At 31.9% G+C, this 57,671-nt stretch carries 46 protein-coding genes and 1 other RNA gene (1 of these 47 running past the window's edge); 40 read left to right on the top strand and 7 right to left on the bottom strand.

Annotated features, from left to right (window positions below; all coding sequences use genetic code 11):
* Both JHL18_RS03365 and JHL18_RS03370 read left to right on the top strand, forming a co-directional pair.
* On the top strand, window positions 1-496 hold a 496-nt coding region (locus JHL18_RS03365), incomplete at its 5' end, for an ABC transporter permease (RefSeq protein ID WP_200266224.1).
* A complete protein-coding gene (locus JHL18_RS03370) occupies window positions 489-1,421 on the top strand; it encodes an ABC transporter permease (protein WP_200266225.1) in 933 nt (310 codons plus the stop codon). The genes JHL18_RS03365 and JHL18_RS03370, both read left to right, overlap by 8 nt.
* A gap of 220 nt (window positions 1,422-1,641) precedes the next feature.
* Here the strand turns inward: JHL18_RS03370 and JHL18_RS03375 are convergent, their stop codons facing one another.
* Window positions 1,642-3,693, bottom strand: a complete 2,052-nt coding sequence (locus tag JHL18_RS03375; protein ID WP_200266226.1) for a penicillin-binding transpeptidase domain-containing protein — start codon at window positions 3,691-3,693, stop codon at window positions 1,642-1,644.
* Between the two features lie 465 nt (window positions 3,694-4,158).
* Here JHL18_RS03375 and JHL18_RS03380 point away from each other — a divergent pair, with 465 nt between their 5' ends.
* The 11 genes from JHL18_RS03380 to JHL18_RS03430 all read left to right on the top strand — a co-directional run bounded on the left by JHL18_RS03380 (window position 4,159) and on the right by JHL18_RS03430 (window position 17,407).
* Window positions 4,159-5,223, top strand: coding sequence for a BMP family ABC transporter substrate-binding protein (locus tag JHL18_RS03380; protein ID WP_200266227.1), 1,065 nt, complete (start codon window positions 4,159-4,161; stop codon window positions 5,221-5,223).
* Between the two features lie 384 nt (window positions 5,224-5,607).
* Window positions 5,608-6,975, top strand: a complete 1,368-nt coding sequence (rpoN, locus tag JHL18_RS03385) for an RNA polymerase factor sigma-54 (RefSeq protein WP_200266945.1) — start codon at window positions 5,608-5,610, stop codon at window positions 6,973-6,975.
* A 413-nt stretch (window positions 6,976-7,388) separates the two neighbouring features.
* The gene (locus JHL18_RS03390; protein WP_200266228.1) at window positions 7,389-8,432 is read left to right on the top strand and encodes a sugar-binding transcriptional regulator; all 1,044 of its coding nucleotides are present in this window, start codon (window positions 7,389-7,391) and stop codon (window positions 8,430-8,432) included.
* A gap of 389 nt (window positions 8,433-8,821) precedes the next feature.
* Window positions 8,822-9,838 carry a type I glyceraldehyde-3-phosphate dehydrogenase gene (gene gap / locus JHL18_RS03395; RefSeq protein ID WP_200266229.1) on the top strand — a complete coding sequence of 339 codons (1,017 nt, stop codon included), beginning with the start codon at window positions 8,822-8,824 and terminating at the stop codon, window positions 9,836-9,838.
* 109 nt (window positions 9,839-9,947) lie between these two features.
* Window positions 9,948-11,126 carry a phosphoglycerate kinase gene (locus JHL18_RS03400; protein WP_200266230.1) on the top strand — a complete coding sequence of 393 codons (1,179 nt, stop codon included), beginning with the start codon at window positions 9,948-9,950 and terminating at the stop codon, window positions 11,124-11,126.
* A 194-nt stretch (window positions 11,127-11,320) separates the two neighbouring features.
* Window positions 11,321-12,067 carry a triose-phosphate isomerase gene (gene tpiA / locus JHL18_RS03405; protein WP_200266231.1) on the top strand — a complete coding sequence of 249 codons (747 nt, stop codon included), beginning with the start codon at window positions 11,321-11,323 and terminating at the stop codon, window positions 12,065-12,067.
* Between the two features lie 380 nt (window positions 12,068-12,447).
* Window positions 12,448-13,983, top strand: coding sequence for a 2,3-bisphosphoglycerate-independent phosphoglycerate mutase (gene gpmI, locus JHL18_RS03410; RefSeq protein WP_200266232.1), 1,536 nt, complete (start codon window positions 12,448-12,450; stop codon window positions 13,981-13,983).
* Between the two features lie 501 nt (window positions 13,984-14,484).
* Window positions 14,485-15,210 (top strand): amino acid ABC transporter ATP-binding protein, encoded by a 726-nt coding sequence (locus JHL18_RS03415; protein WP_200266233.1) that lies wholly within the window; start codon window positions 14,485-14,487, stop codon window positions 15,208-15,210.
* A 15-nt stretch (window positions 15,211-15,225) separates the two neighbouring features.
* A complete protein-coding gene (locus tag JHL18_RS03420; RefSeq protein ID WP_200266234.1) occupies window positions 15,226-16,038 on the top strand; it encodes a transporter substrate-binding domain-containing protein in 813 nt (270 codons plus the stop codon).
* A complete protein-coding gene (locus JHL18_RS03425; protein WP_200266235.1) occupies window positions 16,038-16,763 on the top strand; it encodes an amino acid ABC transporter permease in 726 nt (241 codons plus the stop codon). The genes JHL18_RS03420 and JHL18_RS03425 overlap by 1 nt, the downstream gene beginning before the upstream one ends.
* Window positions 16,763-17,407, top strand: coding sequence for an amino acid ABC transporter permease (locus JHL18_RS03430; protein ID WP_200266947.1), 645 nt, complete (start codon window positions 16,763-16,765; stop codon window positions 17,405-17,407). The genes JHL18_RS03425 and JHL18_RS03430 overlap by 1 nt, the downstream gene beginning before the upstream one ends.
* A 621-nt stretch (window positions 17,408-18,028) precedes the next feature.
* On the opposite strand, the gene JHL18_RS03435 is transcribed toward JHL18_RS03430, so the two are convergent.
* Both JHL18_RS03435 and JHL18_RS03440 read right to left on the bottom strand, forming a co-directional pair.
* Window positions 18,029-19,042 (bottom strand): LacI family DNA-binding transcriptional regulator, encoded by a 1,014-nt coding sequence (locus JHL18_RS03435; RefSeq protein WP_200266236.1) that lies wholly within the window; start codon window positions 19,040-19,042, stop codon window positions 18,029-18,031.
* Window positions 19,043-19,233: 191 nt separating this feature from the next.
* Window positions 19,234-24,051 carry a galactose-binding domain-containing protein gene (locus tag JHL18_RS03440; protein ID WP_200266237.1) on the bottom strand — a complete coding sequence of 1,606 codons (4,818 nt, stop codon included), beginning with the start codon at window positions 24,049-24,051 and terminating at the stop codon, window positions 19,234-19,236.
* A gap of 527 nt (window positions 24,052-24,578) precedes the next feature.
* Between JHL18_RS03440 and JHL18_RS03445 the strand changes: the two genes are divergently transcribed.
* The 7 genes from JHL18_RS03445 to JHL18_RS03475 all read left to right on the top strand — a co-directional run bounded on the left by JHL18_RS03445 (window position 24,579) and on the right by JHL18_RS03475 (window position 34,512).
* Window positions 24,579-25,262 carry an ABC transporter ATP-binding protein gene (locus JHL18_RS03445; protein WP_200266238.1) on the top strand — a complete coding sequence of 228 codons (684 nt, stop codon included), beginning with the start codon at window positions 24,579-24,581 and terminating at the stop codon, window positions 25,260-25,262.
* The gene (locus tag JHL18_RS03450) at window positions 25,259-27,778 is read left to right on the top strand and encodes an ABC transporter permease (protein WP_200266239.1); all 2,520 of its coding nucleotides are present in this window, start codon (window positions 25,259-25,261) and stop codon (window positions 27,776-27,778) included. Before JHL18_RS03445 ends, JHL18_RS03450 begins: the two co-directional genes overlap by 4 nt.
* A 215-nt stretch (window positions 27,779-27,993) precedes the next feature.
* Complete coding sequence (locus JHL18_RS03455) at window positions 27,994-28,695, top strand: response regulator transcription factor (protein WP_200266240.1); 702 nt, start codon at window positions 27,994-27,996, stop codon at window positions 28,693-28,695.
* Window positions 28,682-29,926, top strand: a complete 1,245-nt coding sequence (locus tag JHL18_RS03460; protein ID WP_200266241.1) for a HAMP domain-containing sensor histidine kinase — start codon at window positions 28,682-28,684, stop codon at window positions 29,924-29,926. The genes JHL18_RS03455 and JHL18_RS03460 overlap by 14 nt, the downstream gene beginning before the upstream one ends.
* A 547-nt stretch (window positions 29,927-30,473) precedes the next feature.
* Entirely contained in the window at window positions 30,474-31,769 is a 1,296-nt protein-coding gene (gene eno, locus JHL18_RS03465; protein WP_200266242.1) for a phosphopyruvate hydratase, read from the top strand.
* Window positions 31,770-32,011: 242 nt separating this feature from the next.
* Window positions 32,012-32,239, top strand: coding sequence for a preprotein translocase subunit SecG (gene secG, locus JHL18_RS03470; RefSeq protein ID WP_200266243.1), 228 nt, complete (start codon window positions 32,012-32,014; stop codon window positions 32,237-32,239).
* A gap of 245 nt (window positions 32,240-32,484) precedes the next feature.
* Window positions 32,485-34,512 carry a sodium-translocating pyrophosphatase gene (locus tag JHL18_RS03475; RefSeq protein WP_200266244.1) on the top strand — a complete coding sequence of 676 codons (2,028 nt, stop codon included), beginning with the start codon at window positions 32,485-32,487 and terminating at the stop codon, window positions 34,510-34,512.
* A 229-nt stretch (window positions 34,513-34,741) separates the two neighbouring features.
* On the opposite strand, the gene JHL18_RS03480 is transcribed toward JHL18_RS03475, so the two are convergent.
* Entirely contained in the window at window positions 34,742-34,906 is a 165-nt protein-coding gene (locus JHL18_RS03480; RefSeq protein ID WP_200266245.1) for a rubredoxin, read from the bottom strand.
* A 522-nt stretch (window positions 34,907-35,428) separates the two neighbouring features.
* Between JHL18_RS03480 and rnr the strand changes: the two genes are divergently transcribed.
* From rnr to smpB, 4 genes are all read left to right on the top strand, one after another.
* On the top strand, window positions 35,429-37,705 hold the full coding sequence (gene rnr / locus JHL18_RS03485) for a ribonuclease R (RefSeq protein WP_200266246.1): 2,277 nt from the start codon (window positions 35,429-35,431) through the stop codon (window positions 37,703-37,705).
* 131 nt (window positions 37,706-37,836) lie between these two features.
* Window positions 37,837-38,388 (top strand): nitroreductase family protein, encoded by a 552-nt coding sequence (locus tag JHL18_RS03490; protein WP_200266247.1) that lies wholly within the window; start codon window positions 37,837-37,839, stop codon window positions 38,386-38,388.
* Between the two features lie 372 nt (window positions 38,389-38,760).
* Window positions 38,761-39,552, top strand: a complete 792-nt coding sequence (locus tag JHL18_RS03495) for a formate/nitrite transporter family protein (RefSeq protein WP_200266248.1) — start codon at window positions 38,761-38,763, stop codon at window positions 39,550-39,552.
* Window positions 39,553-39,632: 80 nt separating this feature from the next.
* Complete coding sequence (gene smpB / locus JHL18_RS03500) at window positions 39,633-40,103, top strand: SsrA-binding protein SmpB (RefSeq protein ID WP_200266249.1); 471 nt, start codon at window positions 39,633-39,635, stop codon at window positions 40,101-40,103.
* Window positions 40,104-40,133: 30 nt separating this feature from the next.
* Here smpB and JHL18_RS03505 read toward each other — a convergent pair whose 3' ends face one another.
* A complete protein-coding gene (locus JHL18_RS03505) occupies window positions 40,134-41,144 on the bottom strand; it encodes a tetratricopeptide repeat protein (protein WP_200266250.1) in 1,011 nt (336 codons plus the stop codon).
* Window positions 41,145-41,929: 785 nt separating this feature from the next.
* Here JHL18_RS03505 and ssrA point away from each other — a divergent pair.
* The 11 genes from ssrA (at window position 41,930) to dcd (ending at window position 50,886) form a co-directional block, all read left to right on the top strand.
* Window positions 41,930-42,257: a transfer-messenger RNA gene (gene ssrA / locus JHL18_RS03510) on the top strand.
* Window positions 42,258-42,917: 660 nt separating this feature from the next.
* Entirely contained in the window at window positions 42,918-43,730 is an 813-nt protein-coding gene (locus tag JHL18_RS03515) for a hypothetical protein (protein ID WP_200266251.1), read from the top strand.
* A gap of 511 nt (window positions 43,731-44,241) precedes the next feature.
* Entirely contained in the window at window positions 44,242-45,021 is a 780-nt protein-coding gene (locus tag JHL18_RS03520) for an ABC-three component system protein (RefSeq protein WP_200266252.1), read from the top strand.
* A complete protein-coding gene (locus JHL18_RS03525) occupies window positions 45,021-45,254 on the top strand; it encodes an ABC-three component system middle component 7 (RefSeq protein WP_200266253.1) in 234 nt (77 codons plus the stop codon). The genes JHL18_RS03520 and JHL18_RS03525 overlap by 1 nt, the downstream gene beginning before the upstream one ends.
* Window positions 45,232-46,833, top strand: coding sequence for a DUF2326 domain-containing protein (locus tag JHL18_RS03530; RefSeq protein ID WP_200266254.1), 1,602 nt, complete (start codon window positions 45,232-45,234; stop codon window positions 46,831-46,833). The genes JHL18_RS03525 and JHL18_RS03530 overlap by 23 nt, the downstream gene beginning before the upstream one ends.
* A gap of 376 nt (window positions 46,834-47,209) precedes the next feature.
* Window positions 47,210-47,482 carry a recombinase family protein gene (locus JHL18_RS25790; protein WP_243277775.1) on the top strand — a complete coding sequence of 91 codons (273 nt, stop codon included), beginning with the start codon at window positions 47,210-47,212 and terminating at the stop codon, window positions 47,480-47,482.
* A 3-nt stretch (window positions 47,483-47,485) separates the two neighbouring features.
* A complete protein-coding gene (locus tag JHL18_RS26420; protein ID WP_338025439.1) occupies window positions 47,486-47,620 on the top strand; it encodes a recombinase family protein in 135 nt (44 codons plus the stop codon).
* A gap of 158 nt (window positions 47,621-47,778) precedes the next feature.
* The gene (locus JHL18_RS25795) at window positions 47,779-48,279 is read left to right on the top strand and encodes a recombinase zinc ribbon domain-containing protein (protein ID WP_243277776.1); all 501 of its coding nucleotides are present in this window, start codon (window positions 47,779-47,781) and stop codon (window positions 48,277-48,279) included.
* A 223-nt stretch (window positions 48,280-48,502) separates the two neighbouring features.
* A complete protein-coding gene (locus JHL18_RS03540) occupies window positions 48,503-48,919 on the top strand; it encodes a hypothetical protein (RefSeq protein ID WP_200266255.1) in 417 nt (138 codons plus the stop codon).
* On the top strand, window positions 48,900-50,321 hold the full coding sequence (locus JHL18_RS03545; RefSeq protein ID WP_200266256.1) for a hypothetical protein: 1,422 nt from the start codon (window positions 48,900-48,902) through the stop codon (window positions 50,319-50,321). The genes JHL18_RS03540 and JHL18_RS03545 overlap by 20 nt, the downstream gene beginning before the upstream one ends.
* The gene (dcd, locus tag JHL18_RS03550) at window positions 50,305-50,886 is read left to right on the top strand and encodes a dCTP deaminase (RefSeq protein WP_200266257.1); all 582 of its coding nucleotides are present in this window, start codon (window positions 50,305-50,307) and stop codon (window positions 50,884-50,886) included. Before JHL18_RS03545 ends, dcd begins: the two co-directional genes overlap by 17 nt.
* A gap of 76 nt (window positions 50,887-50,962) precedes the next feature.
* On the opposite strand, the gene JHL18_RS03555 is transcribed toward dcd, so the two are convergent.
* Both JHL18_RS03555 and JHL18_RS03560 read right to left on the bottom strand, forming a co-directional pair.
* Complete coding sequence (locus tag JHL18_RS03555; RefSeq protein ID WP_200266949.1) at window positions 50,963-51,373, bottom strand: LAGLIDADG family homing endonuclease; 411 nt, start codon at window positions 51,371-51,373, stop codon at window positions 50,963-50,965.
* Between the two features lie 399 nt (window positions 51,374-51,772).
* Window positions 51,773-52,147, bottom strand: coding sequence for a hypothetical protein (locus JHL18_RS03560; protein ID WP_200266258.1), 375 nt, complete (start codon window positions 52,145-52,147; stop codon window positions 51,773-51,775).
* A gap of 334 nt (window positions 52,148-52,481) precedes the next feature.
* Here JHL18_RS03560 and JHL18_RS26425 point away from each other — a divergent pair, with 334 nt between their 5' ends.
* The 5 genes from JHL18_RS26425 to JHL18_RS03585 form a co-directional block, all read left to right on the top strand.
* On the top strand, window positions 52,482-54,410 hold the full coding sequence (locus tag JHL18_RS26425) for a PRD domain-containing protein (RefSeq protein WP_200266259.1): 1,929 nt from the start codon (window positions 52,482-52,484) through the stop codon (window positions 54,408-54,410).
* 248 nt (window positions 54,411-54,658) lie between these two features.
* A complete protein-coding gene (locus tag JHL18_RS03570) occupies window positions 54,659-54,967 on the top strand; it encodes a PTS sugar transporter subunit IIB (protein ID WP_200266260.1) in 309 nt (102 codons plus the stop codon).
* Window positions 54,968-54,987: 20 nt separating this feature from the next.
* Window positions 54,988-56,304: a PTS cellobiose transporter subunit IIC gene (gene celB, locus JHL18_RS03575; protein WP_200266261.1), complete on the top strand. Its 1,317-nt coding sequence runs from the start codon at window positions 54,988-54,990 to the stop codon at window positions 56,302-56,304.
* Window positions 56,305-56,371: 67 nt separating this feature from the next.
* A complete protein-coding gene (locus JHL18_RS03580) occupies window positions 56,372-56,692 on the top strand; it encodes a PTS sugar transporter subunit IIA (protein WP_200266262.1) in 321 nt (106 codons plus the stop codon).
* Between the two features lie 98 nt (window positions 56,693-56,790).
* Window positions 56,791-57,671, top strand: partial view of a family 1 glycosylhydrolase gene (locus JHL18_RS03585; protein ID WP_200266263.1) — the 5' portion only. Its footprint extends 613 nt past the window's final position; the window shows 881 of its 1,494 coding nt (coding positions 1-881); the start codon lies at window positions 56,791-56,793; its stop codon lies beyond the right edge, outside the window.

A 57,671-nucleotide genomic window follows, 5' to 3' on the forward strand; every position in this document is an offset into this window, starting at 1 on the left:
CTATCAAGCAAACTATGGTGTGTTTATAGGAATAGCAGTAGCAATATTTGTTACATGGCTTTTATGGAAGACTACAACAGGATATGAGCTTAGAGCTGTTGGTTTAAACCCACAGGGAGCAGAATATGGTGGAATAAATATATCAAAAAATATAATACTAGCAATGGTTATATCAGGAGCTATAGCAGGTCTTGGTGGAGCAGTTCACTTAGCTGGTGGTAAGTACTACACTGATGACTTTAGTTCACTTCCAGGTTACGGTTTTAGTGGTATGGCAGTAGCTCTTCTTGCGAAAAGCCATCCGGTAGGATGTATATTTGCAGCAGTACTTTTTGGAGCTTTAAACAGTAGTTCAAAGGTATTACAGTTAAATGGTATACCTAAGGAAATAGTATATCTTATACAATCAATAATAATAATTTTTGTAGCAACAGACTACATTGTTAAATACTTTGCAGAAAAGAAGAAGAAAAAAGAGGTGTTGATCAATGGCTAGTATAAATATAATCATGGAACTTTTAGCTTCAACTTTAGCTCTTGCAACTCCTTTAATATTTGCAGGCCTTGGCGGAGTATTTTCAGAAAGATCTGGAGTTGTAAACATAGGTCTTGAAGGTATGATGATCATGGGAGCCTTCTTTGGAGTATATGGGTCCTTCCTTACAGGAAGTGCTATGGTAGGAATAATATTTGCTTTAATAGCAGGTGGACTTATAGCATTAATTCATGCTTTTTTAAGTATAAACTTAAAAGCAGACCAAGTAATATCAGGTACAGCTATAAATCTTTTTGCTCAAGCCTTAGCAGCCTTTCTTATCTTTAAGCTTTTCGGAAAAGGCGGACAAACGGATGGTGTTAATGGTTTAGCATATAATATACCAAAAGCTTTAAGAGATATGCCAGTGCTAGGTAAACTTGTAGGAGACTTAAACTGGTTTGTATATGCAGCAATAGTGGCAGTTGTAATAGCACACTTTGTACTATATAAAACTCCGTGGGGACTTAGAATAAGAGCCGTTGGAGAACATCCAAAGGCAGCAGATACTCTAGGAATAAACGTATATAAAGTAAGATATGTATGTGTTGTGATATCAGGGATGCTTGCAGGTATTGGTGGAGCTGCATTATCACTTGGAAGTACACCACTATATAGAGACGGAATGGTATCAGGAAGAGGATTTATAGCTCTAGCAGCTGTTATCTTCGGTAACTGGAAACCAAAAGGAACACTACTTGCATGTTTACTATTCAGCTTTGCAGATGCGTTCCAGTTAAAATCACAGTTACTTGGACTTAACCTTCCAACAGAAATATACTCAGTATTCCCTTATGTAATAACAATGATAGCTTTAGCAGGATTTGTAGGTAAGACACAAGCTCCAGCAGCTGATGGTGTGCCATACGAAAAAGGCCAAAGATAATTAAGTTTAAAATAAGGCACTATTTGAAATATAGACTAAAATAATAACATTAAATATACAAAAAAGGCATCTCATATAGGCAAAGCCTAGACATGAGATGCCTTTTGAATTTGTATAGCTATAAGATGTACACTTCGTAATAAAACTTATTATTTCTAAATTCTCTCACCAGAAGCCGTGAGAGTTTTAAAAATAGATTTCGGATCGAAGTTGTACATCTTTATGATCCAATAGAGTAACTTAGTATATTTTTCACCTTAGGAACTAGATACTTAGTTCCTCCAATTGACTTAGCATCTTCCATTATCATAGATACAACGATTTTAGGATTATCTACATTCATACCTACGAACCAAGAATTTTCTTTGCCACTTGTATCGCTTTGGCTTGTTTTTAGTTCGGCAGTGCCTGTCTTGCCTCCTATGTTTACGCCATTTATTTTGGCTAAACTTCCTGTAGCAGAAGGGCTATTTACAACAGCTACTAAATCATCTTTTAAAATAGATAGGTTTTCTTTTTTTATTGCTGCTTCTTTCCATACCTTTCCTTTGTTCTTATCGTTAAGTTCTAGAATTGGGGTCATTATATTGCCATCATTAACAACAGGACTGTATAGAAAAGCTGCTTGAAGAGGGGTTATAAGCAGTTCACCTTGACCATATCCAGTATCTGCAAGAAGCTCTTCACTCTTTATATTATTATCATTTGCCAGTTGATTTTTTGCCATAGGATATGCAAATGGGAAATCTTCTCCTATACCAAAGGCTTTTGCGCCTTCAATAAATTTATCTTTTCCTATTTTTAAAGCTTGCTCAGCAAAATATATGTTGTGTGAGTAAATTAGAGCATCTCTTAAATTCACAGGTTTTCCTGGGTCTACAGTGGTTGTTATTTGTTTACCTCCCCAAGAACTATCTTTTTGCCAGCTTGTACCTTTAATATCAAGTGCTTCATCAGGATTGGTTATTTTATTGTTTAATCCTATGGAGGCTGTAACTAATTTGAAGATTGATCCAGGAGCATAAGCGTTATTAAATCTGCTATCAGACATATCCTTCCATGAGGTATCAAGTTTGCTTTTTATGGAGTTTGTTTTGTAGGTTACAAATATGTTAGGGTCATAAGATGGAGAGCTAACAAGAGCTAGAACTTCACCTGTCTTTGGATTAATTGCAGAAGCAGCTCCTTTTTGTCCACTCATTTCGCTATAAGCTTTTTGTTGTAAAGCTAAATCAATAGAAAGCTGAATATTTTCACCCGCAACAGCATCTTTCTTGGTGATTATAACTTCTGTATCTTTATCATTAACTTTTCTAGTGATATAAAGTTTTAAACCATCTTCGCCTTTTAATTTTTTTTCAAAAATTTGTTCTAAACCAGCCTTGCCTATATAACTAGTACTGCCATATCCATTTGCTTTATTTTTTTCTAATTCTTCTGAGGTAATTGGTGCAACATATCCTATTAACGATCCAATAGCTTCTCCGCCATTATATACTCTAGAGGATTTTTCTAAGTACTTCACACCAGGTATTGAAATAGCCTTTTGAAGTTTATCTTTTTCGTTTAAGGAGATATCTACTAAGGGTATAAATTCATCTAGTTTATTTTCAGCACCTTTGATTTTATCATTTATAAAATCAATACTTAGATCTAGAGTTGAAGCAAGGAGTTGAATGCTTGAATCTTTTGAAGGAAGAAATTTCCTAGGATGAATTCCGAGAGAAGCAACTTTGTCATTGTATGCTAATTTGGCTTGAGATCTATCAGTTAACTCGCCTCTAGTTGCAGCTATCCTTTGAATTTTAACTTTTTCTCCCTTTTCCATCTGAGGGAATATAAGTTTTTCACTCCATTGAATTTTCCAAAGATTATCCTTATCTTTTTTGTCAGAGTTTTTTATTAGAATTAGATTGTAATCTTTAATATCTAGTTTTCCAAAGCTACTGTCCATGGATAAATCAAAGGGAATGCTAATAGTTGAATCTTTAGACTTATCTGCTTGAGATAAATCTTTAGCACTAATATTAATATTATCGCTTTCAAGACTTTTATATATACTATCATACTTATCTATAAAATCTTTTTCTGCTATATAACTTTTTGACTTATCATCTAAAAGTGAATACACGGTCTTATAATCTTTTTTCACTAATGCTTCCTTAAATTTATTGAAAGCATCTGATGGTTTTTCTTGCTTAGAGCAACCAAGAATAGACAGTGGGATTAAGAGAATAATGAACATTAAAAGAATTTTATTGAATTTTTTCACAATAAATACCTCCTATAAATTATTAATAACTTTTATGTAAAAATGCTTAAAGTTAGAAAGATGGTGGTTTAAACTACAGTGTTGAAATTAATTAACTATTCATCCAATGCTTTAATTCTAAATAGCTCGCTCATATACCATCTCCTGTATAACTAATTAATTTCAATAATGCTCTTAAACGTATCCAAAAAATTTAATTTTAATAAAGAAAATAATCGAGTGGTTTAACTAACAGTCAGTAAAAATTATAACATAAAATTCCTATATAGTATTAATGTGTAATAATAATTCATTTAATTTACTAGAATAATAAACTCATATTGTCGTAAATTATATGTATATAGATAAAGCACTTCACTAATGAATTAGTCATAAAATTTAGTTCTAAAATAAAAAAGTTAATTTTTAGAATTGAAGGAATTTATCTTGGTTTTTAATCCATCATTTAAGTTTGGAGGGGTTAATGTGAAAAATAGGATATTTAATCTTCTGTTAAGCATAATTGTGATATCTAGTATGTTAAGTGCATGTAGCAAGAAAGATGACTCATCCAAAGGTGGGAGTAGTAAAAAAATAAAGATATCGTTAATAACCGATGAGGGTGGGATAAAGGATAGATCATTTAACCAAGCAGTTTATGAAGGGGTTGAAAAAGCTTCTAAAGATTTAGGCATAACATCAAATATAATGGAATCAAAAAGTAAAGATGATTTTCAAAAGAATATAGATAAAGCAGCAAAGGATAGTGATTTAACCTTTGGAGTAGGATATGGTATGGTAGACGCTATAACTAAGGCCGCTAAAAATAAAAGTGACAAAAATTTTGTTATTGTTGATGCTATGATTGATGCACCTAATGTAAAGTCAATAACTTTTAATAATGAAGAAGGGGCATTTTTAATGGGAATTATAGCTGGTAAAATGACTAAAACCAATAAGGTAGGTTTTATTGGAGGAACTGAGACTCCTATATCAGAAAGTTTTGAAGTTGGCTTTGCATGTGGGGTAAAAACTGTTAATCCGGCTGCTTTCGAGGCTATAATAAGTAAAAAGAATGTTAGATATGTAGGAAGTTTTACGGATAAGGATAAGTCATATAAACTCGCTAAAGAGTTATATGATAGAGAATGCGATATAATATTTCACGCAGCAGGAACCGCAGGAGAAGGTGTTTTTAAAGCTGCAAAGGAAACTAAAAAGTTCGCAATAGGTGTTGATACAGATCAAGGTGAAATATATGAAAAATACACTGATGTAATTTTGTCTTCAATGGTTAAGAATCTAGATAAGGTTGCATATCAGGCCTGCCAAGAAACTATAGAAGGAAAGTTCAGAGGAGGTGAAAATAACGTTGTGAAGTTAGGTTTGTCAGGTGGAGGGATAGAGGTGGCAAAATCTACTTCCAATAATACTCCTAAAGAGATAATAGAGCTTGTAGAAAAGTATAAAGCAGAAATAGTAAGTGGTAAATTTAAGATTCCTACTAGATCAGAAGAAGCACGAGAATTTACCCCTCCTCCTATACAATAATAATTATTACATAAGGCTCGTAAACATAGATTTGTGTGGATATTCTTTATGAAAGTTCAGAAATAACTAAAGTGATATATCTTTTATGTATTAGAGGAATATCACTTTAGTAAAAATAAATTATTTTTTAAATTTGAAAAGTCTTAGTTACGGCACTGTTAACATTTAAGATACTAAATTTTTATGTTTTTTAAATATAAGATTATTATTATATAAACATCCATGTTCTTAATACTTGTTATTTTTATGATTTTAAAATAGAATAAAATTATAGGATTTTTAGTTTGGATATGGCTATTAATTGGTTGAAAATACTAATTTTAGGGATGTTTTGACTTTAGAGCCCTTTAATATATGAAATGATAAAGAGGTATTTATATGGGGATGGAGTTATCGTTTAAATTAACCCAAGAACAAAGATTAATTTTAACTCAGAAAATGCAGCTTTCAATAAAAATACTTCAAATGTCCAATATAGATTTAGTGCAGTATATTGAAAGAGAGTATTCGGAAAATCCTGTTCTTGAAGCTGAGTATGATAATAATTATCAGGAAAAGACTGAAATTAATGATAGAATAGACTATAAAGAAATAATAAAGTATCTAGAATTTGATAACTATGGTGCTCAATCTTCTTCTAGTTATGATGAAGAAGTATCACCATTCATGTTTATTTCTTCTAAAAAGTCCTTAAAGGATCACCTTCACGAACAAGTATTAATATTAGACATAGATGAATATATGAAAAATATATGTGATTACATTATTGAAAGTATAGATAGTAAGGGATATTTGGATATAAGTTTAGAAGCCTTGAGCAACGAAATAAACATATCGGCTGATTTGGCAGAAGATGCCCTTTATATCGTACAGAATTTAGACCCAGTTGGTATAGGTGCAAGAGACTTAAAAGAATGTCTCAAGATACAACTTATGCACAGAGGTATATTAGATGATATTTTAGAAGCTATTGTAAACGAACACTTAGAGGATATTGCTGATAATAAATATAATAATATCGCAAAGAAGCTTGGAATAAGTGTGCAAGATTCTCAAAAGTATGGAGACCTTATTAAAACTTTAGAACCTAAACCTTCAAGAGGGTTTTATACAGGTGATGAAGAGAAGTACATAATACCGGATGCTGAGATAAGAAAACTAAATGATGAATTCATAATTATTATGAATGAGAGGGTTTTACCTAGTCTTACAATTAATCCTTTATACAAAGAAATTATTTCACAAAGTAAGGACAAGGATGCTGAGAGTTATGTAAAAGATAAGATAGACAGTGCTATGTTCTTAATTAAAAGTATTGAACAAAGAAAAAGTACTTTGCATAAGGTTTTGGAACGTATAGTGGATAAACAAAAAGAGTACTTTGAGAAGGGTGAACAATACTTAAGGCCAATGACCTTAAAAGAGATTGCTGAAGAATTAGATATACATGAATCAACTGTTAGTAGAGCAATTAAAGAAAAGTATGTTTTGATTTCTAGAGGTACTATAAAAATAAAAGATATGTTTACTACTGGAATACAAACACAAGGTTCTGGTGAAGATTTAGCTGTAATAAGTATAAAGAAGGCAATTAAACAGTTAGTAGACGCAGAAGATAAAGCTAAACCACTTTCGGATCAAGCCATATGTGATGAACTTAATAAGAAAGAGATGAATATTTCTAGAAGAACTGTAGCAAAATACAGAGAGGAAATTGGTATAAAGTCTTCTAGTAAAAGAAAAAGATTCTAGATATACATAAAATGGAATAAATTAAAGATATTCAAATAACTACTTTAATACCAAAATAAGAAGTGGATATTTTATGTAAGTATAAAATATTATGCTATCTATGGCTTTAAAGTAGTTATTTTTTATTCTTTAGGAGTTTATAACTCAATTATATCTATGAGTAAATACGATAAGAAGTTAAAGCATAATATAAATGAAAGAATAAAAAAGAAGAATATGTTGACTATAAGGTTTTACATATACATTCGGAAATGCAGATGCGTGAAAAAGCTTACTGAAGAAAGTTGATTCAGCAACTTTTTAGTAAATATTTTCTAAATCAACTTTTAAAATATAAAATGTTGGTTTATAATATTATTTGTGGGACATAAAAGTATTTAGTGGGACGTTGAAGGGCCAAAGGAGTGTTTTTCTTGCAAGAAATATTGAAGCTACAAAAAAAGATAGTGCCTGAACTAGTGGAGCTACTTGAGAAAAGATATAGCATACTAAGAGCTATATACTACAATCAACCAATAGGAAGAAGAATATTAGCGAACATGTTAAGTTTAGGAGAAAGAATAGTAAGAACAGAGATAAACTTTTTAAAATCTCAAGGCTTAATAGAAATAAATACTCCAGGTATGACAGTAACAAAAGATGGAGAAGAAATCTTGGAAAGCTTAAAAGAATTTATTCATGAAATAAAAGGATTGTCAGATGTAGAAGAGTTTATTAGAAAGTCTCTTGGAACAAAAAAAGTAATAGTAGTTCCTGGAGATATGGATATTGATAATTCAATAATAAAGGAACTAGGAAAAGCAGCTGCTAATTATGCAAAATCAATTATAAAGAGTGGAAACATAATAGCTATCACTGGAGGAAGTACAATAAAAGAAGTAATAGATAACTTTCCTAAGATGAATAATATTCACAATGCAATGGTGGTTCCAGCTCGAGGCGGTATGGGAAAAAAAGTTGAAACACAGGCTAATACACTTGCTGCTAGATTGGCGGAAAAGTTAAATGGAAGCTATAAGATGCTTCATGTTCCAGAGAATTTAAGTGAAGAGATATTAGAAACTATTATACAAGAAAAAGAGATAAAAGACGTAATAGATACCATTCATAAAGCTAATGTGCTTATATATGGTATTGGTAGAGCGGACAAAATGGCAATAAAAAGAGGTTTATCGCAGGAACAATTTGATAGACTAACAAGTCTAGGCGCTGTAGGTGAGGCTTTTGGATTTTATTTTGATAAAGAAGCTAAGGTTATAAGTGTAAATCAAACCCTGGGAATAAATATAAATGATGTAAATAAAATATCTACTCATATTGCAGTAGCAGGTGGGAAGAATAAAGTAGAAGCTATTCTTGCTACAGAACTAAATAAAAGCAATGGTGTTCTGATTACAGATGAAGGTGCTGCAATGAAAATCATAGAATATTTAAATGGGCGCAATAAACAGGAATAAAATAAAACTATTTTTAAAAAACTATATTAGTATGTTTTGCTAGGTAAAATGTTAATGCTACAGGAATGTTTATTGAATAATCAAGGTAAATGAAATTACAATATTTGATTAATAGTGATAATAATTTAATATATGGTTTAAATTATAACAATTTTACCATTAAAATCGCAATGTTTCCTTAAATAAAGTAAAATTTACAGTTTTTTTTAAAAATACTATTTAAAAATTCCGTTAAGTATTCTATAATAGACATGTGGGACGAAATAATATTCACTGGGAGCATTAATGACCAGGTTGTTGTTTTAACCTAAATAGCAAGTGTAAAAATGTTATAAAGTATTTTTACAAATATTTTAAATAAAAATTATATCTTTTAGGAGGTACTTTCAATGGCAAATATTAAAGTAGCAATTAATGGGTTTGGACGTATTGGACGTCTTGCATTCAGACAAATGTTCGGTGCAGAGGGATATGATGTTGTTGCAATCAACGACTTAACAGATCCTAAAATGTTAGCACACTTATTAAAATATGATTCATCTCAAGGTAGATATGATGGAACAGTAGAAGTTAAAGAATCTTCTATAGTTGTAAATGGAAAAGAAATCCAAATATATGCAAAAGCTGATGCTGCAACACTTCCTTGGGGAGAAATCGGAGTAGACGTAGTACTTGAATGTACTGGTTTCTATGTATCAAAAGCTAAATCACAAGCTCACATCACTGCAGGTGCTAAGAAAGTTGTTATATCAGCTCCAGCTGGTAACGATCTTCCAACAGTTGTATTCAATGTAAACCATGATATATTAACTGCTGATGATCATATAATTTCAGCTGCATCTTGTACAACTAACTGTTTAGCTCCAATGGCTAAAGCTCTTAATGACTTAGCTCCAATTCAATCAGGTATAATGTCAACAATCCATGCTTATACTGGAGACCAAATGGTATTAGATGGACCACACAGAGGTGGAGACTTCAGACGTGCTAGAGCTGCTGCTGTAAACATAGTTCCTAACTCAACTGGTGCTGCTAAAGCTATAGGATTAGTTATTCCAGAATTAAACGGAAAATTAATCGGTTCAGCACAAAGAGTTCCAGTTCCAACTGGTTCAACTACAATCTTAACTTCAGTTGTTAAGGGTAAAGACATAACTGTTGAAAGCATAAATGCTGCTATGAAAGCTGCTTCAAACGAATCATTCGGTTACACTGAAGAACAATTAGTATCTTCTGATATCGTTGGAATGAGATTTGGATCATTATTTGATGCAACTCAAACTATGGTTTCAAAAATCGGAGAAGATTTATACCAAGTTCAAACAGTTTCATGGTATGACAATGAAAATTCATACACTAGCCAAATGGTTAGAACTATAAAGCACTTCGCTAACTTCTTAAAGTAATTTTAAGTATTTAGTTAAAAGTATTTAAACATCAAAAATAGGTCTGGTTTTGTAGTTATGGCTATAAGGCCAGACCTTTTTAAATTATAAAATTAAGAGGTGAAAATCCATGAGTTTCAATAAGAAAACAATTGAAGATATCGAAGTTAAAGGTAAAAGAGTATTAGTAAGATGCGATTTTAACGTTCCATTAAAAGATGGAGTTATAACAGATGAAAATAGATTAGTTGGAGCACTTCCAACAATAAAATACTTAATAGAAAATGGTGCAAAGGTTGTTCTTTGTTCACATTTAGGAAAAGACGCTTCTAAGTCATTAGCACCAGTTGCTACAAGATTAAGCGAAATGCTAGATAAAGAAGTTGTATTTGCAGCTGATCAAGAAGTAGTTGGAGAAAATGCTAGAAAAGCTGTAGCAGAAATGAAAGAAGGAGACGTTGTTCTTCTTGAAAACACTAGATGCAGAAAAGAAGAAAGCAAAAACGGAGAAGATTTATCAAAAGAATTAGCTAGTCTTTGTGATATATATGTAAATGATGCTTTCGGAACTGCTCATAGAGCTCACTCATCAACTGAAGGAGTTACTAAGTTTGTTGATACAGCTGTATGTGGATACTTAATTCAAAAAGAATTAAAGTTCTTAGGAGAAGCTGTAAACAATCCAGTTAGACCTTTCGTTGCTATATTAGGTGGAGCTAAGGTTTCAGATAAGATAGCTGTTATAAACAACTTATTAGATAAGGTTGATACTATAATAATAGGTGGAGGAATGGCTTACACATTCCTAAAAGCTCAAGGATATGAAATCGGAAGCTCACTAGTTGAAGCTGATAGATTAGATTATGCTTTAGAAATGGTTGAAAAAGCTAAGGCTAAGAATGTTAATTTCTTATTGCCAGTAGATCATAGAGTAGCTGCAGAATTCAAAGATGTTGAACCTAAGGTTACTGAAGATCAAAATATCGAAGCTGGATTTATGGGATTAGATATAGGACCAAAGACAGAAACTTTATATGCTGATGCTATAAAAGATGCTAAGACTGTAATCTGGAACGGACCAATGGGAGTATTCGAATTCGAAAACTTCAATAAGGGAACAGTTGCAGTTGCTAAGGCTATGGCTGACGCAGATGCTACAACAGTAATAGGTGGTGGAGATTCAGCTGCTGCTGTTAATATATTAGGCTTCGGAGACAAGATGACTCACATCTCAACTGGTGGTGGAGCATCACTTGAATTCTTAGAAGGAAAAGACCTTCCAGGAATATCAGCTTTAAACGATAAATAGTACATTTTTTTAGTGTGGGGGGCGGCTTTTGCCGCTCCTTATAAACTAATAAATATATATATATAAGAAGTTAAAAATATAACTTTTTATATTTTTAACAATATAAAAAGTTAACAATTTATTGATTTTATGGGCTTTAAGCTTTCCTAAAATTAATAACAATTTAAAACAAATAAAACTTAGAGGTGAAAGATATGAGAAAAGCAATAATTGCAGGAAACTGGAAGATGCATTACACTGTTGATGAAGCAGTTAAGTTTATAGAAGAATTAAAGCCATTAGTAAAGGATGCTGCTAGTGAAGTAGTAGTTTGCCCAACATTTGTAGCTTTAGATGCTGTTAAAAAAGCTGTAGCTGGTACTAACATAAAAGTTGGAGCTCAAAACATGCATTGGGAAGAAAAAGGCGCTTTCACTGGAGAAATAGCTCCAGGAATGTTAGAAGCTTTAGCTATAGATTACGTTGTAATAGGTCACAGCGAAAGAAGACAATACTTTGCTGAAACTGATGAAACAGTTAACAAGAAGTTAAAAGCTGCTTTTGCACACAAGATAGTTCCAATACTATGTGTTGGTGAAAGCTTAGAAGAAAGAGAATCAGGAAAGACAAATGCAGTTATAGAAGCTCAAATAAAGGTTGACTTAGCTGGATTAACTAAAGAACAAGTTGAAGAGTTAGTTATAGCTTACGAACCAATCTGGGCTATAGGAACTGGTAAGACAGCTACATCAGAACAAGCTAATGAAACAATAGCTGCTATAAGAAAAATGGTTGCTGACTTATTTGGAGCAGAAGCTGCTGATAAGACAAGAATCCAATACGGCGGAAGTGTTAAGCCTTCAACAATAAAGGAACAAATGGAGCAATCAGATATCGATGGAGCTTTAGTTGGTGGAGCAAGTTTAGTAGCAACAGACTTTGCAGGAATCGTTAACTATTAAGATATAACTATATTTAATAGTTTGTATTAAAATGAGTTTTGGATAAAGACAATAGTGACAGGCAACTAATACCAATTGTTTGTTGCTATTGTTTTTTATTTTATCACATATTATAATTGTGATTGTAGATGTACCACTTCGAACTGAAATTTATTTTTAAAACTCTCACGGGTTCTGGTGAGAGGATTTTAAAATAATAAGTTTTATTTATGAAGTGATATATTCGTAGAACATAATGATAATAGAAGTATAGTTGTTGGAATAAAAGTATACTTAAAAATCTTTAACATAATTGTAAAGAGTTTTAAAGATACTATATAAAAAGCTATAGGTTAATTGGTGATACATCAAACAAAATGTTTATAAATATGGAGGATAATATGACTAAAAAGCCAGTAATGTTAATGATATTAGACGGATTTGGAGTAGCTCCTAAATCAGACGGAAATGCTGTAGAGGCAGCTAACAAGCCTAATTTTGATAGATACTTTAAAGAATATCCACAGACAACAATTCAAGCAAGTGGTATGGATGTAGGACTACCAACAGGACAAATGGGTAACTCAGAAGTTGGTCACTTAAATATAGGTGCAGGAAGAATAATATACCAAGAGCTTACAAGAATAACTAAGGCTATTGCTGATGGAGATTTCTTTGATAATGAAGAGTTAAATCTTGCAGTAGATAACGCTTTAAAGAATGATAGTGCATTACATCTGTTAGGACTTCTTTCTGATGGTGGAGTTCACTCACATATAGATCATATAAAAGGCTTATTATCTTTAGCTAAGAAAAAAGGATTAACTAAAGTTTATGTTCATCCTTTCATGGATGGAAGAGATGTTGCTCCGTCATCAGGTAAGGGATTTATAGAAGCTTTAGAAAGTTATATGAAAGAAATTGGAGTAGGTAAGATCGCTACAGTTAGCGGAAGATACTACGCTATGGATAGAGATAACAGATGGGAAAGAGTACAATTAGCTTATGATGCAATAGTAAATGCAAAGGGCGAAACAGCTAATAGTGCAGTAGAATGTATGGAAAGTTCATACCATGATAACAAAACTGATGAGTTTGTTTTACCATGTGTTATATTAGAAGATGGACATCCAACTGGAAACATCAAAAACGGAGATTCAGTAATATTCTTCAACTTCAGACCTGATAGAGCTAGAGAAATAACTAGAGCTATAAACGATAAAGAATTCGCTGGATTTGAAAGAGAAACTTTAAATCTTACTTATGTTACTATGACTCAATACGATAAGAGTTTAGAAGGAGTACATGTAGCGTACAAGCCACAAACTATCACAAATACATTAGGACAATATGTTGCTGATAAAGGATTAAACCAATTAAGAATAGCTGAAACTGAAAAGTATGCTCACGTAACTTTCTTCTTTAACGGGGGAGTTGAAGCTCCAAATAAAGGTGAGGATAGAGCTCTTATACCTTCACCAAAGGTTGCAACTTACGACCTTAAGCCAGAAATGAGTGCTTATGAATTAACTGAAGAACTTTTAGCTAAGTTAGATTCAGATACTTATGATATGATAATACTTAACTATGCTAACCCAGATATGGTTGGTCATACTGGAGTTTTCGAAGCAGCTAAGAAAGCTATCGAAGCTGTAGATGAATGTGCTGGTAAGGTAATAGAAAAAGTTCTTGAAAAAGATGGTACTGTATTTGTAACGGCTGACCATGGTAACGCAGAAGTTATGATAGACTTCTCAACAGGTGGTCCTATGACTTCTCATACAACTGAGCCAGTTCCATACTTATGGATAGCAAACAATGCTAAGGGAAGAGAACTTAGAGAAGGTGGAAGACTTTCTGATATAGCTCCAACAATGCTTGAAACTATGGGCTTAGAAGTTCCAGCAGAAATGACAGGAAAATCACTTATAAAATAATACTATAAGATTCAAATAAAAAGACGTCTCGTCAAGAGATGTCTTTTTATTTTGGCTATAATTAAAACCTTTGCTGGAATTGATAAATTATCAATCTGTTAATGAAAGTATTTGATTTATATTTAATGATTTAAAAAATATTATAAATTATATGGAAGTATCTTAAAAGTCAAAGAATTTTAGAAAATTTGATGAAACATATATTTACAAAGTAATAAAATAGAGAAAGATATAATGTTATTTTCGTAATGTAAAGGTTTTTTATGAAGGTAAATATGGGATAATGATAAAAAAATGCAGGAACGAATCTATAATTATGCAAAGTTTTGAATATTTATTGACTAGATAACCTTAACTTGATAATATATAAATAGGTAAAATATTTGCTTTTTACACAGATTACTATTAAAAAAATAATGATATTTTTGATATAACGATAAAAATATAGTGAGTTTAATGATGTTTTTTAAATTTGGGGATTTAGTGAAAAGGGGGACTATTATGATTAAACTTGAAAGAGTGAACAAGCATTTTGGGAAACTACATGTGTTAAAGGATATAGATTTAACAGTAAACGAAGGAGAGAAGCTGGTAGTAATTGGGCCAAGTGGTTCTGGAAAAAGTACGTTAATAAGGTGTATAAACTTTTTAGAAGTACCAACTTCAGGTAAGGTTATAGTAGATGAGGTTGATCTTACTGCGACTAGAGCGCCTATAACAAAAGTTAGGCAGTCAGCTGCTATGGTATTTCAAGGTTTTAACTTATATCCTCACAAGACTGTACTTGAAAACTTAACACTTGCACCAATTAAGATACAGAAAGTATCTAAAGAACAAGCAGAAAAAACTGGACTTGAGTATCTAGAAAAGGTTGGGCTAAAACACAAAGCTAATGCGTATCCATCACAGTTATCTGGAGGGCAGCAGCAAAGAGTAGCGATAGCAAGAGCTCTAAATATGCACCCTAAGATAATACTTTTTGATGAGCCAACATCAGCTCTAGATCCAGAAATGATACAAGAAGTTCTAGATGTTATGGTTAACTTATCCCATGAAAAGATAACAATGGTAGTTGTTACACATGAGATGGGCTTCGCAAGACAAGTTGCAGATAGGGTTATATTTATGGATGGAGGAGAAATAATCGAACAAGGAACGCCGGAACATTTCTTCAAAAACCCAACACATGATAGAACAAAAGCTTTCTTAAGTAAAATTTTAAGATAAATAGGGGGTAAAAAAATGAAAAAGATAACTTCAATTCTAATCCTTGCACTTACACTTACTTTAGCTGGATGCTCATCGGCTCCAAGTAAAACTGCTTCAAACAGTGGTGGTAGCAGTAAACCTGCAGATATACAAAAAATTATAGACAGAGGAACTCTAAAGGTTGGGGTAAAAGTAGACGTTCCAAAGTATGGTTACAAGGATCCTAGTACAGGAAAGATAGAAGGATTTGAAATTGATATAGCAAAAGCTGTAGCAAAGAAAATACTAGGTGATGAAAATAAGGTGGATTTACAAGCTGTAACAGCTAAAACTAGAGGACCGCTTTTAGATAGTGGAGAAATAGATATGGTAGCTGCTACATTTACAGTAACTGAAGAAAGAAAGAAGAGTTATAACTTCTCCGATCCATATTTTACAGATGGTGTTGGTTTATTAGTTAAAAAAGATGCTGGAGTAAGCAGTTTTAAGGATTTAAATGGTAAGAAGATTGGTGTTGCGCAAAGTTCTACAACAAAGAAAGCGTTACAAGAAGAAGCTGATAAGCAAGGTATTAAGGTAACTTTCTCAGAATTTGCAAGCTATCCAGAAATCAAAACAGCTCTATCTTCTGGAAGAGTTGATTGTTTCTCAGTAGATGGTGCTATATTACTTGGATACTTAGATGATAATACTAAAATATTATCAGATAAATTTAGTCCTCAAAACTACGGTATAGCTTCAAAGAAAGATAATACTGAACTTGCTAAAGTTATAAATGAAACCATCACAGAAATGAAGTCATCAGGGGATTTACAAAAGTTGATCGATAAGTGGGGGCTTAAGTAATGAATGGTCCTTTCGCCTGGTTTAAATGGCAAGCAGTATTCACTGATTGGAGAGTATTTTTTGATGGTTTCGCCATGACTCTTAAGGTGTCTATTTTAGCATTGCTGCTAGCTTTAGCTGTGGGCGTGTTGTTTGGAATATTCTCAACCTCTAAGATAAAAGTACTAGAGATAATCAGTAGAATATACGTAGAGTTTATACAGAATACTCCATTGCTTATACAGGTATTCTTTTTATATAACGGACTTCCACATTTAGGTTTAGTTTTGTCAGTCTTTGTAATAGGTGTATTGGGAATTGGTATGTATCATGGGGCTTATATTGCAGAGGTTGTAAGAGCTGGGATAGAGTCTATAAATAAAGGACAACTTGAAGCTGCCTATTCTCAAGGGTTCTCTTACTGGGAAGCTATGAGATATATAATACTTCCTCAGGCTAAAAGTATAATGCTTCCACCTATGACAAACCAAGCGGTTAATCTTATAAAGAATACATCTATACTTTCAATAATAGCTGGTGGAGACTTAATGTATCAGACGGATTCATGGTCTAGTGCTAACCTATACTATGGACCAGCATATGTTATTACAGGATTACTATACTTAGCGTTATGCTTCCCACTAACTAGCCTAGCTAGAAGTTTGGAGAATAGAGAAAGTAAGATGCTTCGTAGAGATGATGTTGAAGAAGTTGTGTTAGATTATAAAGAGGAGGCAACTGCATGATGAATGAACTATTTTCTTTTGCTAATATAAAGTTTATACTTCAGGGGTTTGGTCTTACTCTGTATATTGCTCTCATAACTATAATTCTAAGTATGATATTTGGTACAATACTTGGAATACTTAGAGGTACTTCAAAAGGAATACCTAGTAAATTAGCAGCTTTATATATAGAAATTGTTAGAAATACTCCTGCACTCTTATGGATTTTAGTTACAAGGTTCATTGTAAATATGAAACCTGTAAGTGCTGGGATATTAGCACTTACTATATTTACATCTGCGATAATAGGAGAGATTGTAAGAGGTGGGCTTAATTCTATTAAAAAAGGTCAATGGGAAGCAGCACATTCTCAAGGATTTACTAATGTCCAGACCCTTAGATATATTATAATACCACAAGCCTTTAAGAATATGATTCCTGCTTTAGTATCACAGTATATTACTGTAATAAAGGACACATCATTTTTATGGGGTGTTGGAATAGAAGAAGTTACAGGTAAAGGAATGATCCTTATGGGGATGTACGCAAGTACAACACAAGTGTTCCTTATATTTGGTATAATTGCCGTTATGTATTTCGTAGTGAATTATATATTATCTGTAGCCTTTAGAGCTCAGCAACAAAGATTAATATTGCAGGTATAATTTTCTCATAATAGGAAATAATATAGATATGTTAAGCTTTCAACTATAATATAAGGATATTTTATGAGAGATATGTTATAAAGATAAATCACTTTATAGTTTATATCTTAGGAGTTCAGTTGGGTGCTGATGTAGGATTCCATTACTAAACTTAGTTATACTTATTAGAAAAGCACTGCTTTTTGTGATTTTCGCTTAGGTATGAATTAATAGTTGAAGTTGGAACCTCATATACCTAAGAATAATAGATTGAGTAGATATAAAGTGATTTATCAATACATATTGCTGGTGAAAATTAAATAGTTATTCACTTTATGTTTGTTTGAAAATGCCAGCTTAACGGTATTTTCAAGCATACATTTAAATAGTGGTGCTAAATCTCTATGTCCCCCATAGAGTTGCCTCCTAGATTAATTTCTAGGAGGTTTTTATTTTTATATTGCGTTTAGTAGAGGTGCGCAACTCTATGATTAAATTCATGATTTTTAGAAATTGAATATTTTTATCTCAAATAAAAAAATAATACCTCTAAAATTAAATGCTAATGTCTTAAGAACAATCAGCATGCTATTTAGAGGTAATAATCTTGTAAACTTTTAATGAAAAGTAGAATTAAGAAGGTCATTTTCTAGGCATAGTTGAATTTCTTTCTATGAGTATAGGGTCATATACTTTTCTATCAAAAGTGTCTATTCCACGTAATTTTTGAAGAAGAATTCTTATTGCATAGTCAGCCATTTCTTTTCGTGGTTGACGCATTGTTGTAATAGGAATGATATCTTTATTTATTAGATTGTTTTCGTATGTAATATCATCAATACCTATTACAGAAATATCTTCAGGAACTTTTATGTTTCTTTCCTTACAAGCTCTGATAAATGCACTAGCTATTATATCACTAAAACAAAAAACTGCAGTAAATTTATTGCTATCTATAAAATTTAAAGATGCCTGATAAGCTTCTTCGAAGGTATAGTTTCCTACTGCTATAAGAGATTCATCTTGAACTATATTGTTATCCTTTAAAGCTTTTATGTATCCATTCATTCTCTCTATAGAATGAATAAAAGATCTATTGGACATAATATGGCCGATTCTTTTATGGCCAATGTTTATTAGATAGGAGGTAGCATCATACCCAGCTTGAAAATTATTGGTGATAACATGAGCAATTCCTGGAACGTCAATGTAGCCAAATAGAGAAACAATAGGGATATTGTTATCTATGAAGGCTTTTAACTCATTTTCGGTAATACGGAAGTTTCCAACAAAAACTACACCGTCCACTTTATCTTCAAGATCTTGAAGAATATCAAAATTGGGCTCAAGGCCGTAGGTAGTATTTAATCTACAAAATAACACTTTATAGCCAAGATGTTCGACTTTTTCAAAAATGCTCTCAAGAGCAGGAAAATAAAAATAATCTGATATATGACACGAAGCTATCACACCTATTGTATTAGTGGTAGTTCTATTTTCTATCAAATTAGTATTTGGCTTATAGTTGAGTTTTTTTGCTGCTTCCATAACCTTTTTTCGTGTTTCTTCACTTATTTTTTTATTTCCGTTCATTACTCTAGAAACGGTGCTGCTCGATACTCCAGCTTCTTTTGAAACATCAGATAATGTAACCATTTAAATCCCTACTTTACATTTAAAATTATTTTTATATTAGTAAATGATAAACTATAAATACCTATGAGTAAGTTTAAGAGTTATGTGTTTATTAATGAAACTATTGGCACATTTTTATATGTACCAATAGCTTCAACAATTTTATTTACAACATTATACCATATTATTGAATTTTATGGTTGTATAAACAGTTACTTTGTAAGTTCAAACCAATTAAGATTGAAGCCTCCACCACTAGCATAAACTCGTAAGGTTTGAGTGCCTGCGGTTAGAGTTACAGGAGATGAATTAATAGTGGTCCAAGTGTTATTAGTATTTACACCAGTAGTAGCTAGAATCGTATTTCCTAACTTCAATTGTATCTGCGCACCAGTGTTCCAACCATTTACTCTGTAGTTTAAATTATAAGATCCAGTACTTGGAATATTTATAGTATAATCCATCCAGTCACCTGTATCTATCCACCCTACATTCTGACCGCCATCTATATCGTTGCAGGCTTCTGTTCCTATATCACTCATTGCTGTATAGCTTTCTGCTTGGATTTTTAGTGATGTTGGTTGCGCATTTATAGTGATTATTGAAGATGCAATATCTGAATCTGTCATACCAGATTTATATGCTATTGCTTTAACTGTAGTTGTCTTAGATACTGTAAAGGCACCTGTATAAATTGTTCCATTAGTAGCTGAAGGAGTAGAGCCATCAGTGGTATATCTTATACTTGAACCTGAAGTACTATTGCTTATATTAACTGTTTGAGAGGTACTATAAGTACCAGTTGCAGGTGTGATTACAGGTGTAGAGAGCTTAGTACTATTTATTGCCGTGCCGTACGCTTCAAATTCCCATAAGGAATAACCATATCCTGTTGTTCTTGCAGTTCCATACATCCGTACATATCTTCCTGTGTATGGAGTGGAGAAGGTTATATTTTCTATTCCTCCAGTTCCGCCAGTCTTTATATAGGCATCAGCCCAATTTGTATTATCATTAGAAACCTGAATCTTATAATCTTTTCCGGCAGCAGTTTCCCAGTTGAGTTTAGCCCCTGTAAGGTTATAACTTGAACCAAGATCTATTGATATCCACTGAGGATCACTATACTGAGATTCCCATCGGGTATTTATATTGCCATCAAAGGCGGCAGAGGCTGTATTTCCACCAAGGATAGAGTAGGCGGTTGCGGTTTTATTTAATGCTAAGTTTGTGTTTGTAGGTGAAGTAGTAATTGTAATAGTAGAAGTTGAAATATCTGAATCTGTCATTCCTGATTTATAAGCTATAGCTTTTATAGTTGTAGTTGAAGATATAGTAATCGGAGCTGAATAAACCGTACCATTGGTTGATGAAGGCGTAGAGCCATCGGTAGTATATCTTATAGTTGCTCCAGAAGTATTATCAGTTATTGTAACTGTTTGAGAAGTTACATAGGTGCCAGTAGTTGGTGTTATCGCTGGTATAGATACCTTATCCTTTACTGAAATCACGTAGTTAACACTAGTTGAGTTAGAATCATTCATAAGCTCTTTAAATCCTTTAGCTTTTAAGGTAGTATTTTGAGATACGTTTATTGCTCCTGTATATTTTTGTGAAGAAGCATTAGGTTCTGTTCCATCTGTGGTGTACCTAATAGTTGCTCCTGGTGTCTGAGATGAAATCTCAACTAACTGTGCAGAGCTATAAGTTCCACTAGCAACGCTAAAGGTAGGTGCAGAAACTTGTCCGTTTGCAGCAGGAGGTTGAATACCGTTTTTAGGATCAGCCACTACTGTTTTCATAGAAGGGACTGTTACTGTACCAACTATATTGCCAGTAGTATCTCTAAATACAACATATTGAGTTGTGCTAGTTGGGTTCCATATATTAACCGTATACTTTCCATTTTTAACAAAAGCCTGATAAGTGGTCCAGTTAGATGACCATATATCTGAGGTACGAGTTCCGAAGGCATCCATGGCGTGAATAAACCAGTAGGTGTTTGGCCATTCCTTTTGTCCATTAGCATCGTCGGCTGCAATCTTAGAAGGATCCCATTTTGCTATAGTAGCAGTTGGATCACTCAAGGCTTCAAAAGGCCAGATAACATGATACCAACCATTTTCAGCTCCACCTTTGTCTTTTACAAATGAATCGTAAGTTCTTTTTGCAGCAGCAGAATTTAAACCAAAGTATGACATATAAGGTGCTACTGGAAGCCAACCTATACCGTATATGCAGTTAGGATCAGTGGAAAAATAAGTACCGTAAACATTCTTACTTCCCCAAACCTGACCTGCTACGCCATGAGTATAGTTAGCTGGGAAGCTATCTTGATCATAGTCGAACCAATAGTCTAATACGGATTTTGTTTCTACAGTATATACCCACATACCTGCATCTCTGTATTGAGCATTATTAGTAAGAACACCCCACAAATATTCACCTGCATATGCAAATAATGCTTCTGAGGTAGCTTCTTGATTATTTCCATCATAGCTATCTCCATAACCACCGGCCCAAGATACACCTTCATAAGGGTCAAAGGCTCTTACATATGGATACATAGAATCATTGCGGGAAGGATTTCCTATATCTTTTATAAGCTCTTCAACCATGCCTCCATAATCGTTCAAGTAATCTTTATCATAGGAAGCCAAAATGGCAGATGCATAAATGAAATATCCCCATACATAGTGATGATCAGACATCCATTTGGCCATACCATGATCTCCGCCATCACCTAGCATTGTACCCCATTCAGGAGAGTAATATAGGTAGTAAGGATAGTCGTTTGGATATCCACCACTATAAGTAAGCCAGTTAGTTAAGATTTTCTTTAAAATAGATAAAGACTTGTCACGTATTGCGGTTTCACCTAATTGATCAGCAATTAGAATAGCTTGACTTAATGGTTGAAGGTTTTTGCCTTCCCAGTAAGGATCGTCCCACATATAGTTGTTTTCAAGCATTGAATTTGTATTGTTAAGATAGCTTATAACATCTGCCTTATTGTAAGTGCTAGAATCTGAAGGAATACCAAACTGCGGTATTATTCCTGTGAATTTATCCTGCATAAAGAATGAGTTTCCCTCATGCACCTTCATCGTTCCTCTTATATAAGGATAAGTGTAGGAAGTTAGTGTTGTAGCCGAGGTAATGCTCTTCCACTGATTTGGGAGTAATGCTAATAAGGTATCTGAGGAGAAGCCGCTACGTTTTAATTGAGTTGTAGAATTATAAGTAGTAGTAACCATGCCAGTAGCGTCATCACACTTAAAAGTAGCTTTAGTATCTGTCACGAAAGCATATGCATGTTGATAGTAATAGTTTAAATTAGCATTAGAAGGAAGGGTAGCAATGGATAAATAATTTTCTCCGTTTCCAAGCTGAATAGTAAGTTTACTTCCTGTCTTTTTGAATACTGTTCCATTTGGAGCAAATATACCATAGGCTCTGATTTTTGTACTGTTATTGCAATCAACGTTAGTAACTTCAACACCTAAATGATCTGCAGTTACTGTTGCACCATCAGATGCTAATATGGGGTTGTTCTTGTCATCAAAAAATCTTGTTGAAGCATTTAAAGTGATAAAAGGGGAGTTAGCATCTGTAAATTCATTGTATAGATAAGGGGAGCCTTTAACCATTGTTGTTTTCAGCTTAAAAGTATCATCATCGCTTAGCACTGATCTTACAGAGTAATCTCCGTAACCATCAACTTTTGCAGACATTTTCATTGGATCTATATTGCTTGCCATAAGATAAAAGTCAGGTGCACCGGCGGTACTTATAGTTTTTCCATCGGAACTTACAAAACCTGCTCCAGGATTCATGATGCTTAGACCTTGATCTGTATATTGAGTTCTAAAAGGTAGGGGAACTATGCCATCGCTTAAGCGTTTTATTAAGATTGATTGCCACCAGCCACCAGATGGAATAGGTGTTTTTAGATTTGCTGTTTTATATTCTGGATATATAGGTGAGTAGCAGGTTATATCGTTTGTTTTATAACTACCAGCGCCAACACTAACAACCTTTGATACAGGCATGTCAGGTATATGAACAGCTGGAGTTGGATCGCCATTAACGAAATCATATATTTCGAATTCGTATAAGGAATACCCAAAAGCTGTACCTCTTGCAAAACCATACATTCTGACGTAACGACCACTAGCCTTAACCTTTATAGTTTCCACACCACCTTGTCCATAAAGTTGGCGGTAAACAGTTTTCCAATTAGTGTTGTCATCTGAAACTTGTATATCGTAGGATTTTCCGTAGGCAGATTCCCAGCTTAACACAATAGTACCTATAGTATGAACGGTGCCGAGGTCTATGGATACCCATTGAGGATCCCATGACTCAGAGGACCATCTGCTAGTTACATCTCCATCGTTTACTTTTCTTGCGGATACTATATCAGGGGCAGTTGACCAACTAGGTACTTCCCAAGTAGATGCATTGGTAGGTTTATTTAAGGCAACGTTTACAGGGGCAGGTGGTTGAGGTGTAGTATAGTCACCATATACTTGAAATTCATATAGAGAGTAACCATAATCGGATAAAGCACGTTGTGTGCAGTATACACGAACATATCTACCTGTTCCAGATAAAGTTAAGTCGTTAACACCGCCTGTGCCTGAGGTTGTAGAATAGATTGATGTCCAAGTGTTGGCATCGCTTGAGGTTTGTATTTGGAATGATTTTGCATAAGCGCCTTCCCAGCTTAGATATACGCGATTAATATTTGCAGTAGAGCCTAGATCTACGTAAATCCATTGAGGATCCATCTGCCATACACTGGCCCAGCGAGAATTGATATTTCCATCTACTGCTTTATCAGTGCTGTTAGAGCCTTCAGTAGAAGAAGCAAGTACTGGTTTTCTGAGAGATAATAAAGGTGAGCCAGCAGCTTTTGCAATCTTTGGTGTGCCGCATATTACCATGGTCATAATCATGGTAAATACAATAGAAAAAGATAATATACTCCTAAATTTCTTTGCCTTTAGAGGCATAATCCGAAACATTTCTATTCCCTCCAATTATATTTATTTAATTATTATGCAATGTCCAAGTACTGTGTTGAAATTAAGTAGAGTCAATTCTTAAAGTTGATAAAGATCAAAAATCCTCCTTTCATAAATAATTCAATAAGAAAAGTTAATGAATTTATGGAAAATATTTCATTTAGTAATTTCATTATATTGTATTGTGCATAGATTTGCAACGATATAAACATGTTTTTGTTTATTAGAAAATGATTGCATTAAATTATATATTTTTGCACTAATTTGCATAAGGTGCTGAGCTGACATTAAGGCTAGGAGTTTATTGTTTTAGAAAAGCAGATATACATTTAAGTTAACTTAGTGCATAAATTACAATATTGTAATTTAAGATTTTAGCTAATTGTAATTTTAGTATTTTATGATAAAGGTATAGAAATTAGTTATCACTGTTAAATCGGTAGGATTTCTGTGAAAGAGAACAAAGTAATTATGTAAATTAGGTATATGAGACTTAGGAAGATAACATATATAATTTGGAGGTAATCATGGAGATATTAAGAGTTGAGAATCTAACAAAAAAATATGGAAAGGGAAATAATGAAATTGCTGCATTAGATTGTGTGAATTTTTCAGTAAATAAGGGAGAGTTTCTAGCTATAGTTGGACCTAGTGGGTCGGGAAAAAGTACTCTACTTCATCTATTAGGAGGAGTGGATAACCCGACTTCAGGTAAGGTTTATATAGATGGTATAGACATATATGGATTAAAAGAAGAAGAACTATCTATATTAAGAAGGCGTAAGGTTGGTTTTGTTTTTCAGTTCTATAATTTAATACCTGTGCTTACAGCAGAAGAAAACATAACAATGCCTGTATTATTAGATAATAGAAAGCCAGACAAAAAATATATAGAAGAAATTTTAGAGATTCTTGGAGTGAAAGATAGAAAAAATCACCTTCCGTCAGAGCTATCAGGGGGACAGCAACAGAGAGTATCAATTGGGAGAGCTTTGGCTAATAAACCTTCTATAATACTAGCAGATGAGCCAACAGGAAATCTAGATACGAAAAATTCCAAGGAAATAATGGAGCTTTTAAGATATTCGGTAAAGAAATATAACCAAACCTTGATACTTATAACTCATGATTTAAACATAGCTAAGATGGCTGATAGAGTTTTAACTATAGTTGATGGAAAGATTGTTAATAATGAGGTGATGAATATATGAGAAAATATTCTGATATAACATCAAGGTACTTAAAAGAGCATAAGAAAAGGACCATATTAACTATCCTTGGAATAATAGTTTCTATAACTATGTTTTCGGCTATAGCCACAATATATTACAGTAGTATTAATGGTAGAATTCAGCAGGTAAAAGATCAGTTTGGTAATTATGAGGCGAAATTTATTGACCTCAATAAGGATAAATTAGAAGTAATTAAGAACAATGCGCAGATAAGTTACGGTGGAACGGAAGCAGATTTGGGGGAATTTTCATTTAAGTTAAACAGCAATGCAGAAAATAAGAAACTTCTTAATGTCATTGCTTATGATAAGGAAGCTTTTGATAGTGTATTTAAAGTAAAATTAGTGAATGGCAGATATCCTAAAGCTAAGGATGAAATAATAGTAGAAAATAGATTATATAAGCTTTTGAAAGAGAAAAATGATAATCTTTCTGTAATAGTAAATATAACTACTCAGGACGGAAAGATATTAGAAGAAGTTAAAAAATATACTGTTGTTGGAGCTTATGAGAACGAAAGAATTATGAAGAATGATTCGTATAGTGCTATCAGCTACTTAGATAAATTAGAGCAAGGAGAAAGCTATAATTACTATTCTACCTTAAAGGATAAAAAGAGTAAGATTAGTGTTGGCAGAGAAGTAGCAAAGGATTCAGATTGTAAGGTGGAATTTAATAATGACCTATTGTACTTATATGGACAAGGTGAGATTTCTATGAGAAATGATGCACTGATAAAAATGTTTATTACCATAGTAACCTTTGTGGTTGTTTGTACAGTAGTTGTTATATATAATGCCTTCAATATATCTGTTGCTGAAAGAATAAAGCATTTTGGAATACTTAGATCCATTGGGGCAACTAAAAAGCAGATAAGAAGATTGGTGTTTAAAGAAGCAGCATTCATGAGTATAATATCTATTCCAATAGGTATTATAGCAGGATACTTAGGTATATATATAACCTTTCTTGTGATAGGGGATATTGAAGAGATTATGGGTGGTAAGCCAACACTGTATCCACAGGTTATAATATCAACTATAGTATTAGGAATAATTACTGTTTTTATTTCAGTACTTATACCAGCCATAAAAGCTTCAAAGGTCTCACCAATAGAGGCTGTTAGAGGTACTGCAACAGTTAAAAGAGAGAAGCTAAAGAGAAGAAGAGCGGTGCTAACAAAGCTATTATTTAAGTTTGAGGGGCAAGTTGCTTATAAGAATATAAGAAGAAGCCCAAAGAAGTTTTGGATAACTATAGCCTCGCTTATGGTATCAATTATAATGTTTATTTTCTTCTCTAATTTTATAAGCTATATTAAGATTACTACTGGAGAAATATATAAAGCTACTGTATTTGACTCTATGTTCTCAAAAAAAGGTGCAGAAGGCTTTAATGATAGCTTTGTAGATGAGATTAAAAGCTATGATGGGGTAGGTGAAGTATTTAAAATGAACCTTACTCCAGCAACTATACCTGTTGACAAGGATAGAATAGATAATAATTATTGGAATAAGACAGGACAAAAGGATCAACTAACACACTATAAGGAAAAGGCGTTGGTTTCTTCAGCAATAATAAGTTATGACGAGAATGCCTTTAAATATGTTAAGGATAAGCTTAAAGCAGGAAATCCAACTTATAATGACTTGAAAAATGGAGTTATAGTGATAAATACAAGTAAAGGAGTTTCATCAAAGGGGAAGATAACCTATAGTGATTTAACTAATTATAAAGTAGGAGATAAAATTAAGCTGCCAGATATTAATATTGACAAGTTAAATGGCGATAAGCTTCAAGAAGCAAAGATATTAGTTGATAAAGATAAATATACTGACTTCACAGTGGTTGGGGTAGTAGAGGAAGAGCCAGTATTTCATGAAACTTTAGTAAATAGTGTGATGTTTATTTTGTCTAATGAAAACTATTCAAAGCTATTAAGTACTAAAGATTATAATAATATAGCTTTAAAATTTACCAATAAAGAAGCTAGTGAAAATTTATTTGATAAATTCTCTGCAAAAGCTGAAAGTTTAAATAGTGAATATAGTGACTTGTTTAAACAGATGGATAAGACGAGAAATTTATTGTTTCAAATATCAGTGTTAATTTACGGCTTTATAACACTAATAAGCCTTATAGGTATAGTTAATATAGTAAATATAATAACTATAAACCTTCTTGTAAGAAAGAGAGAATTCGCTATTTTTAAAGCCATTGGAATGACAAAAAAACAATTTAGAAAGCTTGTTTTACTTGAAGGAACTTTGTATGGAATACTAGCTTCCATATTAGGTGTTATAGTTTCTTATGGTTTGGTAAAATGGCTCATGGCTCCTATGAATAATGTAATTGATGTAGCATATAAGCAAGATCCGTGGTCTTACATCCTTGGAATCCTTGGGGTCATAACAATAACCTTCTTAGCAGCACTTATACCGCTGAGAAGATTAAATGATATGAATATTATGGAGAGCTTAAGGCTAGAAGAATAGAGTAACTAAAAATATAAAAGTAAGAAATAAAATTTAACTTATGCATAGTCAAAGATACTGAGGTATTTTATATGCATAGGTTGAATTTTTTTACATAAAACACAGTTAGTTGATATAATAAAGATATCATTGATTTAAAGTAGTTACTTCATTTTGAGAACTTATAAGATGTTTTTTACATGAGAAGTATGTTTTTAATGGGAAGGGAGATATATATGAATATTTTACTTGTGGAAGATGATATGGCATTATCAATGGGGATGGAATATGCATTGAAAAAAGAAGAGTTCCAAGTTAAGGTATGCAAGAACCTTAAAGAATCAAGAATGCAATTTAGTGATGATATAGATATTATTTTGTTAGATATAATGCTGCCAGATGGGAATGGGTATGAGTTTTGTAAAGAGGTAAGAGAAAAGAGTAATGTACCTATAATATTTATGACCGCCTTGGAAGAGGAAAGTAATATTGTCATGGGATTAGATATAGGTGGAGATGATTACATAACTAAGCCAGTGAGGATAAAAGAACTTGTATCTAGAATAAACGCAGTTATGAGGAGAAGAGGGCTAGAAAAAGAATCTGATAGTTCAAGACTAATATCTGGAGACATAATAGTGGAGCCTTTGAAGTGTAAGGTTTATGTAAATAAAGTAGAGGTTCAGCTTACTACTGCAGAGTATAAGCTTTTACTTCTTTTGATGGAGAACAAAGGAAATGTATTACCAAGGAATACAATACTTGAAAAGCTTTGGGATTGTGATGGAAGCTTTGTAGATGGGAATACTTTAAATGTATATATAAAGAGGCTTAGAGAAAAGCTTGAGGAAGATATAAAAGCAAGTAGATATATAGAAACCATAAGAGGTTTTGGATATAGGTGGAAGGAAGAGGTAAGGAAGAATGGAGCTCTTTAATAATAGAGAAATTAAGAGATTTACATTTAAATTCGCCTTTCTATTTTGTTTACTCTTAATAGTTGTTCTTGCACTAAATCTTCATACTATGAATAATTTGAATAAAGAAATAATAAGACAAAATATTTCAGTAGTAGGAGCACTAGTAAAGGAAAATCCACAAAGTGAGGAAAACATAGTTAAGAACTTTACAAGAAACTATGAAAAAGACTATGAGTATGGATTAGATGTATTAAATAAGTACTCTTACAATGAAACCCTAGAAGCTTATAAAAATCCAGTAATGATGAAGGCTTATGGAACTAATATAAGAAATATGCTCATAGTGCTAACTTCTACTGGAGCTGTTATCTATCTGATATTGCTACTAGATATTGGGCAGATTTTAAAAAAGATAAAAGAATTTTCATTAGCTGCAGAAAGAATTGTAGAGGGGGATTTTTCTACTTATTTTGATGCTGATCATGAAGGTGATATCTATATTTTAGGGCATCAATTTAACCAGATGACCATAAGACTTAGGGAAAGCATAGAAAAGTTAAATAAAGAAAAGTTGAACTTAAAAGATATAATAGCAGATATAACTCATCAATTGAAAACGCCTTTAGCTTCCTTGATAACCTTTAATGAAATAATGAGAGGTGATCAGGATATGGATCAACAGGAGAAAAATAAGTTTTTAAATATGAGTAAAAGTCAGCTTGATAGAATGGAATGGCTTATAAAAAGTCTGTTAAAGCTAGCTAGGCTAGATGCAGGGGTAATTAATTTTAATATGAAAAAAAATAAGTTGAAAGATACAGTTTTTAGAGCATTAGAAGGAATAGAAGTTAAAGCAAAAGCTAAAAATATAGAGGTTATGGTCACTGGAGATGAATCATCAACTCTTATTCATGATAAAGAATGGACTGGAGAAGCTATTTCAAACATAATAAAAAATGCTGTTGAGCATGGTAGAGAGGATGGATATGTAAAAATTCATTGGGAGGATAATCCATTGTTCATAGAATTTAATATTGAAGATAATGGAGAAGGAATATCAGAAGATGAACTTCCAAGAATTTTTGAAAGATTTTATAAAGGTCAATCTTCTACTAATCCTAGCAGCATAGGTATTGGGCTATATATATCAAAGAACATAATAGAAGCTCAGAATGGCAACATAAGGGTTGAGAGTAAAGAGGGTTATGGAACTAAGTTTACTATAACTTTTTTAAAGCATGTTATATAAAGATGTATACGCTGTAAGTTAAATGTATATTTATAGTTAATTCTCTATAAAAGCTAATTAACTACATAGGTTATTTCTAAGTAGTGAAAGTTGCATGTCTATATAATAGATATAAAGAATTGTAATTAAATTTATAATTACAATTAATACGATTATAACTTTAAGCTTATATAATATTATTTATATAGACAGATTAGAATCAGGTTAAGATAAAAGCAATAATGCTGATTTTTATAAAAACATATGAAAGTAATTACGAAAATGTAGTAAATATAATATAAAGATAAAGAAGATAGATATAAAATGAATCGAATTGTTAGAAAATTGTCATTTTAGTGTGAATTGTAATGAAAATTATTATCAAATGATTGAAAAAGTTAATTGTTTGATTTATAATAAATTTAACCAAATGAGGAAATGCAATAATAATTTACTAATATAAAGAATAAAAATATTATTAATGCACAAACTTGTAATAGTTAAATACTTTTTTAGAGATAATACTATAGGTACTTATTTACCTATGATAATAAAGGAGGAAATAATAATGAAACAATATGTTGAAATCGTAGATGTATTAGCAAGACAAATTTTAGATTCAAGATGCTTCCCAACTATAGAGGTAGAAGTAGTTCTTGAAGATGGTACAATAGGAAGAGCGGCTGTTCCATCAGGTGCTTCAACTGGTATTTATGAAGCTGTTGAATTAAGAGATGATGACAAAACTAAATATCAAGGTAAAGGTGTTCTAAAAGCTGTTCAAAACGTAAATGAGACTATAGCAACAGAGCTTATTGGAATGAATGTTTTTGATCAAACATTAATAGATGAAAGTTTAATAGTATTAGATGGAACTGATAACAAAGGTAAGTTAGGAGCTAATGCTATACTAGGTGTATCTTTAGCAGTTGCAGAGGCTGCAGCTAAGTACTTAGGACTTCCATTATATCAATATATAGGCGGAGTTAATGCTAAAGTTTTACCAGTACCTATGATGAACATAATCAATGGTGGAAAGCATGCTGATAACTCAGTAGACTTACAAGAGTTTATGATAATGCCAGCTGGTGCTGAAAGCTTCAGTGATGCATTAAGAATGAGTGCAGAGGTTTATCATACATTAAAGAAGATATTAAATGATAAAGGATATGCTACTGGTGTAGGCGATGAAGGTGGATTTGCTCCAAACCTTAAATCAAATGAAGAAGCTTTACAAGTTATCATAGAAGCTATCAATAAAGCTGGTTACAAACCAGGTGAAGAAATCTTCATAGCTATAGACTGTGCTTCATCAGAATACTACAAAGATGGTAAGTATGTGTTAGAACATGAAGGAAAGACTTTAACTGCAGCAGAAATGGCTGACTTCTTAGCTGATTGGGTTGAAAAGTATCCAATAATCTCAATAGAAGATGGTATGGCTGAAGAGGACTGGGAAGGATGGGAAATCCTAACTGCTAAGCTAGGTGGAAAGATTCAGTTAGTTGGTGATGATTTATTTGTAACTAACACTGAAAGATTATCAACTGGAATAAAGAGAAATGTTGCTAATTCAATTCTTATAAAGCTTAACCAAATCGGTACTTTAACTGAAACTTTGAATGCTATAGAGATGGCTAATAGAGCAGGATATACTGCTGTAATTTCTCATAGATCAGGTGAAACTGAAGATACAACTATAGCAGATCTTGTTGTAGCTGTTAATGCAGGCCAAATTAAAACTGGAGCTCCAGCTAGATCAGAAAGAGTTGCTAAGTATAATCAATTACTTAGAATTGAAGAAGAATTAGATGAAATTGGAGAGTATAGAGGATTAGGTGCATTCTTTAATATAAAGAAGTAGTTTAACTTAATCGTAAATAAGCAGTTATCTTATTGGTAACTGCTTTTTCAATATGCTCTGCAACTAATTATTGTAAATAATATTGTGGTATGATATTATAAAATCATATGTGTATGGTTTTATAATCTATACATCCGCAATATTTTAATTTATAATTATATTATATAAGTTAACCTAAAGTTGAAAGTATAGTTAAATTATGCAAAAAGATGAAAAGCGAATGAATGCAGGAGGTGACTATAATGCATAACGTTTTAACAGCATTAGAAGTTATTATCGGAATAATCATAATAGTATCAGTATTACTACAACCAAGCAAAGCTGATGCACTAAGCGGATTAATCCAAGGTAAAAGCGAAACTTTTTACTCTAAAAATAAAGGAAGAACAAAAGAAGCTGCAATTAGAAATGTGACTATAATTGCATCAATATTATTTGCTGCAAATACATTAGCTCTAAGCTTCGTATAATGAGCTTGATATAAAGGCTGACCAAATTTGGTCAGCCTTTATATTTTACTAATTTCTAAAATAACATAAAAATTATATCTTTTTATGAATAAACTTGCTAGAACTTATATATTAAATATATTCGAAGGAAAAAAGAAATAATTCGCACAAATAACTGAATATTCAGAAATTTAGCTTTGGATACATAGGAAATCAGCTTTATTTATGTTATAATGTATTTGATAGACTTAAATGGAGGAATTTGTATGAATTATTTAATTGTTTCTGTCCTTACAGGTCTACTAGCTTTAGCCTTTGCTTTTATGCTACGTAATAGCATAATTAAGAAAGAGGTAAAAAACGAAAGAATGCAAGAAATAGCTGGATACATTGAAGAAGGTGCAATGGCTTTTTTAAGAAGAGAATATAAATACCTAGCTGTATTTATAGTAGTTGTTGCTATCTGTCTCGGAATATTTGTTCATATACAAACTGCGATTTGCTTTGTAATTGGTGCCTTGTTTTCTATAGGTGCAGGTTTTTTTGGAATGAAGGTTGCAGTAAAAGCAAATGTAAGAACTACTGAAGCTGCTACGAGAGGAATACAAGAAGCTTTAATCGTAGCATTTTCAGGTGGATCGGTTATGGGAATGTGCGTTGTAGGCCTAGGAATCCTAGGACTAGGACTACTATCCATAATATTTGATTTGAATGTAGAATATATCACTGGTTTTGGATTTGGAGCTTCATCTATAGCACTCTTTGCAAGAGTTGGTGGAGGTATTTATACAAAAGCTGCAGATGTAGGAGCAGACTTAGTTGGAAAGGTTGAAGCTGGTATACCAGAAGATGATCCTAGAAATCCTGCAGTTATAGCGGATAATGTAGGAGATAATGTAGGTGATGTTGCTGGTATGGGAGCTGATTTATTTGAAAGTTATGTGGGCTCAATAATTTCAGCAATTACCTTAGGAGCTGTTATCAAACTTACTTCAGGGAAGGAAGGAATACTATTTCCAATAGCGGTATCCTGTGTTGGTATAATTGCTTCAATTATAGGTTCAATAGTAGTGAAAAATTTAAAGGGAGATAATCCTCAAAAATCATTAAATACTGGTACTTATATTGCTGGAGTTATTATGATAATAGGCTCTGCTATATTCAGTAATACAATGTTTGGTAGCTTTAAACCATTTGGCGCTGTAATCGTTGGTATTTTAGTAGGGCTTGCTATAGGTAAAATAACTGAAATCTATACTTCTTCTGATTATAAGTATGTTCAAAATATAGCAGATCAATCAGAAACAGGGCCAGCCACTAATATAATATCAGGGCTTTCAGTAGGTATGAGATCTACTGTGGCTCCTATAATACTAATATCCTTAGGTATTTTAGTAGCTTACTTTATAATAGGTGGAAGAGATGACTCAATGCTAGGGCTCTATGGTATAGCTCTTTCTGCAGTAGGCATGCTGTCAACCACAGCTACAACAGTTGCGGTAGATGCTTATGGACCTATTGCTGATAATGCTGGTGGAATAGCTGAAATGGCTGACTTGCCTGAAGAAGTACGTAATATAACAGATAAATTAGATTCTGTAGGAAATACCACAGCAGCTATAGGCAAAGGCTTTGCCATAGGTTCTGCGGCTTTAACTGCATTAGCATTATTTGCGTCTTATGCTCAAGCAGTAAATCTAAAGGTTATAGATTTATTAAATCCTCTTACTCTTATAGGACTTCTTATAGGCTCAATGATTCCTTTTATATTTGCTGCACTTGCTATGGAAGCTGTAGGAAAGGCTGCAAATAATATGGTAGAAGAAGTAAGAAAACAGTTTAGAGAACATCCAGGAATAATGGAGGGAACAGAGAAACCTGATTATACTAGATGTGTAGATATATCCACCCAAGCAGCACTTACACAAATGGTATTGCCAGGAATTATAGCTGTGGCTGCTCCAATAGTTATGGGAATGTTATTTGGCACTGAAGCACTTGCAGGTACAATCGCTGGAGCAGTAGGTACTGGTGTACTTATGGCAGTAATGATGGCAAATGCAGGAGGTGCTTGGGATAATGCAAAGAAGTATATAGAAGCTGGAGCTCATGGTGGAAAAGGAAGTTTTGCGCATAAGGCAGGAGTTGTAGGGGATACAGTAGGAGATCCATTTAAGGATACTGCAGGTCCTGCAATGAATATCTTAATAAAGCTAATGACTATAGTTTCTTTAGTTTTTGCTACAGTTATTGCGAATTATGGAGGTATAATTTCTAACTTGTTTTCTAAATAAACTTATTTAGATTAAAAAGATGTTTGAGAAAATCAAGCATCTTTTTTTATGAATAGGAATAAGTCATCAAGTTAAAATATTTAGAAACTAGTATGACAACTTTTAAGTTTCTTCATATCTATTCAGAAAGGTAGATGTGCTCAAAAAAACACTACGGACAATGCCGTAGTGTTCATTTGTTGTGAATAGTATTAAAAGAGTGAGGTCGGTTTTGAATAGGAAGTAAGTACTAAGGTTGTAGTTCTTCAAACATATCTAAGGGCTCCCCACAAATTGGGCAAAGCCAGTATTCTGGCAAATCTTCAAAAGCTGTGCCTGGTACTATATCTTGAGAACTATCGCCAATAGCTGGGTCATAAATATAACCACATTCTATGCAAACGTATCTTTTCATGACTTCCTCCTATGTAGCTTATGAATTTATTATAATACATATAAAAATAAATATCAATAGAAAACTATTATTAATTAATAAGATTTTAAAGTAAGAATTAAACTGCTATTTTATCTTCGAAAATCATTTAATTCTAAAAGCTTATTCATATAGAATCTCCGCAATAACAATTTAATTTCTATAATGATATTAAGCATTAAGAATCATTAATATTATTGTAGAATTAGATTCCTATTTATTATGATTATTGTGTTAATTTATCTTTATTTGCTTTAATTAGTATATGCAATTATAATTAAGATAAATCATAAGATTTTTCATAAAATATGTTAATTTGGTACATTTACAAGTTTATATAAATAAAATAATATGACTAACACTTCTTTATTTTATTTCAAGTTTAATTTTTGAGTATTAAAGACATTCTCTAGGGAAAAAATAAAGAATAAATATTATGGCTAATTTCAATAATATTTTAGGAATAAACTTATAAAAAATAATATTAATATGGAGGCTGATGCTATGGGAATAAAGCAAACACTTCTTACATTCATGAGAGAACCTGCTTATAGACCAATGGATATTCAAGATTTGGCAACAATTTTTGATATAAATAGAGATGAATATAAAGCATTTAAAAGAGCAATTAAGACTATGGAGAAAGAAGGTCTTATAGTAAGGACTGCTCATGATAGATTTGGACTACCTGAAAGGATGGGACTTGTAGCAGGTAAAATACAAGTTCATCAAAGAGGTTTTGGATTTGTTATACCTGATGAAGAAGGTTTAAAAGATGTATTTATACCAAGTTCATCAATGAATGGTGCGATGAATGGCGATAAGGTAGTAGCAAAGATATTAAAAGAAGATGATAAAGGTAAAAAGTGCGAAGGTGAAATTGTTCAAATAACTGAAAGAGTAAACAAAAAGATAATTGGGGTGTATGAAGACTCAAGAAACTTCGGTTTTGTTGTACCAGAAGATAAAAGGGTGCAGTTTGATATATTCATTCCTAAAAATGATAGAAACAATGCTCAAACTGGAGATTTAGTACAGGTTGAAATCGTGAAATGGCCTGACCAAAGAAGAAATCCAGAAGGTGCCGTAGTTGAAGTTTTAGGTAAAAAGGGAGATAAGGGCTTAGACATATTAACAATAATAAAGAAATATGGACTCCCAGAAGAATTTCCAGATAAGGTAATAGAGTATGCTGAGAATATAGAGGAAGAGATACCAGCAGAAGAATATAAAAGAAGAAGAGATTTACGTAATGTAAGAATGGTAACAATTGATGGAGAAGACGCTAAAGACTTAGACGATGCAGTTAATATAGAAAGACTACCTGGTGGAAACTATAGATTAGGAGTTCATATAGCGGACGTAACCCATTATGTTAGAGAAAAAAATCCTTTAGATAAAGAAGCACTTAAAAGAGCTACATCAGTATACCTTATAGATAGAGTTATACCTATGCTTCCTAAAAAGTTATCAAATGGAATTTGTTCGCTTAATCCTAGAGTAGATAGACTGGCTTTAAGTTGCATTATGACTATAGATAAGTCAGGTACTGTTGTGGATCATGAAATAGTTGAAAGTGTTATAAAAACTTCAGAAAGAATGACTTATACAGATGTTTCAGCAATACTAAAAGACGAAAATGAAGATCTTATAAAGAGATATGACTATCTTCATGATGATTTTAAAGCTATGGAAGAACTATGCTTGATATTAAATAAAAGAAGATTAAAAAGAGGTGCAATAGACTTTGACTTTGAAGAATCTAAGATAATATTAGATGAACTTGGAAAGCCAATAGAGATTAAACCTTATGAAAGAGAAATAGCAAATAGAATTATAGAAGAATTCATGCTTGTATGTAATGAAACTGTAGCTGAATATATGTATTGGACAAAAACTCCATTTGTATATAGAATACATGAAGAGCCAGATCAAGAAAAGCTAGAGAGATTTAAGAATTTTATATATAACTTAGGTTATACAGTTAGATGGGGTCAAGATATCCATCCATCTAATCTTCAAGATGTACTTGAGATGATTAAAGGAAAGAATGAAGAAACTGTGGTTAGTACTCTTCTTTTAAGAAGTATGATGCAGGCTAAGTATGCACCTGAATGTGTAGGACACTTCGGATTGGCAGCAAAATATTATTGCCATTTTACTTCACCAATAAGAAGATATCCTGACCTACAAATACACAGAATAATAAAAGAACATCTTCGCGGAAAGATAGATGAAAAGAGATCAGAAAGATTAGTGAAGATAGTTGATACTGCTTCAAAGCAATCTTCAGATATGGAAAGAGTGGCTCAAGATGCAGAAAGAGAAGTTGATGACTTAAAGAAAGCTGAGTATATGTCTTACAGAATAGGTCAAGAGTTTGTAGGTGTAATATCATCTGTGACAAACTTTGGTATGTTTGTAGAGCTTCCAAACACAATAGAAGGCTTAGTACGTATAGCTGAGTTAGATGATGATTATTATGTATATGATGAAGATCATTTAATGCTGATTGGAGAGAGAACAAAGAAGATCTACAGATTAGGAGACAGTATTTCGGTAAGATGTTCACGAGTTGATATAGATAACAGAGAAGTATACTTTGATGTTATACCAACGGAAAGTGAGATCGAAATGGATCTTCCTGTACCAGATGTAAAAGGAATGCTAAATGATTTTGATGATGAAGACGAAGATGGTGAAATCTTTGAAGAGTTTGAAGAAGGTTATTGGGAAGGTGAAGACAAATCCCATGATACCCAAAATCTAATTAAAATATAAGCAATTACTTAGCATTAACTACTTATAATTGGATAATAATAAAGTTGTAAAGAACCCTTCATAAAATCTATTTTAAATAATTTAAATGAAGTGGTTCTTTAACTTTTATCTAAGTCTAGGAGGTTATTGCAATGGGATTTTATGAAGTTATTGAAGAAAGACAAAGCATAAAGAAATACAATACACAAGGTCCAATAGATAAGGAAAAACTTAATAGGATGGTAACTGCAGCTATGATGTCACCATCTTGGAAGAACCAAAGTAGCTACAAGATTATATTAATTGATGACAAGAAAATAAAGGATACCATAGCTGATACTGTACTAAATGATGATGGTCAAGTATCAAAAGGTATAAAGGATGCACCACTACTTGCTGTATTTTTAGCTTCTCCAGACAAATCAGGAGAGATAGACGGTAAAGAGTATTATCTAGTAGATGGAGCTATAGCAATGGAACACTTTATATTAGCTGCTACTGCAGAAGGATATTCAACTTGCTGGGTAGGTGCAGCTAATGAAGCTGAAGTAATAAATATTGTAGGTGCACCAAAAAATTACAAGCTTGTAGGTATGACACCTGTAGGACATAGTGACGAGCAAAAGGATCATAATCCTAAGAAGGATTTTAATGACTATGTTTTCTCAAATACTTGGAATACACCATTTGCAAATAAGTTTTAGCAATATATACTAAAAATTTTATATAGTTTAAAGCTGAGAGCAGTATGAATTTTATTATTCATACTGCTTTTTTACTTCGTAGAGATCATTGATTAGGTCAAATCCTTCACAAAGTAGAATGAAAAGAGTAGTCTTTTTAGTAGAAAAGTATATAAGCTCTATGTTAGCAAATCTAGGGATTACAATAGTTTTAGTATTTGAAGTTCTTTGGCATATATTTCTCATGTAGCAGATACATCTTAGAAGAGATAAATAGAATAAAGTTGTTGAAAATGATAGTAATTATCAGTATAATATTTTTAGATACATAAAGTATAGTTATTATTATTTAATAAGATATTTTTAAATTACGATTAAAAGACGAGGTGTATAATGTACAAGGATGCAATAAAAGAAGTTGCTCACTCATCAGAAGTTAAGAGTGATTATATTAGTGATAGTGTTTTTAAATATTTCTTATTGGCGTTTATAGCAGGATTTTTTGTTATAGTAGGTATTGCTCTTTCATATTCAACTGCAGGAATAGTGAATGTGGATGGAAAGCTTTATGGAAAGATGGCTGTAGGCCTTACTTTCTCCATAGCTTTAGGACTTATATATTTTGCAGGAGGAGAGCTTTTTACTGGTAACTGCTTTGTCTTAACTGTAGGTTTGTTAGAAAAGACTATTAGTTTGAAGAATACTATAAAACTATTGGTAGTATGTTATCTTGGGAACCTAGCAGGTTCTATAGTATCTGCATACATATATGTAAAAAGTGGAGCTCCAATAGGACTTGCTGATACTTATCTTTTAAAGGTTGCAGAATCTAAGACTCATTACCCTGCAGATCAATTATTTTTAAGAGCTATATTATGTAACTTCATAGTTTGTTTAGCAGTTTGGTTATGTTACAGATTAAAAGATGAAACAGCAAAGCTAATAATGCTTTTTTGGTGTATATTTGCTTTTGCTACAGCTGGATTTGAACATTCGGTAGCAAATATGGCTTTATTTTCAGCAGCACTAATGCTACCACATAGTGATGCCCTAACTCTTGGTGCTGTACTACATAATTTAAGTTGGGTTACTTTAGGAAATATTCTAGGAGGATCACTTTTCTTAGCAGTACCATATTGGTATGTTAGCCAAGGAAAAACTAGTAAAGCTGTTAAAATAAAATAAATAGAAGGCTATGAACTTGTTATTAAATGGGTAATATATTATAATATAGAGGCAATATATTACCATTAGGATGTGATTATATGGCTAGAAAAAGTGATAATAAAACATTAGCTGAAAATAGAAAAGCCAGACATGACTACTTTGTTGAAGAAGCTATGGAAGCTGGAATAGAACTAGTAGGAACAGAAGTTAAATCAATAAGGGCAGGAAAAGCTAATCTTAAAGATTGCTACGCAGATATATATAACGGTGAAGTTTATATAAAAAACATGCATGTAAGTCCTTATGAACAAGGAAATATTTTTAATGTTGATCCGCTTAGAGAAAGAAGACTACTTTTGCATAAAGAAGAAATAACAAGACTTACAGGACTTATACAACAGGAAGGTTTAACCCTAGTGCCGTTAGCACTTTATTTAAAAGGTAGTAAGGTAAAGGTTAATTTAGCTGTTTGTAAGGGTAAGAAAAATTATGATAAGAGAGACACTATGCTCGAAAAGGCTCACAAGAGAGACATTGAAAGACAAATGAAGGAAAGATCAAAATATTAAAAAGTCATGCTCATTAAAGAGCATGACTTTTTAATCGTCTGCACTAGTTACTTGTAGTTCAGATATTATATCAGTTTTTCTATTCCCTACAATATCTTTAAATTTAGAATAAATTTTTAGATTATTCAGAAAATTATCTTCAAAAGCGATCAGCTTCAAATATTTTTCGCCTTCAACAGCTTTTTCTAAACACTGAAAAGCTTCATCTATATGTCTAAAGAGTGAAAAAATCCTACACTTATAATAATAGGCAATATAGCAATCTTTATCTAATTCTATAGCTTTATCAAGTGAAGTTAAGGCGCGGAATAAATCACCTTCGAAGAAAAGTATATTTCCAAGTTCATAGTAGGCCCAGGGGAGAGTGGAGTCTACGGATATTATGGATTCATACATTTTTGCAGCTGAACTGAAATCTCTGTTTTCAAAATATAAGTCACCAAGTATCTTAAAGGTGTTTACACTTTTCTTATTTAGCTTAGTATATTTCAAGAGATACTTTTCGCATTCAGTATAATCTTTTCTTATATATAAGCATATACCTTTGCCATAGAGTGCAGCAGGTAACTCTTTATTTATACTTAAGGCCGTATCAAAATTTTCTAAGGCCTTATCTAAGTCACCGAGGAGATAATAACAGTTGCCTTTATTTGCATAAGGAGCTGCAAACTTATCATTAAGCTTAATACATTTATCAGCGTATTCTAAAGATTTATCAAAATCCTCAGCTTCAAAATAAGCATAGCTTATGTTGTTATAAAGCATACTGCTTTCGATTTTAGAATCCAAAGCTTCCTTGCAAGCCTGTAGCATTTTTTCTATATCTTTAGTTTCTACCAGTATCTCTATCAAGAGGGAATAGTAAAAATCTTCGCCTAAGAGAGTTCTCTTAGCATCAAGCAAAGAAATAGTTTTATCATACCGCTTCTTCCTATATAAACTTAATGCTTTTTTCTTCGTCCTTGTCTTTTCATTGTTTACGGAATAATAAAAAACTAGCGCAAATACAAATACTGTCGCTATTACAAATACCCACTTCATATAGATATACCTCCGTTGTTAATTCATACTTTAGTATATGATGAAGGGTTACAAAGTGGAGACACTTAAAATAAGTGAAATATCCATCAAAACCGCATGTTTACTATATATTTATATAATTTTATAATTTTATAATGTTATAAATATATAATGTTATAATTAAATATTTAAAAAATTTTATGAATAAATGATTTTGTGTGGGCAGTTAAATTAAGTAGTCAGTCATCCGATGCTTTAATGAGCTTGCGCAAAGAATTAATATGATTTTGTCATATTCCATGGCTAAAACTGTAAACTCACTACGTTCGAACAGTACAGTTTGGGAGCGTCATTACATCTGCCAAAATCATTTAATTCTAATAGCTCGCTCAAAGAGCATCTCCTGTCTAACCACTTAATTTAAACAACACTCTTAAACATAACCTAAAATATCAAAGATAAGATTATATTAGATGCGTTGAGTTTTATGTATTCATACGTATGATACTTCGGTGAATTTCCAATAGAATTAATATGATTTTCTCTGCAGTGGGAAAACTGAGAGTAGTATACTATTGTTATCACTAATTCCATATGAATCAGTGATAAACAATTTTGCCATCAATAACTCTGTTGATATAAATTCATTAATGCTGTAATATAATATTTGTGATGAGGAGTTAGTAAATACGACTCACCACTATAAACTTGACAGAGAAGTTTGTAAGGTTTATAATTAAAACTCAGAAAACTAAATATTGAAAAAATTAGCGTTTGCGAATTCATCACCCATAATATGGGGGCGCTTTGGCTTCGACGGGGGTAAGATGGGTTTGATAAGCGAGCCGGGGGAAGCATGGTCCCACGTGATCAACTATGCACTAAATGTAAACGCAGAAGACAATTTTGCATTAGCTGCCTAGTAGCAGCTCGTCAGCCTAAGCTTCCCGCAGTTTAGTGTCTGGCGCCGATAGCGGGGCCCCGAGCCTAGGAAAGCTTTGACCTAGGAACGGAATTTATGAAGCTACTAAAGCAGGAAGCCTGTCTATAGGCGTCTTGTGGAGGGAATGTTAAAATATAGACTACGCTCGTAGAAAGTCAGGCTGGTCTGCTTTCGGACAGGGGTTCGATTCGTAAAAGAGTCGCCTCAAGAAGTGATTCTTGAGTGAAAACTTGGCTTTATCGGTGAAACCGTACCATGTGACGATGACGGCAATACCGAGAGGTATGTAAGGAAACTTAACAGCCTCGTATCGACTCATAGGCTCCTAAGCTTTTTAGTATGGAGTACTAGGATAGAAGTCACAAACTAAACTAAGGCTTCTATAATACGCCAAGCCTGATTAAGGTGATTTACCATAATCTGGAAGATATAGTCAGTGGTGTTAGTAATAACATATGCGCACGACCCCTCGCTTCCACCATGAAACCCTCGACAATACAGAAATGTGTTGTCGGGGGTTGTTTATTTCAGAATTAAAAATAGTAAACCGTATCATAAATAACAGAGGGTTTTGGCCTTAACCATTGAATTTACGTGGTTAAGGCTATTTTTTTATAGATAAAAATATTGTATCATAAGTTATTATTGGCTAGAGTAGCTTGTAAAAAAAATACTTTTTTGTGATATAATTTTATTTATGGTTAACGGAAAAATTAATATAAAGAATCTATTATATTTGCAGATGGCGTTGATTATATAATTGCAGTAAAAACTGATTTAGCAAATAAAGTAGAAAATGATAATATATAAGTGTTAATTTAGATTTTAAATGAAAGGTAGGAGTAAGGACTATGGATAAATGGGAGATTTCACGATATTTAATAGATGCAAAAAAGTCTGTAGATACAATACTGTATTTATATAAATATGGAGATAAGGTTTCTATGATTAATATTAGAGAAAAAGTAAGAGAGACGAGAAGAAAGTTTTATATTAATGGATGTATTGTTTTGGATAAATGTTTTCATAAGACGAAAAAGCAAATATGTGAGAATGAAATTATTAAGTCTATTTATTATGAAAGAGACAAAGATGCTGCTCATAAAGATGACAAGTATATGAAAAAACAGTATAGCTCATTGATGGAAATGGCAGAAGATATGAAAATACAAGTGCAGAGTATTAGGGAAGTTTGTAAAGATTTTTTACCAGATAACTTGACTTTAGATTTTCTAGTATTTGATAGTGAATTGTTTAGATTGGCTAATGGAGTTGACAAGGAAATGGAAACAAAAATTTGGAATGCAAAATTTCCATCTAACAATTCGGGTAAAGATGTTGTAGAGGGAGAGCGTTTTAATATGTTTTCTGATACAGAGGATATTAAGCAAATAGCAGAGGCTGAAAAAAAGAAGTATGCAACAGTACTAAGTTGTGGTATATGTATGGAAGAGACAATGCAAAGTTTACAAGATGGTTGTATAAAAACAAATGTGTTATATAAACAAGATATGTGGGTTTCAATCAGTCAAGAAAGTTTAAATGCAATATTTAGATTGAGAGAACTTGGTTTTATAGATAAATTCGATTTGCCTAGAGAACCAAGGAATAAGGCAGAAGAAAAAGCCCTTATTAAAATTCTTGAGAAAGAAGGATTATTGTAATTTGTGAGTTAGAATGTTCATCTGTGTGCATACTAAAAAAATATATATAGTTTGAAGAAGGAAATTCTACTAAAAATATACTTCAGAAATTGTAGTGAATAGAAATAAATTAAGTCCTAATAATAGATTTAGTTTTATAAAATTAAAGAATTTATTTATTAATAACTATAATGTAGATAATTATAAGTTTATTGATGAAATTATATAATATTATACAAATTATGATACTAAAGAAATAGTAAAATTAAAATAAAAAACCTCACTTAGTACTTATACGGAGAACCATATCATAAGTAAATGAGATTTTTACTAAATTTGGATAATTTAATATAGGTGATGAGATGAGTATGTTTCGCCGACATAAAGAGATTATTTATAATACAACATATTGTTGGATTGTAGATAGTCTCTTTATTGTATAAATAAGTTTTTGAATAATTATTAAATTTAGAAATTAATAATATGGTAAAATATACATATAATACAATTTATAAAACTGGGGGAGAAGCATGTGGGAGATAAGCAAGAAAATAAAAGAAAAAAATATAAACCAGATGAGAAGTTATTGTTGTTGTTTGAAGTAAATGAGATGTGTCCACTTTGTGGAGAAAAGTTAATTAAGAAGAAGGGCAAAAGAACTATTAATTTATTTGAAATAGCTCATATTTATCCACATAGTCCTTCAGAGTATGAGATAGAGCTACTTAAAAATGAGGAGAGGTTATCAGAAGATGTAGATGATATAGAGAATTTAATAATGTTATGTCCAACCTGTCATACTAAGCATGATAAGTACACAATGGTAGAAGAATATAGAAGATTAGTTAGAATAAAGAAACAAATAACCATAGAACGTAAGTGTAGAGAACTATATGGGAATTATGTTATAGATGATGAGATAAATGAGGTGTTAAATTTACTAGCTAAAAGTTGTTCAGAAAGTCATAAAGGTAAAGAGGAATTAGTTATGTCAGCTATGAGGATTAATGAAAAATCTGATGATAGCCTATCACTGATTACTAAAATAACCATAGAAAATTATGTAAGAATATTTTTCCCAGAAATAAAAAATAAATTTATAGAGTTAGATAATAATGAGGAAGGTATATTTGACAGTATAGCGACACAAATAAAGGTTTTTTATTTACAGATAAAAAAGATAAATAAGAATCAAACTATTATATTTGAACAAATTGTTGAATGGATACATCAACGAACAGGAAATAAAAGTAGAATTGCAAGTACTATTATAGCAAGCTTTTTTGTGCAAAATTGTGAGGTGTTTTCGTAATGATATTTCCAAATAAACTTAGAACATATGAAGAATCGATTTTATCTAAATTACCGATAGTACTAAATATAATTTTAGAAGGAAAGAGAGATATATTAGAAATTTATAAATTATGTGAAAATCACTTTAATGAAGTTCAAGAATATATATATGTGTTAGATATTTTATATATTTTAAATAAAATAAAATATGTTAAGGGGGGGAAGATATATGTTGAAGAAGTTACAAAGTAATGTTTTTAGGAAAGGACCTATTTTTTTTCATGAAGGATTGAATGTTGTGTTAGGAGACAATCAAGGGTCAAATTCTATTGGAAAATCAACATTATTAATGATTATAGACTTTATTTTTGGAGGTAGTTCTTATATTGAGAAGAATAAGGATACAGTTAGGAATTTAGGACATCATTTTTTTGAGTATGTATTAGAATTTAATAGTAAGCAATATTATTTCAGAAGAGAAACAAAGGATTTTAAAATAATTGATGTGTGTGATGAAAAGTTTATCGAAATAGATTCATGGACTATAGATGATTATAAAAAGTTTTTACATAATATGTATATGAAAGAGAATAATTCAATTAAGTTCCGTTCTTGTGTAGGCATATTTTCAAGAATAGCACAAAAAGAGAATTTTTTTAATTCAAAGCCGTTAAAAGCGGTTATAAATTCTAAAGAAATAGATGGAATTAATTTATTAATAAAATTATTTAGTATGTATAATGTAATTGAAGATATTGAAAAGAGTATCAAAGATTTAAATAAAAAAATTTCTGCAATTAATAGTGCTAATAAATATAAATATATAAAAAAACCTACAGTTAAACAGTATGAGGCTAATAAAAAGTATATCGAAATAAATTCAACAAAATTAAATGAAATAGCACTAAATCTTTCCATTGGCTTTAATGAATTTTTGGATGTAAATTATCAAACATCTCAGAATGAACTTTATGAAGCTAAGAGACAAAAAGATATGATTGTAAGTAAACTAAAAAGGGTAAAGAGGAATATAGAAAGTAATTTACAAATTAAAAAGAAAAGCTTTGAACCTCTCCAAGAATATTTTGAAGGAGTAAATATTACAAGGTTACAAGAGATAGAAGAATTTCATAAGGGAATAAATAATATTTTATTAGAAGAATTCTATAAAGCTAAAAAAGGGTTAGAGGATAGATTAATAGAAATAGAGCAACAAATTCAAGTTATTGAAGAAAAAATATTAGATACAGATGTAGCAAGGAATATTCCTAATAAGTTATTAGAACCACTTGTAGAATTAATAAATCAATTGAATGCAAAGAAGCAAGAGAATGATGTATATGAAGAATATATTTCTAATAAGGAAGAGAAGGAAAATAAAGAAGCTAATTTAATAAGTAGTAAAAAAGAGATATTATATAGTATTGAATGTAAAATAAATAATAAAATGAAAGAGTTAAATAAATATATATACGGGGAAGCAAATAAATATCCTATATTTACAATAAATGAAAGAGAATATTCCTTAACTTTGCCTGATAATACAGGCACGGCTAGAGGATATGCTAACTTACTTATATTTGATATAAGTATTTTAAAATTAACTATACTACCATTTATAATACATGATAGTGTAATGTTTAAAAATATAGGAAATTTACCTATGTCAAAAATAATAGAAATATATAATAATGAAAAAAAGCAATGTTTTATAGCGATAGATGAAACTAATAAATTTAATAACGAATGTCAAAATATTTTATATGATAAAAAGGTTATTAGTCTATCAAATGAAGATACACTATTTATTAAGGATTGGACGAAAGATTAAGATATTTATTTTACAGATTATATAATCGTATTATTTGAAATAAAGCTAATTAATAAATATATATTATAGTTATAATATACTCCTACATATTTAAAAGTTATGTAGGAGTTATTTTTTAGAAAGGATAAGTTTTATAATGAAGAATATTTACTTAAGGGCAATTTAGAAGAATTAAAGGATTATCCAGTAGAGGATGTTAAAGAGATATTTAAAGTTATAGAAATACTTGAGGTAATTACGGTGTTAATAGAAATATAGAGGAGGATTTAGGTGAATATATAGTTATAGCACAAAATATAGTAGATATCGAAAGGGTGAAGGTCTATCAAGATAAAGCTAAATCAGCTACAACGAAAAGAGACCTGAATTTCAGCAAATGATTAAAGATAGTGGTAATGATGTCTTTGATGCTATAAATGTTCATAAGCTAGATAGATTTTCTAGAAATAAGTATGTTAGTGCTCAATATAAGAGAAAATTAAAGCAAAATGGAGTAAAGCTTATTAGTGTTACAGAAAATCTAGACGGGAGTCCAGAGTCTATTATTCTTGAAAGTGTTAGACTTATATATGAAATGTATGCTACAGGATATACCAAAAGTCAAATGGTAGATGAACTAAGCGCAAGAGGTTTTAAAACTAAGGTATGAGCAATGTTTAAAAGTAATAGCATTAATAGTGTTCTAAGTAATGAAAAATACACAGGAGTCTATATTTTTAATAAGTCCGCTAAAAAGATGCCTTTGGAAAAAGAAACAGTCATCTACAAAAAGATTCTAGCGAAATAATTAGAATTGAAGGTGGTATGCCTAAAATCATATAAAAAGAGTTATATGATAAAGCACAAGAAATTCTTAGAAGTAGGAGGAAATCAAAAGCAGTTAATAAGGCAAAAGAAAGCTACCTGCTATCAGGAATAATTAAATGCGGTGAATGTGATTATTCTATGTATGGGAATCGTAGAAAACCTAAAGACAAGCTTTTATATGTATCATATAGATGTGGTTGCGGAAAACGCACAAGCAGTAATGTTTGCGACAACAAGGAAATAAGAAAAGACTACATTGAAGAATATGTCTTAACAGAGCTTGAAGCAAGAATTTTTAATTATAAAGCAATACCGATTCTAGTTGAAGGAATTAATGAAAATCTAAGAAGGCAAAATAAAGGTGATGAAGATAAAAGAGTAGTATTTCAAGAGGAACTAGGGGAAGTTGAAAATCAAATAGGTAACATTGTAAATGCAATAACTAATGGATTTATGCAAGAAGAGTTTAAGATTAAAATGGAAGAACTAAAAGATAGGAAGATATACTTACAAGGAAAGCTGGTAGAAATAGAGGCCAACCAATCGGTTACGAAGGTAACAGAAGAAGATATAAGAGGGCTTTTGAGTGGCTTCAAAGAATATCCCGGGGTGCAAAAATTTCATACAGGACTTTGTTAAAGAAGTTATAGTATTAAGATCCATGTTGAAGTAATATTCAACGTGGGTTTTAATTTTGTTAGAGAAATTAATAATGTTATAAGAAAGAATAGACGGAGTATACTAACAAAGTCTAGTTTGGAAACTTTATAACGAAGTTATAATATACTATGTTATAGATAAAGTTGAAAAAGAATTGGCTAGACATATAGAGTAATATATAATTAAATTAGGAGGGGATTTTATGGAGAAAAATGCTTTTGATTTAGGAGAAGTTCTAATCGATTATGAAATTCAAAAGTTACTTAAGTATATAGAAGGAAATTCAATAATTACAGAAGTTGAAGTTAGTATTGAAAGAAAAATATTAAGTGTAGCAAGAAATTATGATAATGGTGTATATGAAAAATGCGAGTATATGAAACCTAATGATGCATATGATTGTATTAGATATATTTGTGAATTTGAACGAAAACAGTCTATAGTACAATATATAGATGAGATAGAATATGAGATAGATAAAATGATAAAAGGGAATTGTTATAATAAGAGTATTATTGAAAAATATATAAAAAATATGGTTAAGTTCTTAAATAATAAAAGCTTAAAAGAATCTGAATTTAAAAAGTGTGGGAGAGAATATGAATTTTTTAATTTCTAATAAATTAATAACATTAAAAGAACAAGTTGATGTTTTAAAAATAAAATTTAAAGAATTAACTTTAATGAGCTACCCAGACAGTAATATAGAGATAGTTATCAATTATATGTCAGATATAGCTAATAAACTGGATGAAAGATTAAGTTATTATAATGAAAATGGTATTAATAATTGGGAATTGAAATTAATATCTAAAGTGATACAAGCTTTTTATAATATGGTTGGATATATTGCAAAGTGTGATGTTAAAAACCATCCCAGAGAAATAATGATTCCGATTAGAGAACTTTTAAATAATACAGAAAAGGATCATATTTTTATAACTGAACCTCAGTGGGAGTTAAACTATTCTGTAGGATTATTGATGAATAAAAATTTTAAAGAAGCATTGAAAATGTGTGGAATAGTATTAGAAGAAGATATTAATATTATTAAATTAGCATTTCCAAAGCTACATCAAGATAATATATTGGGAGGAGCTATAATGGCACATGAATTGGGTCATTATTTTGATTTACACTACTCATTAGAATTATCTGAAAAAGCAATAGTACAAATAATTAATAGTATTGATTTAGATAAGTACATTTCCAATATTTATTCTCATATGAAGGAATATACACAAGATTTAGAAGAGATGAAAAGAATATTAAAATCTAATATTCCAAATATAATTTTGAGAAGTTGGATACAGGAAACTGTGGCAGATATTTTGGGGATCGCATTCTACGGATTAGCAAGCTTTCTTGCAAGTGAGAATTTAAGTATTTATTATAGCGATATTAATGAAAGTCAATCACAATTTTTACAACAGTTTTCAATTACACATCCTAGAGATAGTTTTAGAAATTATATACGGATAGCAACATTAGCTAAACTTGGATATTTAGAAAAGGTTGACGGCAAAATATTATCTAAATTAGAAGAGTATCAAAAGCAATGGGAAGAATCTACTACAGCACCATTTAGAGCTATAAGTTATCAGGTAAGTGATGTTATTAGTATCATTGTAAATAACAGATATCTACTAAATTTAGAGAATGATATAAAATGTAATCTAGATTGGATAATAGATTTTGTTTTGGATGAAATTAAAAGTGTTTCTGGAGAATTGATATATGAAAGTGATGAATTTGTTAAAGATATTCATTCTTTAATTGAGAAAATAACGATGGTAATACCTCCAAATGAAATTGATAGGTCTCCAGTCAACTCAGTAAGTATAATAAATTCAGGATGGATTTCATATATTTTAAACTCTGAAGACATAAAGAATACTATGGGAGGTTATAACGGAGCCAGTAAAGAAATCGATGTTAAAAATCTGATTAATAGTCTTCTAAAAAAAGCAACGCTAACATCTAATATTCATAGGAGGTGGATTAATGCCACTAGTCAGTAAGCAGAAGATTAATAGTTTATTAAATGAAAAAAAGTTGATAATTACACCTATTTTAGATGAAGAACAGATCGGAGAATCAAGTATAGATTTAAGAATAGGCAATATATTTAGAATGTCTAGACAAACAAGAGAGCCTTATATTGATATAAATAATAATGATATAGAAAGGTTTTTTGATACTACATATAGAGATTTTGGACAAGATTTTATTATTTACCCAAATCAACTAGTCTTAGCAAGTACTTTTGAGTTTGTAAAACTGCCTAATAATATTATGAGCCATGTATATACAAGATCATCAATAAATAGATTAGGAATCAATATCGCATCGATAGTACAACCGGGATATTCCGGTACTTTAACATTAGAATTGAGGAATAATGGGCACAATGCGATAAAATTAAAAGCAGGTATGAGAGTAGTGCAGTTAGTATTATTTGATGTAGAAAATAGCGAATTTACGCCATATTCCAATATTAGAGATGCAAAATATATAGCAAATACAGAACCTAAAATATCTAATATATATAATGACAAAGATTTAGAAATTTTAAGTAGAATATAGATGAGTCGAGGATACTAATATCCATCCCTCGCCTCAACCATATAATCCCCTAGACAGAAATGTCTAGGGGGTTTCCCTATTTAAGTGCAATAAACCTTTCATAAAACTCTCTTTTCTTTTCTAAGAGTTCTTCAGAATACCTACCATTTCTAGGCGTTAAGCTTTTGTATTCATTTATAATCATTAGAGCTCTACGTTTTTTACTTTCAATAACAAGGTAAGGTGATATCATTTCTAGAAAGTTTATGGCATCATTGTATCTCAATGTATATGAAAAACAATCTTTATGTCTTTCAGTATTATAATTTTTCTTTCTTTTAATTACTCCGGTATTTGTTTTGTCTTTAATCCATTGAAGAAGCTCTAGGGTTGTAGAAGCTATGGAAACACAAGGGGAATGAAGTTCATTTCTGTGAAAGCTGGTTAGCATAATGCTACCTTCGCCATCAATTATTCCAGCGATATAAGCTTTTTCTTCATTTGTCAGCATATGTCCCTCCAAAAGTGATATTTATTGAGATTAGTATGGTAATAGTATTACCTACATTTGATAAATATAAAAATTATTAATAGGAATATTTAGTGTTCAAAATGAAATTTAAGAAATACAAAACTTGTATTTTATTAATAACTGTAGGTTTAATGCTAGAATTAAAATTGTGTGTTAATAAATAACTAATAAATTGATTATATATTTCAATGTTGTGGAGATTTCTTTCTTTAAACAAGAAAGGAGCATCGCTCCTGGTTAAAAATTAATCATTTTTTTATTTTGAAAGATTAATAATGTTTTCCTAAGGTGGGTAATGGGAGTATCTAATGGCTAAGCAACTGTAAAAACAGGACAAGCTATACCCTAATACCTTACTTTGTTTCCATAAACTTATTATTTAGTAGAACCCATTTCTTCTTGCAATTCTTTTACTGTTTCAGTTGAGTTTATAGCAACTAGATACTTATGAGGAAATATTATTTTTAGTGATAGCCAGTTCTCATCACCTTCTTTAGGTGCTTTATGATTTACTACGGAATACGTACCATTCGAATCCTCTTTAACTATAACAACTAATGGGTTAGATCCTCCAGCGTTTGTACCAGATTCGAATAATGTATACATATATACGTATTTAAGTCCAAATCTTTCATCAATTCCATAAATTTTATGAACTTCATATTTTTCACTTGATGATACATTAGACCAATTGAAATAATTATTTTTTATATAATCTGATAACACCGCATCTAAATCTTTTTTGTTCAAATTTTGTGAATATACAATATATTGAAGGAATTACTATTTTAATAGTAGGTCCTTGATGAATTGTAGCCTTTCTCATTGCCTTATCTAACAGGATTATCTGTAAGAATATTAATTTCACTAATTGGAGAAAACACTCCTAAGAGATAAAAAAATAATATATCCCAAATATTCACTATTAGACATAAGAATTGCTGTGTCAAAATCCTGAAATAAATGTTTTTTCCTATATACTTCAAAAAAAGTAAATTTTTTTACTTGACAACGCTTTCAAGCAGTATAAAAATAAGGACGTAAATATCGATTAAGAAAAGAACATAGAAAAGGGGGCCGAAAAGTGGTTTCGAAACGCCAAAAAGACATCGTGTTGTCTTTAATGAAGTCAAAAGACCCTGTTACGTCTGAATGGATGGCAAAAGAACTTGGAGTAAGTGACAGAACCATTAGAACTGAGATCAAAGAACTTCAATCACAAAGTGTTTTGTTAGGAATTGTTATTGAATCGTTTCGTGGAAAAGGCTATTTATTAAAAGTAAAGGATTTTGCAACTTTTGAAAAAGAATTTACTCTTAATGAAAAAGACTCCATGGATGATACTCAATCAAATCTTTACGAACATCAAAATCGGGTTATATATATATTAAGGCGATTGTTATTAGGAAAGGACCCAGTAAAATTAGAAAGTCTTGAGGAATCCCTATTTGTTTCTAAGCCTAAGTTGCAAAATGACTTAAAAATGGTCCGTGAAATATTGGAGAGTTATCATTTGAAGTTAGTTTCGACACCGCATTATGGTATGCATGTGGAGGGCGATGAATATATGAAGCGGATATGCCTTTCAAATTATATTTTAAGTCGAAATAACAACTTAAACATTGACAGTAAGTCCTTACAACTATTGGATAAAAATCTGTTTGAAAAAATTAGGGAAATCATCATAAAAAAGGTGAATAAATATGAATTTGAAATTTCGGACATTACACTTGAAAATTTGGCAACTCATATTGCCATTGGATGCAAAAGGATTGATGAAGGGTTTGTCATTGAAAATTTCGAACAGGATGTAATTGGAAAATATCCATTTGAAAGTATAATAGCTAATGAAATTGTTAAGGAAGTTGAGGAGTTTACCGGTAAAATTTTTCCGGAAGCTGAAATTAATTATATTATCGTCCATTTGTTAGGTACAAAATTAATTCATAAGAATGTTTTAAATGAATCTAGCGAAAATGATAATTTACGCACCATCATTAATTGTATGCTGGAAAAATTGAAAACCAATTTTAATTGGGATTTTTATGGGGACTCTGAATTCATTCAAGCCATGATTATGCACATAGGACCCGCAATGAATCGATTACGCTATAGTATGAGCATTCGGAATCCATTATTAGACGACATTAAAAGGAAATATCCTAGTGCTTTTCAAGGTGCCGCCATTGCTAGCAGATGTATAGAGCACTACTTGGGGGTTGAAGTAGGAGAACATGAAATTGCTTATATTGCATTACATATAGGCGTGGCATTAGAAAGAATTAAGGCAATCCAAATAAAGACAAAACGAGTAATTGTGGTTTGCAATTCAGGTGTTGGAAGCGCAAAATTATTGTACTATCGTTTGAAAAATGAATTTAAAGATGAAATAGATATTGTGGCCACAACTAGTTACTATCAATTAAATGAATACGATCTATCCTCAATTGATTTTATTATTAGTACGATTCCATTAAAAGAAGATATAGGAGTTCCTGTGCAAGTTGTTCATACTTTTTTAGGAGGGGAAGATATTGTAAGTATTCAGGAGAAACTGAGGTCTGTAAAGGGCTCCGAGGAACGCAGATATCTAGATGAATCCAGAGTTTTTATTCATAAAAACTTTGATGACAAAGAAAGCGTAATCCGTTTTATGTGTGAAGAATTACACAAACAAAAACTTGTTTCTAAGGATTATGTAAATTCTGTATTTGAAAGGGAGGAAATCGCTGCAACTAGCTTTGGAAATTTTGTTGCCATTCCTCATCCATTCGAACCAGAAACAGAGGAAACATTTTGGACTGTGTGCACATTAAAAAAGCCTATAGAATGGGCAGGTAAGAATATGGTTCAATTTATCTGTTTGTTAAACATTGGAAAAAATCCTAAGGAAGATCTGGAAGGGATGTATCGAAGGCTCATTGCTTTAGTTGAAAACAGGACAATGATCCAAAAAGTTCTGAGGAGCGAATCAGCTGAAGATATAGTAAGGCTTGTAAATGGGTGTAAATAACGAAATGTAAGTTAAATTCAATAAACAAAGTAATAAAACTTAAGAGTGCAATATAAAACAGAAGTGATATTCATAGCAGGATACCTTTTTCCGTTATCAACGGAAAAATCCTTTCTGTAAAACAAATAAGTTTTAGAATAAACTATAAACAACAAGTAATCAAAGCGAAATGAAAAGGTTGTCAATTGATGCAGCTTAGATAATTGGCTACTTATTTTATTAAAAAACTTTTTATAGGAGGAGAAACAATGAATATTTTATTATGTTGTGCAGCTGGGATGAGTACAAGTTTGCTTGTGACCAAAATGGAAAAGGCCGCAGAAAAACAAGGTTTGGAAGGGAAAATTTGGGCCGCTCCGGCAACTCAGATCAATGAACACATTGACAAGGCGGATGTCGTTCTTTTAGGACCACAAGTTCGATATCTACTTTCAAAAATAAAAGCATTAGGGGATGAGAAAGGTATTCCAGTAGATACTATTGACCCAACTCACTACGGGATGTGTAATGGCGAAGAAGTTCTAAAAACTGCTATAAAGTTAGTAAGTAACAAATAAATTAAGAGGGGAAGAAGAAAATGAGCAAATACAACGACTTTCTAGAACAAAAGGTAATGCCTGTTGCAGCAAGAGTCGGTGCGCAAAGACACTTATTGGCGCTCCGTGATGGTCTGATTGCCACTATGCCATTCATGATCATTGGGTCATTATTTCTAATCTTGGCCAACTTTCCAATTAATGGATATGCAGAATGGATGAGTTCTATTTTCGGCGCAGGCTGGAAAAATAGTTTAAACTATCCGGTAGATGCAACTTACAATATCATGTCGCTCATTGCTGCATTCGCTGTAGCTTACCGATTAGCTGAAAGCTATAAGGTTGATAAGTTGAGTGCCGGTACTATTTCAGTGTCTGCCTTCTTATTAACAACACCATTTAATTTCCTATTTAAGGCAGCCGGAGCTAAAGATGCTGTTATGGTAACCGGTGCACTTTCAAAAGCATTTTTAAGCAGTAAAGGTTTGTTTGTTGCATTACTTATTGCAATTATATCAACAGAAATTTATCGTTGGTTCGTCCAAAAAGAAATTATTATTAAAATGCCAGATGGTGTACCACCAACTGTTGGTAAATCATTTGCAGCTCTAATTCCAGGATTTGCTGTTATTCTTTTGGTTTGGGGAGTACGTTTACTCGTTGAAACCACTAGTTATGGAACGATTAATGGCTTAGTTACCACAATTCTAGGTGATCCGTTAAAAATGGTGGGACTTACTCTTGGTGGATCCCTTGTTGCTGAATTTTTTGTAACATTACTATGGGGTGCTGGATTGCATGGTACAAACATTGTTAAAAGTGTTATGGAACCAATTTGGCTTAGTGCTTCCGGTGACAATGCTGCAGCATATCAAGCTGGACAACATCTACCACATGTTGCTACTATGCAATTCTGGGATAACTTTATCCACATCGGTGGAACGGGTGTAACATTTGGCTTAGTTCTTGCAATGTTAATCTTTTCTAGATCAAAGCAAATGAAAAGTCTTAGTCGTTTATCAATAGCTCCTGCTATTTTTAACATAAACGAGCCAGTAATCTTTGGATTGCCAATAATGTTAAACCCGCTAATGATTATTCCATTTATCATTACTTCACTTGTTGTCGTTATTGTAACTTTTATTGCAATGAATTTTGGATGGGTAGCGTTACCTACAGGTATTGCAGTCCCTTGGACAACGCCACCGATTATCGCAGGCTATCTTGCATCCGGTGGACATATTTCGGGCGCAGTGATGAATGTAGTTAATATTTTTATTTCATTCCTAATCTATACTCCTTTCTTCAGAATCTATGATAAGGCGAAGAAGAGAGAAGAGGAAGGGCTGACTAACTAAAGAAAGTGAGGCAGGTATATATTTGTCTATTGCCTGCCTCCTTAATACAAGTGAGAGGACTTTAATTATGAATAAAGAAGAACTATATAATATTGCATTTCAATTAATCCTTCACGCTGGGAACGCAAGAAGCTCGGCAATGGAAGCAATCCAAAAAGCGAAAGAAGGCAATTTTGATGAAGTAGAAGCAAAATTGATAGAAGCAGATAATGCTTTAAATGAGGCACATCATTTTCAAACTAGCTTAATACAAAAGGAAGCAGGCGGAGAGGAATTTGATTTTTCTCTTATTATGGTTCATGCACAAGACCATTTTATGACTTCCATGGCCCTTAAAGATATGGCCAGTGAAATCACTGATTTGTATAAACTTATCAAAAAGGCTTAATGCAGATCCATTTTTAGGATTGCCCAACTTATTTTGGGCAGTTTTTGTTTTTATAAAATCAAAAAAAGTAATGTACTTTAGAAAGGAAATGAATTTCAATGAAAAAAGTTTTTCCGGAAAATTTTTTATGGGGTGGAGCTACAGCTGCAAATCAATATGAAGGTGGATATAATGAAGGCGGGCGGGGGCTTGCAACAAGCGACTTCATAACTAATGGAACTGCAGATCGTCCAAGGAAAATTACAATCCAGTTAAAAGACGGCACAAAAAAAGTGGTAAACCGTCGACCTACTGGTGATCCCAAAATTGACACTATACCAGAAGGTGCAGCAGGCTATATCGATGAATCTGTTTATTATCCTAGTCATAAAGCTGTTGATTTTTATCATCATTTTAAAGAAGACATTGCTCTTTTTGGAGAGATGGGATTGAAATGTTTCCGACTATCTCTTAGTTGGTCTCGTATTTTCCCAAATGGTGGAATTGAAGGGGAACAACCAAATGAAGAAGGGTTAAAGTTTTACGAAGATGTTTTTAATGAGTGCAAGAAATATAATATCGAACCATTAGTTACGCTATATCATTTTGAAACGCCTGCTTATTTGGCTGAACATTATAATGGTTGGGGGGGGCGTCAAACCATTGATTGTTTTTTAAGAATGTGCAAAGAGGTATTTACTAGGTATAAAGATTTAGTTAAATATTGGATTACTATTAACGAAATTAATGTACTAAATGGCTACGCCTTTATGGGGACCAGAGAAGCTACAGCTCAGATGCGTTATCAAGCAAAGCATCATATGTTTGTTGCCAGTGCCCTTGCTAATAAACTTTGTCACGAAATCATTGAAGATGCACAAATTGGTTGTATGGTTGCTTTAAGCTGTATTTACCCGAAAGATTGTAAACCAGAAAATATATTTGGAGCATTGGATTATCGAAGAGGAGCTTTGATTTACTCTGATATTATGATGAGGGG

It is taken from the genome of Clostridium yunnanense (assembly GCF_016595795.1).
Lineage (GTDB): Bacteria > Bacillota > Clostridia > Clostridiales > Clostridiaceae > Clostridium_AR > Clostridium_AR yunnanense.

What these genes read in the sequence shown, in the direction of transcription:
- JHL18_RS03370 (WP_200266225.1), top strand. Translation starts at nt 489, where the DNA reads ATGGCTAGTATAAATATAATCATGGAACTTTTAGCTTCAACTTTAGCT.
- rpoN (WP_200266945.1), top strand. Translation starts at nt 5,608, where the DNA reads ATGGAGTTATCGTTTAAATTAACCCAAGAACAAAGATTAATTTTAACT.
- gap (WP_200266229.1), top strand. Translation starts at nt 8,822, where the DNA reads ATGGCAAATATTAAAGTAGCAATTAATGGGTTTGGACGTATTGGACGT.
- JHL18_RS03400 (WP_200266230.1), top strand. Translation starts at nt 9,948, where the DNA reads ATGAGTTTCAATAAGAAAACAATTGAAGATATCGAAGTTAAAGGTAAA.
- tpiA (WP_200266231.1), top strand. Translation starts at nt 11,321, where the DNA reads ATGAGAAAAGCAATAATTGCAGGAAACTGGAAGATGCATTACACTGTT.
- gpmI (WP_200266232.1), top strand. Translation starts at nt 12,448, where the DNA reads ATGACTAAAAAGCCAGTAATGTTAATGATATTAGACGGATTTGGAGTA.
- JHL18_RS03415 (WP_200266233.1), top strand. Translation starts at nt 14,485, where the DNA reads ATGATTAAACTTGAAAGAGTGAACAAGCATTTTGGGAAACTACATGTG.
- JHL18_RS03420 (WP_200266234.1), top strand. Translation starts at nt 15,226, where the DNA reads ATGAAAAAGATAACTTCAATTCTAATCCTTGCACTTACACTTACTTTA.
- JHL18_RS03425 (WP_200266235.1), top strand. Translation starts at nt 16,038, where the DNA reads ATGAATGGTCCTTTCGCCTGGTTTAAATGGCAAGCAGTATTCACTGAT.
- JHL18_RS03430 (WP_200266947.1), top strand. Translation starts at nt 16,763, where the DNA reads ATGAATGAACTATTTTCTTTTGCTAATATAAAGTTTATACTTCAGGGG.
- JHL18_RS03435 (WP_200266236.1), bottom strand. Translation starts at nt 19,042, where the DNA reads ATGGTTACATTATCTGATGTTTCAAAAGAAGCTGGAGTATCGAGCAGC.
- JHL18_RS03440 (WP_200266237.1), bottom strand. Translation starts at nt 24,051, where the DNA reads ATGTTTCGGATTATGCCTCTAAAGGCAAAGAAATTTAGGAGTATATTA.
- JHL18_RS03445 (WP_200266238.1), top strand. Translation starts at nt 24,579, where the DNA reads ATGGAGATATTAAGAGTTGAGAATCTAACAAAAAAATATGGAAAGGGA.
- JHL18_RS03450 (WP_200266239.1), top strand. Translation starts at nt 25,259, where the DNA reads ATGAGAAAATATTCTGATATAACATCAAGGTACTTAAAAGAGCATAAG.
- JHL18_RS03455 (WP_200266240.1), top strand. Translation starts at nt 27,994, where the DNA reads ATGAATATTTTACTTGTGGAAGATGATATGGCATTATCAATGGGGATG.
- JHL18_RS03460 (WP_200266241.1), top strand. Translation starts at nt 28,682, where the DNA reads ATGGAGCTCTTTAATAATAGAGAAATTAAGAGATTTACATTTAAATTC.
- eno (WP_200266242.1), top strand. Translation starts at nt 30,474, where the DNA reads ATGAAACAATATGTTGAAATCGTAGATGTATTAGCAAGACAAATTTTA.
- secG (WP_200266243.1), top strand. Translation starts at nt 32,012, where the DNA reads ATGCATAACGTTTTAACAGCATTAGAAGTTATTATCGGAATAATCATA.
- JHL18_RS03475 (WP_200266244.1), top strand. Translation starts at nt 32,485, where the DNA reads ATGAATTATTTAATTGTTTCTGTCCTTACAGGTCTACTAGCTTTAGCC.
- JHL18_RS03480 (WP_200266245.1), bottom strand. Translation starts at nt 34,906, where the DNA reads ATGAAAAGATACGTTTGCATAGAATGTGGTTATATTTATGACCCAGCT.
- rnr (WP_200266246.1), top strand. Translation starts at nt 35,429, where the DNA reads ATGGGAATAAAGCAAACACTTCTTACATTCATGAGAGAACCTGCTTAT.
- JHL18_RS03490 (WP_200266247.1), top strand. Translation starts at nt 37,837, where the DNA reads ATGGGATTTTATGAAGTTATTGAAGAAAGACAAAGCATAAAGAAATAC.
- JHL18_RS03495 (WP_200266248.1), top strand. Translation starts at nt 38,761, where the DNA reads ATGTACAAGGATGCAATAAAAGAAGTTGCTCACTCATCAGAAGTTAAG.
- smpB (WP_200266249.1), top strand. Translation starts at nt 39,633, where the DNA reads ATGGCTAGAAAAAGTGATAATAAAACATTAGCTGAAAATAGAAAAGCC.
- JHL18_RS03505 (WP_200266250.1), bottom strand. Translation starts at nt 41,144, where the DNA reads ATGAAGTGGGTATTTGTAATAGCGACAGTATTTGTATTTGCGCTAGTT.
- JHL18_RS03515 (WP_200266251.1), top strand. Translation starts at nt 42,918, where the DNA reads ATGGATAAATGGGAGATTTCACGATATTTAATAGATGCAAAAAAGTCT.
- JHL18_RS03525 (WP_200266253.1), top strand. Translation starts at nt 45,021, where the DNA reads ATGATATTTCCAAATAAACTTAGAACATATGAAGAATCGATTTTATCT.
- JHL18_RS03530 (WP_200266254.1), top strand. Translation starts at nt 45,232, where the DNA reads ATGTTGAAGAAGTTACAAAGTAATGTTTTTAGGAAAGGACCTATTTTT.
- JHL18_RS25790 (WP_243277775.1), top strand. Translation starts at nt 47,210, where the DNA reads ATGATTAAAGATAGTGGTAATGATGTCTTTGATGCTATAAATGTTCAT.
- JHL18_RS26420 (WP_338025439.1), top strand. Translation starts at nt 47,486, where the DNA reads ATGTTTAAAAGTAATAGCATTAATAGTGTTCTAAGTAATGAAAAATAC.
- JHL18_RS25795 (WP_243277776.1), top strand. Translation starts at nt 47,779, where the DNA reads ATGTATGGGAATCGTAGAAAACCTAAAGACAAGCTTTTATATGTATCA.
- JHL18_RS03540 (WP_200266255.1), top strand. Translation starts at nt 48,503, where the DNA reads ATGGAGAAAAATGCTTTTGATTTAGGAGAAGTTCTAATCGATTATGAA.
- JHL18_RS03545 (WP_200266256.1), top strand. Translation starts at nt 48,900, where the DNA reads ATGAATTTTTTAATTTCTAATAAATTAATAACATTAAAAGAACAAGTT.
- dcd (WP_200266257.1), top strand. Translation starts at nt 50,305, where the DNA reads ATGCCACTAGTCAGTAAGCAGAAGATTAATAGTTTATTAAATGAAAAA.
- JHL18_RS03570 (WP_200266260.1), top strand. Translation starts at nt 54,659, where the DNA reads ATGAATATTTTATTATGTTGTGCAGCTGGGATGAGTACAAGTTTGCTT.
- celB (WP_200266261.1), top strand. Translation starts at nt 54,988, where the DNA reads ATGAGCAAATACAACGACTTTCTAGAACAAAAGGTAATGCCTGTTGCA.
- JHL18_RS03580 (WP_200266262.1), top strand. Translation starts at nt 56,372, where the DNA reads ATGAATAAAGAAGAACTATATAATATTGCATTTCAATTAATCCTTCAC.